Origin of the sequence: Halomonas sp. EF61, assembly GCF_040147045.1 — a bacterium.
Lineage (GTDB): Bacteria > Pseudomonadota > Gammaproteobacteria > Pseudomonadales > Halomonadaceae > Halomonas > Halomonas litopenaei.
The window spans coordinates 1718898-1773606 of the sequence record NZ_JAMSHM010000001.1; the positions used below are offsets into that span (position 1 = coordinate 1718898).

The 54709-nt window shown below is 63.4% G+C and carries 60 protein-coding genes, 3 tRNA genes and 1 pseudogene (2 of these 64 only partly in view); 54 read left to right on the plus strand and 10 right to left on the minus strand.

Annotation, left to right across the window (positions count from 1 at the left end; translation table 11 throughout):
* From hisA to hisB, 3 genes are all read right to left on the minus strand, one after another.
* Positions 1-324, minus strand: the 5' end (the start) of a protein-coding gene (hisA, locus tag NFI08_RS07525; RefSeq protein ID WP_108131090.1) for a 1-(5-phosphoribosyl)-5-[(5-phosphoribosylamino)methylideneamino]imidazole-4-carboxamide isomerase. 417 nt of this gene lie to the left of the window's left edge; the window shows 324 of its 741 coding nt (coding positions 1-324); the start codon lies at positions 322-324; the stop codon falls past the left edge of the window.
* 134 nt (positions 325-458) lie between these two features.
* The gene (gene hisH, locus NFI08_RS07530) at positions 459-1100 is read right to left on the minus strand and encodes an imidazole glycerol phosphate synthase subunit HisH (RefSeq protein ID WP_124805026.1); all 642 of its coding nucleotides are present in this window, start codon (positions 1098-1100) and stop codon (positions 459-461) included.
* Between the two features lie 100 nt (positions 1101-1200).
* Positions 1201-1794, minus strand: coding sequence for an imidazoleglycerol-phosphate dehydratase HisB (gene hisB / locus NFI08_RS07535; protein ID WP_045994669.1), 594 nt, complete (start codon positions 1792-1794; stop codon positions 1201-1203).
* Between the two features lie 173 nt (positions 1795-1967).
* On the opposite strand from hisB, the gene NFI08_RS07540 reads away from it, so the two are divergent.
* The 43 genes from NFI08_RS07540 to NFI08_RS07750 all read left to right on the plus strand — a co-directional run bounded on the left by NFI08_RS07540 (position 1968) and on the right by NFI08_RS07750 (position 37824).
* Positions 1968-2417: an acetyl-CoA sensor PanZ family protein gene (locus tag NFI08_RS07540; protein ID WP_045994670.1), complete on the plus strand. Its 450-nt coding sequence runs from the start codon at positions 1968-1970 to the stop codon at positions 2415-2417.
* Complete coding sequence (locus NFI08_RS07545; protein WP_108448390.1) at positions 2414-4774, plus strand: AsmA family protein; 2361 nt, start codon at positions 2414-2416, stop codon at positions 4772-4774. The genes NFI08_RS07540 and NFI08_RS07545 overlap by 4 nt, the downstream gene beginning before the upstream one ends.
* Before the next feature lie 154 nt (positions 4775-4928).
* Entirely contained in the window at positions 4929-6008 is a 1080-nt protein-coding gene (mutY, locus tag NFI08_RS07550; protein ID WP_260425390.1) for an A/G-specific adenine glycosylase, read from the plus strand.
* A 164-nt stretch (positions 6009-6172) separates the two neighbouring features.
* Positions 6173-6445: an oxidative damage protection protein gene (locus NFI08_RS07555; protein ID WP_045994673.1), complete on the plus strand. Its 273-nt coding sequence runs from the start codon at positions 6173-6175 to the stop codon at positions 6443-6445.
* A gap of 95 nt (positions 6446-6540) precedes the next feature.
* Positions 6541-6616 (plus strand) — tRNA-Phe (locus NFI08_RS07560).
* Positions 6617-6623: 7 nt separating this feature from the next.
* Positions 6624-6698: transfer RNA gene (locus NFI08_RS07565), tRNA-Gln, on the plus strand.
* A gap of 72 nt (positions 6699-6770) precedes the next feature.
* A tRNA-Thr gene (locus tag NFI08_RS07570) sits at positions 6771-6846 on the plus strand.
* 138 nt (positions 6847-6984) lie between these two features.
* Positions 6985-7851 carry a ParA family protein gene (locus NFI08_RS07575; RefSeq protein WP_045994674.1) on the plus strand — a complete coding sequence of 289 codons (867 nt, stop codon included), beginning with the start codon at positions 6985-6987 and terminating at the stop codon, positions 7849-7851.
* Complete coding sequence (gene dnaB / locus NFI08_RS07580; RefSeq protein ID WP_045994675.1) at positions 7838-9241, plus strand: replicative DNA helicase; 1404 nt, start codon at positions 7838-7840, stop codon at positions 9239-9241. Before NFI08_RS07575 ends, dnaB begins: the two co-directional genes overlap by 14 nt.
* Positions 9238-9618, plus strand: coding sequence for a DUF7673 family protein (locus NFI08_RS07585; protein ID WP_253028365.1), 381 nt, complete (start codon positions 9238-9240; stop codon positions 9616-9618). Before dnaB ends, NFI08_RS07585 begins: the two co-directional genes overlap by 4 nt.
* On the plus strand, positions 9611-9847 hold the full coding sequence (locus NFI08_RS07590) for a hypothetical protein (RefSeq protein WP_045994676.1): 237 nt from the start codon (positions 9611-9613) through the stop codon (positions 9845-9847). Before NFI08_RS07585 ends, NFI08_RS07590 begins: the two co-directional genes overlap by 8 nt.
* Positions 9848-9922: 75 nt before the next feature.
* Positions 9923-11827, plus strand: a complete 1905-nt coding sequence (locus NFI08_RS07595; protein ID WP_045994677.1) for a ParB family protein — start codon at positions 9923-9925, stop codon at positions 11825-11827.
* Positions 11824-12426 carry a DUF2857 domain-containing protein gene (locus tag NFI08_RS07600; protein WP_023004696.1) on the plus strand — a complete coding sequence of 201 codons (603 nt, stop codon included), beginning with the start codon at positions 11824-11826 and terminating at the stop codon, positions 12424-12426. Before NFI08_RS07595 ends, NFI08_RS07600 begins: the two co-directional genes overlap by 4 nt.
* Complete coding sequence (locus tag NFI08_RS07605; protein WP_045994678.1) at positions 12426-13784, plus strand: STY4528 family pathogenicity island replication protein; 1359 nt, start codon at positions 12426-12428, stop codon at positions 13782-13784. Before NFI08_RS07600 ends, NFI08_RS07605 begins: the two co-directional genes overlap by 1 nt.
* Before the next feature lie 82 nt (positions 13785-13866).
* Positions 13867-14616 (plus strand): PFL_4669 family integrating conjugative element protein, encoded by a 750-nt coding sequence (locus NFI08_RS07610; RefSeq protein ID WP_045994679.1) that lies wholly within the window; start codon positions 13867-13869, stop codon positions 14614-14616.
* 284 nt (positions 14617-14900) lie between these two features.
* Positions 14901-15356: a DUF3158 family protein gene (locus NFI08_RS07615; RefSeq protein ID WP_083970629.1), complete on the plus strand. Its 456-nt coding sequence runs from the start codon at positions 14901-14903 to the stop codon at positions 15354-15356.
* An 18-nt stretch (positions 15357-15374) separates the two neighbouring features.
* Complete coding sequence (locus NFI08_RS07620; RefSeq protein ID WP_045994681.1) at positions 15375-15806, plus strand: single-stranded DNA-binding protein; 432 nt, start codon at positions 15375-15377, stop codon at positions 15804-15806.
* Between the two features lie 47 nt (positions 15807-15853).
* On the plus strand, positions 15854-16078 hold the full coding sequence (locus NFI08_RS07625; protein WP_045994682.1) for a hypothetical protein: 225 nt from the start codon (positions 15854-15856) through the stop codon (positions 16076-16078).
* 102 nt (positions 16079-16180) lie between these two features.
* The gene (locus NFI08_RS07630) at positions 16181-18073 is read left to right on the plus strand and encodes a DNA topoisomerase III (RefSeq protein WP_045994683.1); all 1893 of its coding nucleotides are present in this window, start codon (positions 16181-16183) and stop codon (positions 18071-18073) included.
* 811 nt (positions 18074-18884) lie between these two features.
* A complete protein-coding gene (locus NFI08_RS07635) occupies positions 18885-19160 on the plus strand; it encodes a hypothetical protein (protein WP_045994684.1) in 276 nt (91 codons plus the stop codon).
* A gap of 105 nt (positions 19161-19265) precedes the next feature.
* On the plus strand, positions 19266-19799 hold the full coding sequence (locus NFI08_RS07640) for an STY4534 family ICE replication protein (protein WP_045994685.1): 534 nt from the start codon (positions 19266-19268) through the stop codon (positions 19797-19799).
* Between the two features lie 91 nt (positions 19800-19890).
* Positions 19891-20427 carry a hypothetical protein gene (locus tag NFI08_RS07645; RefSeq protein WP_045994686.1) on the plus strand — a complete coding sequence of 179 codons (537 nt, stop codon included), beginning with the start codon at positions 19891-19893 and terminating at the stop codon, positions 20425-20427.
* 141 nt (positions 20428-20568) lie between these two features.
* Complete coding sequence (pilL2, locus tag NFI08_RS07650; protein ID WP_045994687.1) at positions 20569-21210, plus strand: PFGI-1 class ICE element type IV pilus protein PilL2; 642 nt, start codon at positions 20569-20571, stop codon at positions 21208-21210.
* Positions 21203-21955 carry a hypothetical protein gene (locus tag NFI08_RS07655; RefSeq protein ID WP_045994688.1) on the plus strand — a complete coding sequence of 251 codons (753 nt, stop codon included), beginning with the start codon at positions 21203-21205 and terminating at the stop codon, positions 21953-21955. Before pilL2 ends, NFI08_RS07655 begins: the two co-directional genes overlap by 8 nt.
* Positions 21956-22025: 70 nt before the next feature.
* A complete protein-coding gene (locus NFI08_RS07660) occupies positions 22026-22724 on the plus strand; it encodes a TIGR03759 family integrating conjugative element protein (RefSeq protein WP_162197847.1) in 699 nt (232 codons plus the stop codon).
* 10 nt (positions 22725-22734) lie between these two features.
* The gene (locus NFI08_RS07665; protein ID WP_052704514.1) at positions 22735-23319 is read left to right on the plus strand and encodes a transglycosylase SLT domain-containing protein; all 585 of its coding nucleotides are present in this window, start codon (positions 22735-22737) and stop codon (positions 23317-23319) included.
* Between the two features lie 273 nt (positions 23320-23592).
* On the plus strand, positions 23593-24069 hold the full coding sequence (locus tag NFI08_RS07670) for an integrating conjugative element protein (protein ID WP_045994689.1): 477 nt from the start codon (positions 23593-23595) through the stop codon (positions 24067-24069).
* Positions 24070-24078: 9 nt separating this feature from the next.
* Positions 24079-26313 (plus strand): type IV conjugative transfer system coupling protein TraD, encoded by a 2235-nt coding sequence (gene traD / locus NFI08_RS07675; RefSeq protein WP_045994690.1) that lies wholly within the window; start codon positions 24079-24081, stop codon positions 26311-26313.
* On the plus strand, positions 26282-26572 hold the full coding sequence (locus NFI08_RS07680) for a hypothetical protein (RefSeq protein ID WP_045994691.1): 291 nt from the start codon (positions 26282-26284) through the stop codon (positions 26570-26572). Before traD ends, NFI08_RS07680 begins: the two co-directional genes overlap by 32 nt.
* Before the next feature lies 1 nt (position 26573).
* The gene (locus tag NFI08_RS07685; protein WP_045994692.1) at positions 26574-27266 is read left to right on the plus strand and encodes a TIGR03747 family integrating conjugative element membrane protein; all 693 of its coding nucleotides are present in this window, start codon (positions 26574-26576) and stop codon (positions 27264-27266) included.
* A gap of 180 nt (positions 27267-27446) precedes the next feature.
* Positions 27447-27800 (plus strand): integrative conjugative element protein, RAQPRD family, encoded by a 354-nt coding sequence (locus NFI08_RS07690; protein WP_052704515.1) that lies wholly within the window; start codon positions 27447-27449, stop codon positions 27798-27800.
* Complete coding sequence (locus tag NFI08_RS07695; protein WP_045994693.1) at positions 27800-28015, plus strand: TIGR03758 family integrating conjugative element protein; 216 nt, start codon at positions 27800-27802, stop codon at positions 28013-28015. The genes NFI08_RS07690 and NFI08_RS07695 overlap by 1 nt, the downstream gene beginning before the upstream one ends.
* Before the next feature lie 59 nt (positions 28016-28074).
* On the plus strand, positions 28075-28434 hold the full coding sequence (locus tag NFI08_RS07700) for a TIGR03745 family integrating conjugative element membrane protein (protein ID WP_071211154.1): 360 nt from the start codon (positions 28075-28077) through the stop codon (positions 28432-28434).
* On the plus strand, positions 28434-28817 hold the full coding sequence (locus NFI08_RS07705) for a TIGR03750 family conjugal transfer protein (RefSeq protein WP_253028366.1): 384 nt from the start codon (positions 28434-28436) through the stop codon (positions 28815-28817). The genes NFI08_RS07700 and NFI08_RS07705 overlap by 1 nt, the downstream gene beginning before the upstream one ends.
* Positions 28814-29461: a PFL_4703 family integrating conjugative element protein gene (locus NFI08_RS07710; RefSeq protein WP_253028367.1), complete on the plus strand. Its 648-nt coding sequence runs from the start codon at positions 28814-28816 to the stop codon at positions 29459-29461. Before NFI08_RS07705 ends, NFI08_RS07710 begins: the two co-directional genes overlap by 4 nt.
* Positions 29458-30330 (plus strand): TIGR03749 family integrating conjugative element protein, encoded by an 873-nt coding sequence (locus NFI08_RS07715; protein WP_045994696.1) that lies wholly within the window; start codon positions 29458-29460, stop codon positions 30328-30330. Before NFI08_RS07710 ends, NFI08_RS07715 begins: the two co-directional genes overlap by 4 nt.
* On the plus strand, positions 30327-31769 hold the full coding sequence (locus tag NFI08_RS07720) for a TIGR03752 family integrating conjugative element protein (RefSeq protein ID WP_045994697.1): 1443 nt from the start codon (positions 30327-30329) through the stop codon (positions 31767-31769). Before NFI08_RS07715 ends, NFI08_RS07720 begins: the two co-directional genes overlap by 4 nt.
* Positions 31732-32199, plus strand: a complete 468-nt coding sequence (locus tag NFI08_RS07725) for a TIGR03751 family conjugal transfer lipoprotein (RefSeq protein ID WP_371931880.1) — start codon at positions 31732-31734, stop codon at positions 32197-32199. Before NFI08_RS07720 ends, NFI08_RS07725 begins: the two co-directional genes overlap by 38 nt.
* A complete protein-coding gene (locus tag NFI08_RS07730; protein WP_052704516.1) occupies positions 32199-35126 on the plus strand; it encodes a conjugative transfer ATPase in 2928 nt (975 codons plus the stop codon). The genes NFI08_RS07725 and NFI08_RS07730 overlap by 1 nt, the downstream gene beginning before the upstream one ends.
* Positions 35127-35235: 109 nt before the next feature.
* Entirely contained in the window at positions 35236-36021 is a 786-nt protein-coding gene (locus tag NFI08_RS07735; protein ID WP_045994698.1) for a type IV toxin-antitoxin system AbiEi family antitoxin domain-containing protein, read from the plus strand.
* Positions 36022-36040: 19 nt separating this feature from the next.
* A complete protein-coding gene (locus NFI08_RS07740; RefSeq protein WP_253028368.1) occupies positions 36041-36934 on the plus strand; it encodes a nucleotidyl transferase AbiEii/AbiGii toxin family protein in 894 nt (297 codons plus the stop codon).
* Positions 36935-37078: 144 nt separating this feature from the next.
* Positions 37079-37342 carry a hypothetical protein gene (locus NFI08_RS07745; protein ID WP_253028369.1) on the plus strand — a complete coding sequence of 88 codons (264 nt, stop codon included), beginning with the start codon at positions 37079-37081 and terminating at the stop codon, positions 37340-37342.
* Positions 37339-37824, plus strand: a complete 486-nt coding sequence (locus NFI08_RS07750) for a hypothetical protein (protein ID WP_253028370.1) — start codon at positions 37339-37341, stop codon at positions 37822-37824. Before NFI08_RS07745 ends, NFI08_RS07750 begins: the two co-directional genes overlap by 4 nt.
* A gap of 102 nt (positions 37825-37926) precedes the next feature.
* On the opposite strand, the gene NFI08_RS07755 is transcribed toward NFI08_RS07750, so the two are convergent.
* Entirely contained in the window at positions 37927-38298 is a 372-nt protein-coding gene (locus NFI08_RS07755; RefSeq protein WP_045995027.1) for a histone-like nucleoid-structuring protein, MvaT/MvaU family, read from the minus strand.
* A gap of 235 nt (positions 38299-38533) precedes the next feature.
* Here NFI08_RS07755 and NFI08_RS07760 point away from each other — a divergent pair, with 235 nt between their 5' ends.
* From NFI08_RS07760 to NFI08_RS07780, 5 genes are read left to right on the plus strand one after another with little or no spacing between them, the layout of a single operon-like run.
* A complete protein-coding gene (locus tag NFI08_RS07760) occupies positions 38534-38968 on the plus strand; it encodes a TIGR03757 family integrating conjugative element protein (RefSeq protein ID WP_045995026.1) in 435 nt (144 codons plus the stop codon).
* Positions 38965-39915: a TIGR03756 family integrating conjugative element protein gene (locus NFI08_RS07765; protein WP_045995025.1), complete on the plus strand. Its 951-nt coding sequence runs from the start codon at positions 38965-38967 to the stop codon at positions 39913-39915. The genes NFI08_RS07760 and NFI08_RS07765 overlap by 4 nt, the downstream gene beginning before the upstream one ends.
* A 13-nt stretch (positions 39916-39928) precedes the next feature.
* A complete protein-coding gene (locus NFI08_RS07770) occupies positions 39929-41401 on the plus strand; it encodes an integrating conjugative element protein (RefSeq protein WP_052704548.1) in 1473 nt (490 codons plus the stop codon).
* Positions 41398-41778: a hypothetical protein gene (locus NFI08_RS07775; RefSeq protein WP_052704547.1), complete on the plus strand. Its 381-nt coding sequence runs from the start codon at positions 41398-41400 to the stop codon at positions 41776-41778. Before NFI08_RS07770 ends, NFI08_RS07775 begins: the two co-directional genes overlap by 4 nt.
* The gene (locus NFI08_RS07780; RefSeq protein ID WP_052704546.1) at positions 41778-43322 is read left to right on the plus strand and encodes a conjugal transfer protein TraG N-terminal domain-containing protein; all 1545 of its coding nucleotides are present in this window, start codon (positions 41778-41780) and stop codon (positions 43320-43322) included. The genes NFI08_RS07775 and NFI08_RS07780 overlap by 1 nt, the downstream gene beginning before the upstream one ends.
* A 46-nt stretch (positions 43323-43368) precedes the next feature.
* Here NFI08_RS07780 and NFI08_RS07785 read toward each other — a convergent pair whose 3' ends face one another.
* From NFI08_RS07785 to NFI08_RS07800, 4 genes are all read right to left on the minus strand, one after another.
* The gene (locus NFI08_RS07785; protein ID WP_045995024.1) at positions 43369-43776 is read right to left on the minus strand and encodes a hypothetical protein; all 408 of its coding nucleotides are present in this window, start codon (positions 43774-43776) and stop codon (positions 43369-43371) included.
* Positions 43777-43842: 66 nt separating this feature from the next.
* Complete coding sequence (locus NFI08_RS07790; RefSeq protein WP_071211161.1) at positions 43843-44157, minus strand: helix-turn-helix domain-containing protein; 315 nt, start codon at positions 44155-44157, stop codon at positions 43843-43845.
* 2 nt (positions 44158-44159) lie between these two features.
* A complete protein-coding gene (locus NFI08_RS07795; protein ID WP_045995032.1) occupies positions 44160-44498 on the minus strand; it encodes a hypothetical protein in 339 nt (112 codons plus the stop codon).
* 534 nt (positions 44499-45032) lie between these two features.
* Positions 45033-45287: a hypothetical protein gene (locus NFI08_RS07800; RefSeq protein WP_349588436.1), complete on the minus strand. Its 255-nt coding sequence runs from the start codon at positions 45285-45287 to the stop codon at positions 45033-45035.
* Here NFI08_RS07800 and NFI08_RS07805 point away from each other — a divergent pair.
* The 6 genes and pseudogenes from NFI08_RS07805 to NFI08_RS07830 all read left to right on the plus strand — a co-directional run.
* Positions 45252-47162 (plus strand): annotated as a pseudogene (locus tag NFI08_RS07805) (efflux RND transporter permease subunit); the annotation flags it as partial. The gene NFI08_RS07800 and the pseudogene NFI08_RS07805 sit on opposite strands and share 36 nt — an antisense overlap.
* A 282-nt stretch (positions 47163-47444) precedes the next feature.
* Complete coding sequence (gene lgt, locus NFI08_RS07810) at positions 47445-48254, plus strand: prolipoprotein diacylglyceryl transferase (RefSeq protein WP_045995021.1); 810 nt, start codon at positions 47445-47447, stop codon at positions 48252-48254.
* 77 nt (positions 48255-48331) lie between these two features.
* Positions 48332-48670 carry a hypothetical protein gene (locus NFI08_RS07815; RefSeq protein WP_045995020.1) on the plus strand — a complete coding sequence of 113 codons (339 nt, stop codon included), beginning with the start codon at positions 48332-48334 and terminating at the stop codon, positions 48668-48670.
* A 46-nt stretch (positions 48671-48716) separates the two neighbouring features.
* Entirely contained in the window at positions 48717-49190 is a 474-nt protein-coding gene (locus NFI08_RS07820) for a hypothetical protein (protein ID WP_045995019.1), read from the plus strand.
* 133 nt (positions 49191-49323) lie between these two features.
* Positions 49324-50664, plus strand: coding sequence for an APC family permease (locus tag NFI08_RS07825; protein ID WP_045995018.1), 1341 nt, complete (start codon positions 49324-49326; stop codon positions 50662-50664).
* Between the two features lie 674 nt (positions 50665-51338).
* Positions 51339-52640, plus strand: coding sequence for a L,D-transpeptidase family protein (locus NFI08_RS07830; protein WP_502881041.1), 1302 nt, complete (start codon positions 51339-51341; stop codon positions 52638-52640).
* Between the two features lie 535 nt (positions 52641-53175).
* Here the strand turns inward: NFI08_RS07830 and NFI08_RS07835 are convergent.
* A complete protein-coding gene (locus NFI08_RS07835; RefSeq protein WP_157033146.1) occupies positions 53176-53436 on the minus strand; it encodes a DUF2933 domain-containing protein in 261 nt (86 codons plus the stop codon).
* Positions 53433-54709, minus strand: partial view of a heavy metal translocating P-type ATPase gene (locus NFI08_RS07840; RefSeq protein WP_349588441.1) — the 3' portion only. 1276 nt of this gene lie beyond the right edge of the window; the window shows 1277 of its 2553 coding nt (coding positions 1277-2553); its start codon lies off the right edge, out of view; its stop codon occupies positions 53433-53435. The genes NFI08_RS07835 and NFI08_RS07840 overlap by 4 nt, the downstream gene beginning before the upstream one ends.

The window sequence follows — 54709 nt, forward strand, 5'->3', positions numbered from 1 at the left end:
GACCGCCTTGGTGCCGATGATCACCTGGGAGACGCCGGCCTTGAGGTAGTGCTCGATGGTCTCGGCGCTGCGAATGCCGCCACCGATCTGGATCGGCAGGTCGGGGTACTGGCGGGCAATGGCGGTCACCGCCTCGCCGTTGACCGGACGCCCCTCGAAGGCGCCGTTGAGGTCGACCAGATGCAGGCGCCGTGCGCCGGCCTCGACCCAGCGAGCGGCCATGGCGACGGGGTCGTCGCCATAGGTGGTGGCCTCGTCCATGCGGCCTTGCTTGAGACGAACGCACTGTCCGTCCTTGAGATCGATGGCGGGAATTACCAGCATGTTGTGTCCTCGGGGTGCCTTTTCAGGGGCGTGCCAGTGTGATCGATGCAGGCAGGGCGTGGGCCGTGCCGGTGCAGATGTCGGGCGGCGGCCAGGGCAAGCGAGCGCCTGCCCGTCCGGCGCTCAGGTCTGGGTCAGGGGTTCCACTGGACAAAGTTCTCGAGCAGCCTGAGGCCGGCACGAGCGCTCTTTTCCGGGTGGAACTGCACCGCAAAGGTGGCGTCACGACCCACCGCCACATGGGCGCTGACGCTGCCGTAGTCGGTGGTGCCGAAGACCTCGGCGTCATGCTCGGCGGCCACATAGTAGCTATGCACAAAGTAGAAGTGCGAGCCGGGCTCGATACCCTCCCACAGCGGGTGGGCGTTGGGCTGCGCCACCAGATTCCAGCCCATGTGCGGGACCTTCAGGCGAGCGCCGTCACTGTCCTTCATGTCCAGCGGAAACCGCTTCACCTGACCGGCGAGGTGGCCCAGGCAGTCGATGCCGCCGTTCTCGTCGCTGTGGTCCATCAGCATCTGCTGACCCACACAGATGCCCAGCAGCGGCTTGGACTGGCTGGCCAGAAGCTCGCGAACCAGGCCGCTGAGCTCGGTACGCTCCAGTTCGCCCATGCAGTCGCGGATGGCGCCCTGTCCCGGTAGCACGACACGGGTCGCGCCCTGGATCGAACGAGCGTCGCGGGTCACCAGCACGTTCTCGTGGGTGACGTGTTCCAGTGCCTTGGCGACGGAATGGAGGTTGCCCATTCCGTAGTCGATGACGGCAATGGTCATGAAGCGCTCCTTGGTGGTTGGCCCGGAGGGGCGCCGCTGCCGGCGACCGCCTCGCTTGGTGTCTTGTCGTCTTGTTGCTGTTGGACCGCAGCCGGCGGCGTTAGAGGCTACCCTTGGTGGAGGGCAGCTTGCCGGCCATGCGGGGGTCCTCGGCGGCGGCCATGCGCAGGGCGCGGCCGAAGGCCTTGAAGATGGTTTCCGCCTGATGGTGGGCATTGAAGCCCTTCAGGTTGTCGATATGCAGCGTGACCTGGGCGTGATTGACGAAGCCCTGAAAGAACTCCCAGAAAAGCTGGGTGTCGAAACGCCCGATGGTGGCGCGGGTGAACTCGACGTTCATGGACAGGCCGGCACGGCCGGAGAAGTCTATGACCACCCGGGACAGTGCCTCGTCCAGCGGCACATAGGCGTGGCCGTAGCGATAGATGCCGCGCTTGTCGCCGATGGCCTGGTTAAACGCCTGTCCCAGGGTGATGCCGAGGTCCTCGACGGTGTGGTGGTCGTCGATGTGCAAATCGCCGTTGACGCTGATGTCCAGGTCGACCATGCCGTGGCGGGCCACCTGGTCGAGCATATGGTCGAGGAAGGGAACCCCGCTTTCACCCTTGAGGTTGCCCTCGCCGTCGAGGTTGAGGGTGACGCTGATCTGGGTTTCCTTGGTGTCACGGCTGACCGTGGCAATACGCTCGGACATGTCGTCTCCTGCGCTCACGCGCATGTCGGAATTGGGGGCCTTGTTTCTAAGGTGGGCCGGTCGCGGTGCGAGGCGCACAAGACAGCCATTATAGTGAATCGGCACCCCCATCCGCTACAATGCAGCCATTCCAGTGGCGGCCGTCGCCGCCCTCCGGCCAAGGGAGACAGCGTATGCCGGTGACCCTCTTTCGCGTCGACCAGGATGTCTGGGACGCCGATGAACAGGTGCGGATCGATCTGACCCGCATTTATGCCGATGCGCCGGAGGAGCGCATCAAGCTCCCGCCGGGAGCCTACGTGACCCGCCAGCTCGAACATGGTTTCTTCTGGGCGGCGCGCTTCAATGATCGCCTGCTCGGTGCCGTCGCCGTCAGTCCTGGTGACGGGCGCTGGCGCATGTTCGACCTCTGTGTTCGCAAGACCACTCGTCGGCGTGGCGTGGGCTCGCGCCTGCTGGCGCTGATCAGCGCTGCCGCCAACCGTGACGGCGTGGCGCTGAGCGTGGCCGGTTCGCAGCTGACCCTGGCCGACCAGATGCTGCTAAAGCGTCTGGGCTATCAACTGACGCGAAGCGGCGATGATTTCCAACTCGATCTGCCCACCGGAGAAAGCGGCAAATGAAACGACTCGTAAGAACCCTGCTGGCGGTCGTCGGCGTCCTCGCCCTGGTCACGGTGGGCGCGGTGGTCTACGTCACCACCTTCTTCAACCCCGAGGACATGAAGCCGAGGCTGGTGTCCGTGGTGAAGGAGCACACCGGGCTCGAACTGTCGCTGGAAGGCCCATTGGAGTGGTCCTTCTATCCGCGCATTGGTGTCAGCGTGGCCGAGGCCGAAGCGCGCCTGCCGGATCAGGCGGATGACGCTCAGGCCTTTGCTGCCTTCTCCGAGGCCTCGGTCAGCCTGGCGTTCACACCGCTGTTGCGCGGCGAAATCGCCATCGACGGCCTGACCTTGGATGGGCTGTCGCTGAATCTCGAGCGCGACAGTGATGGCACCGGCAATTGGGAGGCGCTGCTCGAACGCCTCGAAAACAGGGCCGATGACGCCGAAAAGGCGCTGGCGCCGGCTAGCGCAGGCCCCAACCCGGATGATGAAGGCGGTCTGTCGGTGGCCCTGAACATCGCCAGCGTCGAGGTGACCAAGGGCCATCTGAGCCTGGTCGATCATCAGGCCGGCCGCGAGTGGCAGGCCGAGAAGCTCACCATCAACGGCAGCAACGTCAATCCGGATACCGCCTTTCCGCTTAGCTCCACCTTCCAGCTGAAGGTGTTCGACCAGCTCGATGGCGGCGGTGAGGGCGAAACAACGGAAGAGCGCACCCCTGGCCTGCAAAGCGATGTCACCCTGGAGAGCGACGTCAATCTGGGGCTCGCCGACAGCCGCCACGTGCTCAGCGACGTGATGCTGGAGACCAGTACTCTCCTGGCCGGTGCCTCGGAACCCCAGGAGGCGACCCTGACCAGCGACGAGGTGGTGCTGAACCTTGGCGAGCAGCGTCTGCACATGGCGCCGAGTCAACTGGACGCCAGCCTGCTGGCACCCCAGTTAGGCGAGAAGCGTGTGGCCATGACGCTTTCGTTCCAGCTGGAGTCGGACTTCGACGCCGGTACCGCCCAGCTGCGCGATATCGCCTTGAGCGGCCCCGATGGTCTGTCGATCAAGGGCAATCTCAACCTGAAGGAGCTGAATTCGGCGCCACGCTATGACGGCCAGGTGCGTCTGGCACCCTTGTCGCTGCGTGCCTGGCTTGCGCGCATGGACGCCATGCCCAGCATGTCCAGCGACGAGGCGCTGTCGGAAGTGGCGCTGACCAGTCCGGTGGAAGGCACCCTCGAGCAGCTCTCGCTCAATGGTCTGACGCTGGTGCTCGATGACAACACCTTCTCCGGTTCCCTCGGTGCACGCTTCGATGGCACCCGGGTCGATCTCGATCTGGAAGGCGACCGCCTCGACGCCGACAGCTATCTGCCGCCGCCCGAGCAGGACACCGCCGCCAACGGCATTCCCGGCATCGCGTCGGCGCTGGCCCAGGACCAGGACGGCGCACCGGCGATCCTGCCGAAAAGCTTTCTGGCCGGGCTGGACGAGAGCGTATCGCTGGCGCTGGGTCAGCTGATCCTGGGCGGCCAGCGCTACCAGGATGTGTCCTTGAGCATGCAGGGCGAGGGTGGAAGGCATCGTCTGACCGGCTTCGAAGCGGGCTTCCATGAAGGTCGGCTTAAGGCCACCGGGGTGATAGACGCCAGCGGCGATGACCTCGCCTGGCAGCTGGCGCCGGAGGTCGAGGGCGTGCGTCTGGAGTCGTTGCTGACATCGCTTGGGCAGGAGCCCGCCCCGCTCAGCGGCTCGCTGCATGCTAGTGGTGAACTGACCACCCGCGGCAATGCTCGCCATGAGCTGACCCGTAACCTCAACGGCACCCTGGACACGCGGATCAACGAGGGCAGCATTCCCCGCGCCAATATTTCGCGTCAGTTGTGTACCGCCGTGGCGCGCCTCGAAGGCGAGCAGACCACCCGCGAGTGGAGCGAGAACACCCGCTTCGAGAACATCAGCGCGCGCTTCACCATCCGTGACGGCGTCGCCCATAACGACGACCTGTTGATCACCCTGCCGGGTATCGAGGTCAGTGGTGGTGGCCAGCTCGATCTGGGCAGCCAGCGTTTTGATGCCAACGGGGCGGCCCGCTTTGTCGACACCGCCGATGCCGCCTGCAGCGTCAATCGGCGTCTCGAAAAGGTGCCCTTCCCGGTGCGCTGCGAAGGCAGCCTGGAGGGTGACAGCAGCCAGTGGTGCGGCTTTGACGCCGACGCCTTCAAGGCCAATCTGGGCGAGCTGGTCGCCGAAGAGGCCCGCTCCCGCGTCAACGAGGAAGTCGAGGAGCGGCTGGGCAAGGAGCTCGAGCGTCTCGACGAACGCATCGGAGAAGAGGCTGGCAAGGAACTTCGTGACGCCGTCCGTGGTCTATTTAATTGAGCATCAAGCAAGCCAGTCACTGCGCCGACCTCCGTGTCGGCGCTTTTTTTCGTGTCTGACTTTTGAGTGATGATAACTAATTGGTTTTATGAAATATTTATCAGAAGTCTCTGGCCCTGACAGTCGGACGAAAGGCGACAAGGATAGCGGTCGAGTGTCGCCGCTGCTCAGTACAGAGGAGTTTTCCCGGCGCCTGCTCGACTGGTTCGATGTGCACGGTCGCCACGATCTTCCCTGGCAGCATGATCGTACTGCCTATCGGGTGTGGGTCTCGGAAATCATGCTGCAGCAGACCCAGGTTACTACTGTAATTCCCTATTTTGAGCGGTTCATGCAGCGCTTTCATGATGTAAAGGCCCTCGCCGAGGCCAGCCAGGATGAGGTCCTTCATCTGTGGACCGGGTTGGGCTACTACGCCAGAGGCCGGAATCTGCACAAGGCGGCCCGAGTCGTGGTGGAACAGCATGCAGGCGAGTTTCCCACGGACAGCCTCGATGCCATGGCCGCGCTGCCCGGCATTGGCCGCTCGACCGCCGGGGCGATCATCGCCCAGAGCACCGGCAGGCGAGCCGTCATTCTGGATGGCAACGTCAAGCGCGTACTGACGCGCCTGCACGCGCTGAAAGGCTGGCCCGGTCGGCCAGCGGTGGAACGCGAGCTCTGGCACCTGGCCGAGCACTACACGCCGGAACAGCGAGTGGTGGATTTCACCCAGGGCATGATGGACCTTGGGGCGACACTGTGCCGCCGTGGCCAGCCGGACTGCGAGCGCTGCCCGTTCGCCGATGTTTGTGTGGCCCGCGCCCGAGGGGAGCAAAAGCGCTTCCCGGAGTCCAAGCCGAAGAAAGCGATCCCCTTGCGCCATACCCGCATGCTGGTGCTGAGCGACGAGGCCGGGCGCATCCTGCTGGAGCAGCGGCCTTCCCAGGGGCTGTGGGGCGGGCTGTGGGGGCTTCCCCAGTTCGACAGCGACGCCGAGATCGATGCCTGGCTCGATACCCACGCGCCAGGAGCCGAGCGAGACGAGCCTTGGTCGAGCTTCGTTCATGTGTTCAGTCACTTTCGCCTGGAAATCACGCCGGTGCCGGCACGTGGCGGGCGAGTCGATGGCGTTGCCGAGGGACGGCTGTGGTACGACCCCCAGGCGCCGGAGTCGGTGGGGCTTGCCGCACCGGTAAAGAAGCTGCTCGCCTCACTTGCTCCCTTTGCCTTGAGCCAGCCACCGTCGCGTTGACGTCGGTGCTGCCCCCCGCGCTGATCTTGGCGCACAGGGAGCCTGGGACGAGCGCCACGGCTCTGCAGCAACAGAACGCTTAAGTCTGGGCGGGGCACACTGCTATCCTCGTGCCAGCAGGCCACACCGTAGCCAGCAGGCCGTACCATAGAAAGGAGACCGCCATGAGTCAGACCGTGTTTTGCCGCAAGTACCAGAAGGAGCTCGACGCCTTGCCCTTCCCCCCGCTGCCGGGCAAGAAGGGGCAGGAAATCCAGGCGAGCGTGTCACGCCAGGCCTGGGAAGAATGGCAGGCGCTGCAGACCCGTCTGATCAACGAGAAGCATCTGAACATGATGGACCCGGCTAACCGCGAGTACCTGATGGAGCAGATGGAACGCTTCTTCGACAATGAAGAGACCGACCGCGCCGAGGGCTATGTTCCGCGTGACGCCTAGCCTTGCGACGCCTTGAAAAGCGCTCGCCATCATTTTGAAAGAAAAGGGGTTGACGGAAAACGGAGGAATTGGTTTAATACGTCGCGTTGGCAAGGGGCCAGATAGCTCAGTTGGTAGAGCAGGGGATTGAAAATCCCCGTGTCGGCGGTTCGATTCCGTCTCTGGCCACCAACTCTGCTGGGGTATCGCCAAGTGGTAAGGCACCGGTTTTTGGTATCGGCATGCGCAGGTTCGAATCCTGCTACCCCAGCCACGCCAACCCCGTTTCGGGTGAGACGCCCAAGGCGTAACACCAGAGTAGCAAGCGACCTTCCGGTCGGCCCGAGCCGGCATAGCTCAGTTGGTAGAGCAACTGACTTGTAATCAGTAGGTCCCGGGTTCGACTCCTGGTGCCGGCACCATCTAAAGCAGTGCAAAATCAGCTACTTACGAGCAAGAGTGGAATCCCCACCTGGCGTGTCAGTAGACCTGACAGCTTCGTGAAATAGAGACAGATCATCAGCCTCACACTTGTTTCCATCTGGAACCGAGGTGAGGTTATGCGCGTTGTATCTGTTATTTCGACCAAGGGCGGGGTCGGCAAGACCACCGTCACTGCCAATCTGGGCGGCCTCCTGGCCGATGCGGGCCTCAAGGTCCTGTTCATCGACCTGGACAGCCAGCCGACGCTCTCCAGCTACTACCCCCTTCGTACCGAAGCCCCCGGCGGCACCTACGAGCTGATCGCGCTCAGCGACACGGCGCCCGATCGCGTCATATCGCAGACGGCCCATCCCAACCTGGATGTGGTGATCTCCAACGATCACGCCGGCCAGCTCCCTCAGCTGCTGCTCAACGCCCCGGATGGCCGCTTCCGGCTAGCTCAGCTGCTCTCCAACCTGTCGGGTTATGACCTCATCCTGATCGACACCCAGGGCGCACGCTCCATCACCCTGGAGATGGCGGTTCTCGCCTCCGATCACGCTCTCTCTCCCATCACCCCCGAGTTGCTCTCCGCCCGCGAGTTCGTGCGCGGCACCGTTGGCCTGCTGCGCGATCTTGAAGCGCTCAGCCAGTTCACCCACCTCTCCGTTCCCCCCGTTTCCGTACTCGTGAATCGCCTGGATGAAACCGCCGATGCGCGGGGTATCCACCAGACCCTGGCAGAAATGTTCGCCGCCGGTGAGCAAGGCGTCACCGTCATGCAGAGCACCATCCGCGCTGGTGTCGCCTTCCGACAGGCGGCCAGCGCCGGCCTGCCGGCTCACCAGTTCGAGCCGCGCAAGCCCGCCGGCCGCAAGTCACTTTCTGCTGCCGACCAGGTCAAGGCGATGGCCCGTGAGCTCAACCCCGACTGGCAGCCGCTGATCGACGCCATGGTTAGCACCACCGCTATGCAGGGAGGCTGCCACGATGAGTGCCATTGAGAATCTGGTCGAACTCCGGGTGGCAGAAGAGCGCCCGGAAGCCGGCTATCTGCCTCCGCACAGCCTGGAGGCGGAGCAGTCGGTGCTGGGCGGTCTTTTGCTGGATAACGCCATGTGGGACGAGGTCGCCGACCGCCTGGCCCCTGCCATGTTCTATCAGCAGGCTCATCGTCTGGTGTTCCAGGCGATCCAGGGGCTGGCCGAGCGCGACCAGCCGATGGACGTGGTGACGGTCTCCGAAGCACTGGAGGAAGCCCACCAGCTGGATCAGGTGGGGGGGCTCGCCTTTCTGGCAGAGCTGGCCCGTAATACGCCCAGCGCGGCCAATGTGGCGGCCTATGCCGAGATCGTGAAGGACCGCCATGCGCTGCGTCAGCTGATCCACACCTGCTTCACGCTGAACCAGCAGGCACTGAATGCTCAGGGCCGCACAGCCGCCGAGCTGATCGAGGAGGCCGAGCAGAAGCTCTTCGCCCTGACGGAGGAACGCCATGAGCGGCTGAGCTCCATGAAGGAGATGCTGGGGGAGGCCATCAACGTCATCGATCAGGCCTTCAATGCGCAGGGTGGGGTGACGGGGATCCCGAGCGGCCTGAGCGAGCTGGACGCCATGACCGCGGGCTGGCAGCCGGGGGATCTCATCATCCTGGCCGGCCGCCCCTCCATGGGCAAGACCGCCATGGGGCTCGGCTTTGCGGAGCATGCCCTGATGGCAGAGGAGGCTGCCGGTCCGGTGTTCATCTTCTCCCTGGAGATGCCCGAGTCGCAGCTGATGCTGCGGCTGATCGCCAGCCTGGGCAATGTCTCCCTGCAGAAGCTGCGCACCGGAAAGATGGAAGATGAGGACTGGCCCAAGGTAACCGCCGCGGTTAATCGGCTCACCCAGCTGGACGGGAAGCTCTTGATCGATGATGCCTCGGGCATCACCGCTTCCAGCCTGAAGGCCCGCGCTCGTCGCATGACGCGGCGCTTCGGGCGCCCCTCCATGATCCTGGTGGACTATCTGCAGCTGCTTCAGGAGCCGGGCAGCGAGAATCGTACCCTCGAGGTGGGCAAGGTCAGCCGCATCCTCAAGGAAACCGCCAAGGAGCTGCGCACTCCGGTGATTGCGCTGTCGCAGCTCAACCGCTCCCTGGAGACCCGCCCCAACAAGCGCCCCTGCATGGCCGATCTGCGCGACAGCGGCGCGCTGGAACAGGATGCCGACGTCATTGCCTTCATCTACCGCGACGAGGTCTATCACCCCGACAACGAAGAGAGCCACGGCCTGGCCGAGCTGATCCTGGGCAAGCAGCGCAACGGGCCCACCGGCACCGTGCACCTGGCGTTTCAGGGGGAGTCGGCGCGCTTCAAGCCGTTGGCCTGGCAGCATCAGGAGGTGACCCCATGAGCCAGTATCGCGTGCACACACCCGAACCCCGTTCCCGACTTTCACAGGCTCTGGCTCAGGTCATGAACGAAACCCGCCAGCGTCAGCTTGAGGCTGAGAAGGAAGGGCTCCCAGCCCTTGAGCATCTGATCCGCGTGGCCGAGGGCCACAGCGGCCAGTCCCACCACCTGCGCCGCCTCCTGCTCGGGCTCTACAACGGTTACCGCTGGCCCTTTGAGATGCAGCGGCTTCGCGGGCTCGACCCTGACTTGCAGGAGGGCGCCCTCGCGGTGATCCAGATGGCCACCTATAGCGGCCACGAGATCCACACCTTCATCGAGGGCGGTGATGCCTTGCTGAAACGCTTCTGGGAGATCGAGGAGGGCAACGATGAGTAAGTCGCTGTCGGCAGCACGAGGGTGCAAGGGGATGCAGCGCCTGCTGCGCTATGCCGCCACCCGGGGGTGGGAGGTGCAGCGTACGAGCGGTGGGCACCTGAGGTTCAGCAAGCCCGGCTGTGCGCCGGTTTTCACCTCCTTCACCACCAAGGACCGCCGTGCCGAGCTCAATGCACGCTCGCAGCTGCGCCGGGCGGAGGGGCAGCAGAGGGGCCGCCATGACGAGTGATGCCACTGTCATCAGCACCCAGGCGCCGTTAGCCGGCGCCCTCTCTGCCCGCTTCGTCACCGAGGAATACCGCCGATGAAACGCCCGACCGACCAGCAGCTTCGCGAGCGCCTGATGCAGCCCGGCCCCAAGCGTCAGGGGCAGCCCGTGGATGCCGTGACCCCGCCCGATCAGGAGATGGCCGTCTGGGTCACCCTGGACATGCTCAAGCCCTACGAGCACAACCCCCGGCAGGTTCAGAACCCCAAGTACGAGGAGATCAAGGCGTCGATCCGTGCCGCGGGCCTCAAGCACAAGCCCCCTGTCACCCAGCGGCCGGGGGAGCAGCACTACACCATCTGCGACGGTGGCAATACCCGCCTGCAAATCCTGCGCGAGCTCTATGAAGAGACCGGCGAGTCGCGCTTCCACGCCTTCTATGCCCTGTACCGACCCTGGCAGTCGGAAGTGAAGATGCTGACCGGGCACCTCAGCGAGAACGACAACCGCGGCCAGCTGCTCTGGATCGAGCGTGCCAAGGGCGTGGTGGACGCCAAGGCGATGTATGAAGAGGAGAGCGGCAACACGCTCTCGCAGCGCGAGCTGGTCAAGCGTCTGGCCGAGGACGGCTACCAGGTCGCCCAGAGCCATATCAGCAAGATGCTCTATACCGTCGAGCATCTGCTGCCCACCCTGCCCAACAGCCTTTACAGCGGCCTGGGGCGGCCACAGGTCGAGAAGCTGATCAGCTACCGGGAAGCCTGCCGACTGCTCTGGGAGCGCTGTACCGAGGAGGTCACGCTCGAGGGCTTTGGCGAGGCGTGGCACCAGACCATGGCCTGGTTCGATGACGAGGGCCAGACCGAGATGAACTGGAGCATGGTGGTGGACCGGCTGTGCGGCATGCTGGCGGACCACACAGGGGTGCACTTCAACGTCTGCGAGCTGACCCTCGATAACATCGTCACCTACCGCAAGCGCCGCTGGGACCTGGAAGAGCATCAGGCTTTTGAAGCCCTGGATGTAGAGCTGCAGCAGATGCGCGACCCCAACGCCCAGCCGCCCTCGCTCTATCCGCCGCTGCCCGAGCCCGCCACGGGCGGCGCGCCGGTGGCGAAGGGGCCCGTTTCTGATCCTGGCCGTGAGCCTCAATCTCAGCCTCAATCCGACTCCCAGGCCGAGCAGCTGCCATCGCCTCGCACCCTCAGCAGAGATGCGCCTACCGACGATGAGAGAGCAGAGAGCGCCGAGCTGATCCGGCTGCGTGAGCAGGTTGCCGCGCTGGAGCGCGAAAAGCAGCAGCAGAGCGAGTCACCGTCTCCCATGGCGCCGGTACTCAGCGAGCCGGCATCGGAGGCTGACTCAGGGCCCATGGTGGCACCCGCAGAGGAGGCGTGTGACTGGCCAGAGGGTGCTGCGCGGACGGAGGCCGAGCGGGCTGCCCGCCTCGAGGGGCTGACCCAGTCCCGCTGGGAAGAGACTCCGGGGAAGCGCGGCTACCGTCACCATCTGGCCAGCGAGCTCGGCGTGCCCAGCTTCGACTTCGAGCAGCTGGCCCCCCTGGCGGTACCGGTGCTCTCCGGCGAGACCACCCCGCCCATTGCCGACGTCTGGTTTATCGAAGGCGTCGAGGATGAGCCTCGCTCACTGCATATTCGTATCCGGGAACTGGTGCAGGTCATCGCCCGCTGGGGCGGCTTCGGCGGCAGCGATGTGGTGATCGCCGATGACGACGGCATCGGTTTCGACCTAAACCCGCTGCCCGAGTCGGCCGACCGCCGTGCACGCTTCGCCTGGCAGGCGCTGGCCAGCCTGCGCGGCGAGCTCAATCCCGAGTACCCCGCCGATGCCACCCTGTGGGGAGCGCTGCTGGGCACCCATCGGGAAGAGGGCGCTGAGAGCGCCTGGGACGATGCGGTACTGCTTCGTTTCTTCCGTCTGGTGCGGCTGATTCGCCGCCTTCGTGAACACCTGCAGGGACAACAGGAGGCCCAGTCATGAGCTCTTCATCCGCCAACCTGAATCAGGCGCTGCTCAGCCAGGTCATGGGGTTTCTTCGTGAGGGCAATATGCGCCGTGCGCTGGCCCTCGGCTTCAGTGAGGATGAGCTGCGGACCCTGCGGCGGCTGAGAGCGAGCGATATCGACTCGCTGGCCTGCGCAGGGCCGGTGGTAGCGCGCTTCTCGGTGGATCACGCCGCACTGCGCGGCGTCCTGGCGCGCATCGATCGTGACCAGGACCGTGAGACTCTGATCGACCGCTGCCTGAGGCTGGGGGCCAGCGTCAGCATGATGGGAGCGTTCTTCGGCCTGACCGGCAACGACTGCTCGACGCGCCGTCAGCTGTTGGGCATCGCGCCGCGCCAGGGGCGGCTGGCGATGCCGTCGGAGCAGGCTGAGCACGATGCCTGGGAGCGCTGGCAGCATATCGCCCTGGACCCCAAGGCGACCGATGACCTGCAGGGTATGGTGACCCTCGCCGAGGAGACCGATATCCCGCTGGCGGTGGTGTGGCACCTGGTCAAGCAGTGGGTCGACCCCGGCCAGCCGCGCACGGCGCCGCCGGCCGAAGAGTGGGCGTCACCTGAAGGAGAGCGGTGATGGTGCAGCTTCGCGATGCCACTCGGAAGAGGCTGGATCGCCTGATTGGCCAGGCGGCTTCCGAGATGACCCAGCGCCGGGGCGAGTCCCCGGCGTCCTCCGTTGTGAACGGTGAGGTTGCGCAGTCTGGAGAAGCCGCATCCTCGGGCCTCGATGGACTGCTGTTCTTCGGGAACCCCCATGAGACCGTGCCGCGGTCTCTGCTGCTGGATCCTCGCCTCGGGCACGTCGACAAGCTTGGCTGGCAGATGATGCGGATGCTGGTCAATCCGGACCGAACCACGGCGGTGCCGACCTATGACGAGCTGCAGCCCTTGCTGCGGGGGGCGCCGGGCCAGAAGGCATCGAGGGCCACGGTCGCCCGCGTTATCGCTGTGCTTCGCCTGACCCGCTGGGTCAGCCTCGGGCACCGGGCGCGCAACGAGCAGAACGGCCGCATTATCGGCAACGTCTATATCCTGCACGACGAGCCGCTCTCGCCCGCGGAAGCTTCGGTGCTGGATGCCGACTACGTGGAGTATGTGTGTCGCTGCCTGGATCACCAGAACAAGGTGGTCAAGGCCGTTGCTGCCATGGTGCTCGAGGAGCTCCAGGAGGCGGGAGCCCTGCATGAGCTGCCGACGCGTCTCGATACCATGGCCTCTCGGCCCAGGCAGGCCCAGCGCCGGTCGCCTGACAGGCATGACGCTGCCCAGTTCTCTACCGTGACTGACCAGAAGAACCAGGGCAGGCAGCCGAGTTCTCAGCGAGAACCCGGCCGAGTGTGCCGAGAGAACTCCCCTGGTTTTCAGAGAGAACCAAGTCTGGAGTCAAAGGCTTACCGGGCTGTCGAGGCAGTTTTCGATGAAAACTCGGGCAGTTCTTCCCGTACAGTACGTACTTCACACTGTGTAAAACCTACAGGTACTTCAGCCGTGAACCTGCACTGGCCGGCATGTCTCTCGATGGATGAGAGCGAACGCCAGGCGACTCAGCTGCTGATGGCTGAGCTGGCCGGCGACACCCAGCAGGCGATTCTCGACGAGGCGGCAGGGCGCGTGAGCGGTGGCTCGGTGCGAAACCCCAAGGGCTTCCTGCGAGGGCTGATCAAGCGAGCCATCGGCGGCGAGTTCGTGGCGACCGGCTATGCCCAGGCTCAGGCGAAGCGCCGGGTGGGGAGGGCGCCACAGGGGTCTTCCGCTGCCGCCGAGCAGCCGGCAGCTCGAAGCGTGCCGCCGTCCCCCACCCGTACAGCGGAGCCGTCGATTGCCGAGCCGAGCACCACCTCGCCCGAGGAAGCCCAAGCCGCCCGAGAGCAGTGTCTGCGCTCGCTGGGGTTGTGGCCATCGGCCGGGAAAAACCCACTCAGCGGCCATTAACGATTCCCCTGTCTTCCCCGCATCAACTGATTGACAGTGCCTGCCGTACCGCGGACACACATCAGCATGAGGGCAACGCGATATGGCCGTTGATCGCCTGGGAGCACTGCGCAGCAAGATCGAGCTGACGCTACACACCCATCACGCAGCACGGGTCTGGAAGGGGCGAGGCGTCGAGACAGGGCGTCCGCAGATTATCGGCATGCGGCAGTTTCTGCTGATCTGCGGCGCGATCAAACAGAACGCCGCCAAGGATGACCCCTACGCGGATCACTGGCTGCTTCAGCTGGATGCCAAGCTCGCCGAAACGCGAACTCAGCTGGACCAGCGTCTCCATGAGCTGGATAACCTGCTGGCTCAGCTGCCGCCAGAGCTGGACGTGGAAGAGAATCTCAACCAGCAGCCCCTCAAGATTCCCGTCTATACGGGCGGCCAACACGGCTGGCTCGCTCTGCGCCTGCTGATCGACTTCGACCGCTTCGTCAGGCGCGTCATGCTTGCTCACCATATCGCCCTGATTGGCCGGCGTCAGATGGAGGAATACGTCCGGGTGGGTGGTCACCTCCTGCGCAGCCTGTGCGCGAGCACCCAGAAGTACCCCGGCTTCAGCGGTGCCACCCGGGACGACTTTGCCGCCAACAATGCCAAGGCTCGAGACGCCATCGAGAAGTTCGGCGCACTCCCTGACGATGTGCTCTCCGGCAAGCGGCGCAGCGAGTTTGCTCCGCCAATTGCCAAGCCGGCCGAGGCCGGAAGGGCCGGCAGCGACGGCGAGTCGAAAGGAGACTCACCGCCTTCCGCTGGGGAGCCAGGAGACGCTCCCTCGACGTGATTCCACTGGAATCACTTGATCGGCGGTGCCGGAGAGAGCTCCGAGGGTGATTCCAGTGGAATCACCTGGGCTGTGGTGCCGAGGAGGCCTCTGGTGTGATGCCAGTGGCATCACTTGGACGGCGGTGCCGGAGGGGGCTCCGGGGGTGATTCCAGTGGAATCACCTGGGCGGCGGTGCTGAAGAGGTCTTCGAGGTGATTCCAGTGGAATCACTTGATCGGCGGTGCCGAGGAGGTCTTCGAGGTGATTCCAGTGGAATCACGGCAAGTGCATGAGGGGGCAGCTTGGATACCGCATCGAATAGCTATGGCAACGACGCATTCAACAGCTACGCAAAGGGTTTTTTAAAACCCTTTAAGGGTAAGGGGGAGCTGATTCGGCTCCGCGATGAGTTGGAGGAGTCGGCAAGGGCGGCGCGGCAAGAGGCGATCGATATAGCCTCGCAGGCGAATGGGGGGTTGCTGAAGTCGACCGACCTCTGGCTGACCCCATGGGGTAAATCAGGCGTTCCTGCCAGAACGCTGCAGTGGCGCGATAACAGGCAGAGGAGCATGGGGCTGTGGCTGCTGGAAACGTTCCTGTCTCGCGACGACATATCCGAGGCGATGCGGCAGCCCGTCATCGATCTCGAGGTGCAGCGCTGCGTGTTCAATGCCAAGGCGGCCACGATCAACTGGTCGATCAAGCGAATCGGCAAGGCGCTGGCCGATATCGAGCATGCCGTCTCATTTCAGCGATAACGACCAAGGAGGAGACCCATGGGCACACGCTTCTACGGTGAGGGAAATATCGGCAGCGATCCGGAGGTGCGGACCTTCCCCGTGCGTGACAACCAGCCGCCCCGCACGCTGCTCAGGCTCAATGTGCGGTTCGATAACCTGGTCCCCAAGGATGGAGAGGTCGTGGACCGGGGAGGCTTCTGGGCCGATGTGGAGTGGTGGCACCGGGACGCCGAGCGCTGGTCGCGACTGTACCAGCGGGGCATGCGGGTAGTGGTGGTAGGAAAGATGGTCCAGGACAGCTGGGAGCAGAACGGCGAGACGCGAACGGCGTTCAAGGTGCAGGCGGACCGGGTCGCTATCTTACCTCACCGGGTGGGTCAGGTAATCATGGATACACCCCATAGCCATCAGCAGCCGGCTGAGCAGTATGCCAGCGGCCCGGGAGCCAGCCAGGAAGGCTACGCCTAGTAGCGTTTCCGCATGGCGCTCCGTTAGCGCAGACAGGAGGGCTCTCGGTGACATCGCCAGCGCTGAGAAAAGAGCGGATCGGCATTGGCCACGCGGCGCAGCTGCTGGGCGTTCGTGTGACCGAGCTCAAGGATGCCCTTCGGTATGGCCGCGATCTTCGCGGCCATGCGCCACCCCAGCCCATTGCCAGAGGCGCCGGCTCGTCCGGCACCCAGATGCTGTTTCTCCTGGGCGACGTGATGGACGTTGCCGAGCTGATGGCCAACCCATAAAGACGACGGTGCAAAGCCGTTTCGCTGTCGTTCCCATTCTTGCTTCGCTCCCTCCCACTGCCTTGCCATGCTGCCCTCCACGCTTATGAGGGAGGTGTGTCAATGCGTCTATTCCTGTGCGAGAAGCCTTCGCAGGCCCGAGATATTGCCCGCGTGATCGGTGCCGGCCAGCGCAGTGAGGGCTTCCTGAAGGGCGAGGGGTGTGTGGTGACCTGGGGGTTCGGCCACCTGCTCGAACAGGCCCCGCCGGAGCAGTACGACCCGGCGCTCAAGCGCTGGTCGCTGGAGATGCTGCCGATTCTGCCTTCGACCTGGAAGATGGAGATCAAGAAGAGCGGCCGCAAGCAGTTCGGGGTGGTGAAGAAACTGCTGGGTCAGGCGACCGAGGTGGTGGTGGCTACCGACGCCGACCGGGAAGGGGAAGCCATCGCCCGTGAGCTGCTGGATTACTGCGGCTATCGGGGGAGGGTCACCCGCCTGTGGCTCTCGGCCCTGGACGACGCCTCGATCCGCAAGGCGCTGGCCGGCATCAGGCCCGGCGAGGCGACCTACCCGCTATACCTGGCTGGGCTTGGGCGTAGCCGGGCCGATTGGCTGGTCGGGATGAATCTGACCCGGGCCTACACGGTGCTGGCCCAGCGACAGGGGCATCAGGGGGTGCTCTCAGTGGGACGTGTGCAGACCCCCGCGCTGCGGCTGGTCGTGGATCGCGACAGGGAGATTGCCAACTTCGTCCCCCAGCCCTTCTGGGAAGTCGTGGCGCATCTGCAGGCGTCGAGTGGTACCTTCCAGGCGAAGTGGCGGCCGGGTGATGCCTCGATCCAGGATGCCGCTGGGCGCTGTATCAGCGAGGAAGCCGCTCGGTCGCTGGCTCAGCGAATCACCGGGCAGCAGGGGCGTGTCAGCCACCTCGAGACGAGCCGTAAGAAAGAGGCGGCGCCACTGGTGATGGATCTCTCATCGCTGCAGCAGGAGGCATCGCGCCGCTTTGGTTATGGTGCCCAGCAGGTACTGGACATCGCCCAGGCGCTCTACGAAGTCCACAAGGCGACCAGCTACCCCCGCACTGACTGCCGGTATCTGCCGGAGTCGCAGTGCGATGATGCCGAGCGCATCGTGACGATGCTGCTGCACTCGGATGAGGCGCTGTCACCGCTTCGCCAGCGCCTGGACACGAGCCGCAAGAGCCGTGTCTGGAACGACAGCAAGATTACCGCACACCACGGCATCATCCCGACCGCGACCTGCGACCTGGCCAAGTTGAGCGATGACGAGCGCAACGTCTACGACCTGATTCGTCGCCACTACCTGGCCCAGTTTCTGCCAGCCCACGAGTATGACCAGACCGAAGTGCGGGTAGACCTGGAGGGCGAAGCGTTCGTGGCCTCAGGGCGGCAGGTGCGTGAGGAAGGGTGGCGCGCACTCTTTCCCCGGGCGGCGGCTGGAGAGGGCGACGAGGAGGAGTGGGAAGCGACTCCGCTACCGCCGCTAAGCGAGGGCGAATCCTGCCAGGCTAAGCAGCTTGAAGTGCTGGCCAAACAAACGACACCCCCCAAGCCCTTCACCGAGGGCACCCTGATCGCCGCCATGAAGCATGCCGCCCGGTTCGTGACAGACGAGCGCCTGAAGGCTCGCCTCAAGGAGACGGCCAGGATCGGTACCGAAGCAACCCGGGCCGGCATCATCGAGACGCTGCTGAAGCGGGGCTTCATCAAGCGGCAGAAGCGCGCCCTGGTCTCGACGCCGACCGGCCAGCAGCTAATCGATGTGCTTCCTTCTGTCATCACCAATCCCGGCATGACAGCGCTCTGGGAGCAGGCGTTGGATGATGTTGCGGCAGGGCGGCTGGAACTGCATGACTTTATGGCACGTCAGGCCGGCATGGTGGAGAAGCTGGTGCAGCATGCGCGGGAGTCCACGGTGACGATGCCTCAGTCGAAGAGCAAGACGCCAGGAAAAGATGCCGGCAGCCGGCGCAAGGCGCCATCATCTTGACCCTAGGAGGGGTAGGCTCAATAATGAGAGCCGTACCCCGTTGGTTGCTGACGGTCATCACGCAACGCCCTTTGAGCGCCAACGCTCAATCCCCCAAAGTATTCGCACCTCGCGAGACGAATACGCCCCATCCCGCCTATACGGCTCACACTGCATCATCAACAGTCGGGGTTCGAGGTTCATTAGTCCCAGGCCAGCTTGGTTGGTTGGCCACCTGTCTCATACGACGACCGGCCTGCCGGCTACCTTGACCCAGGGTAGCCGGCAGGCCGGTTGACGTTTCCGGACTGGAAACGCCTGCCCTTCTGCGGAGCCCGCCGCATCACCAACGGGAGCCCTTTGTACAGGGATCTGTGCTTGATCGACCGAATGCGTCCGCGAAGAGATTCGGGTGCCACCGTGAGCGAAGCATGGCAACGGGGACATGCCTTGGCTCCAATTGCATGGCGGACATCCTGGTACTTGTCGATACGGCGACGACCCTGTTGATGCCCTCTATGGTCTTCAATCCCAAGACGTGGCGTGCCGCGTCTTGCGAGTGGGGATATCGAGGAGACGCTGCCGAAGGAGTGAGCAGCCTCCCAGTGGGCAAGTGCCGCCGCTGGCGGCCCGGTGGTCTCGACCGGCTCCAACCGAGACACCCCAGGCACCCAGGCGTTTCAAGGGTGCGCCGCTTGGCGGTATGCCGCCTCCCAAGGCCTCGCGCATCCCGAGACGAGGCCGCCCATCAGGGCTGGATGCCACTGTTACCACCCATTCGGGGAGATGCCTCCCCAGGGGGCGGACCCCCTGGAACCTGGAGGAATGCCCCATGGCCACGATTGTCGACGACCATGTCATGGTCTGTGAGGACTGCCTGATGATCATCGCCAATGACGATGCTACCGGGCTGGATCACTTCCTGGATGAGGAGAGCGCTGCCGCCCGCGAAAGGGAGGTGCGTGAGTCCATCTACGCAGTGCAGCGTGACGGGAACACCCTCGTCGTCGGCGATAGCGAGCACGACGAAGCATTCTCGACATCATCCTGCGACTGCTGCCACACCCACCTGGCGGGCGCTCGGCACCACTGCGTGCTGATGGGCTGAGCCAGCGTCTGAATCCACCCTTTGCCCACCCGGGAAACCACTCGACTTCCCGCAGGGGGCGAGTGTCTCCCGGGTGCAAACTGCAACCCACCGAGGAGACACGCTATGACGGTCACCACTCACCCGAGTGCCAATACTGGCTTCTTCGACCTGCATATCACCGGCCTTGGCTACCTCAATCGAATCCGTGAGGTGAAGCCGAAGCGCGGAGACGCGTTCTGGGCCTGCGATATCGCGGCCCTGAATGGCCCCGCAGACGATGTGGGCTACACCCGCTTCGACTGCCGGATCAGCGGCCGCGATGCCGAAGCGCTCGTCAAACGCTGCCGTCAGGCGGTGTACCAGGGCCGCAAGGTGCTGGTGGGCTTCAAGCTGGGCGACCTCTGGACAGACACCTTCGTCTACTCCAAGGGGGACAAGGCCGGCCAGACCGGCGTCAGTCTCAAGGCGCGCCTGCTGTTCATCAGCTGGATCAAGGTAAACGGCGAGATGGTTTACCAGGCGCACCGCCGCGACGAGCAGGGTGCCGGCAACGACAGATCCGCTGCCTCAGCGGAGCCGTCTGAAGCCGGCAATGGCTACGCCGCTGCCCACGCGGGAGAAGCGGCCGGCTCCTTCGATTCGCCGGCCATGCACTGATCCACAGCGTTTCCATTCAACCACCCAGCCGGGGAAACGCCTCCCAGCTGGGAAGGTTCTCCCCGGCGTTGCCATGAACGGGAGAACCATGATGGAACACTTTGTCCCCAACCCCTATGCGGTCGAAGGTGCGCTGATTCGGGAGGCGGTGCTGCGCGAGCAGTTTCGTCTCACGGTACACGGCACGCGCTGGGAGTATGACGACACCGAGCCCTCGGATCCCTGGTTCGAGGTGACGACGGTTATCGACGCTGGCAGCTTTGCGACGGTCACCGAGATCGTTCATGCAGAGCCCGACCTTCTGGCGCATATCGGCCCGGAGGTCATGCTGTCTCATGCCGAGGTGCGAGACCGGTATGGGCGCCTTGTGGCAGCAGCACGCTTTACGGCGGGTGCCTTCGCGTGGCTCATGCCGCCCACCGTTCAGGAAGCGTCTGCGCTACGCGAGCGCGAGCAGGCACTGGAGCAGCGGGCCAGGGAGGAGATTACCTTGGCAGACAACGTCAGCGCAGCGCGCTGGCTTCGCGAGCAGGCAGCAGGCCTGCGGCTGCAGCTGGCTTTGGACCACTACTATCGACCCTATGTGCGCCGAGAGCTCGAGGCGCTCAGCGTCATGCCAAGGCACTGACGATGCCCAACCCGCGAAGAACGCCCCACCCCGGGGCGTTTTTCCTTTCCCCGCCTGATTACGCTTTCCAATCGACCCGCCCCCGCAAACCCGAGAACCTCCTGCCTCAACACCATTGAATGGACTCCCTTGAGGCAACTCATGCTCAACCTTCCCACCCTCTCGACCGCTGCGCTGATCGCCACCACGCTGCTGGCGGGTTGTGCTCATCAGTCTCAACAGACTCCCGAGCCCTCGAATGCCGACCCTCTGGTGCTCTCGCTGCCGTACTTCGACGTAGACGGCGAGCGGCATCGGGCCGTGGTCACCGGCCCCAATCCGCCGACGACCGAGGCCGTGACCCCGGACATCTACAGCGACGAGTTGCCCTCCGTCGAGGTGATTCGCACTGGGCGTTACCAGTTGGTGGCCACTCAGGCCTCGCTGGGTCAGCGCTACCTCCTGGAGCAGACCATCGATGTGCGCATTCCGGCATCCATGATCACCACAGTGGAGGACGCGCTGCATCACACCCTGCGCCATACCGGCTATTCGCTCTGCCCCGCACCCGGTCCCGCCCAGCGCACCCTATACCGCAAGCCGCTGCCGGCAGCCCACTACCGGCTGGGGCCCATGCCGCTCCGCGAAGCCCTGCAGGTGCTGGGCGGAGATGCCTGGGAGCTGGAGGTCGACCCGGTGGCAAGAGAGGTCTGCTACCAGGTGCGAGATATTCGCTATGTGCCTGACCACGACAACAGCCGTGACGAGAGCGCTGCAGCGGTGGCGGAGGTGAGCGATGCGTGAGCCCACCGAGCTGTCGCCCGACCAGAAGCAGGCAGAGCCGCAGCATCGCCGCAAGCGCGGGGCAGGGAAGGGCGGCAGGAAGGCCCTCTACGGCCTGCTGGCGGTCAGCCTGGCCGGCGCCGTGGTGTCAGGGGCGCTGCTGTTGAGGCCGGTGCCCGAGGAGGTGCCGATGGAGTCCCTGGTGCAGTCCCAGGTGCAGCAGGCCGTGATGCCCCTGGAGGAGACGCTTGCCCGAGTGGAATCACAGCAGGCGGCGCTGGAGCAGCGCCTGACGAAGCTGGATCAGCGTCTCGAACGGGCCGAGCAGCGCGTGCAGGAAAGTGCTTCCGGCATCACGGCCACGCAAGCGCAGCTGGAGCAGCTTGAGCCACGCATGGCCGGGCTGGCGGAGGACCTTAACCGCCTGGATAGCGGGCTCAACCTGCGCGTCACCGCTCAGAACGAGCAGATCCTGGCGCTGGAGGAGCGCCTCGAGCAGAGCCGGCAGACGGCGCCACGTCCGGCTCCTGCCCGCCAGACGCGGCGGCCGGTGGCCCCGCCGTCTCCCCGGTTTCAGGTCACCGGCGCCGAGTCTCGTGGTGGTCGTCCCTACGTGGGTGTTTCTCCCAACGGCCTGTCGAGCCTGCGTGACGTCCATCTGCTGGGTGTCGGGGATCGCCAGGATGGCTGGGAACTGACGGCGATTCGTGGCACCCATGCCGTCTTCAGTCGCAACGGCCGTTCGGTCGACGTCCAGATTCCCTGATGCCACCGGAGATCTCGCGATGATCACCTCGAAACCTGCTGTCCTGCCGGTTGTGACAATGGCCCTTGCCATGACGCTGCTGGGAACCCTGGCCAATGCCCAGCCCACCCCGGAGAGCCGCTCTGACGCCTCTGACGTAATGCATGAGGCCCTGCAGCGGCTCGAGAGCGAGCGCACCCGCACGCGCACCGAGCAGGCCGAGGCCTGGCAACTGACCGAGCGCGACTGGGAGCGCTATGAGTCCCTGATGGAGGGGCCACGAGGGATCTGGTCGCCCAACCTCGACCCGATCACCGCCCTTGGCGTCGAGGCGCGCACCGCCGAGGAGCGTCGCCGCTATGCTGAATTGCTGGTGGAGGTGGAGCGCGCCCGCACCGAGCGTGAGCTGGCGTTCCAGCGGGCCTATGACGCGGCCTGGCAGCGCCTCTACCCCAACGAGATGCCGGTGGATGAGTTCACGCTTAGGCCACGCAATGCCTTCAATTTCACCGACGAGGGCGCGCTGCAGGCGCGCTTGACGGTGCACGTGGCAGTGAACGGCTGCGAGCGTTGTGACAGCACCGTCCGCGAGCTGTTGGCCCAGGGCACCCAGATGGACATCTTCGTGCTCGACAGTGACGGAGACGATTCGGTGATACGTGACTGGGCGCGACGTGTGGGGGTGCCGGCCGACCGCGTGCGCGCACGAGACATTACCCTGAATCACGGCCAGTCGGACCCCGAGCGTGGCATCGCCGTGGGGTCGCTGCCTCAGGTCTACCCGAGATGAGGGCGACGATATGGGGCTGAAAGCGTATCGGCGCCTGGTGATGGGCTGTGCCGTCGGCTGCAGCCTGGCGGCGTTGTCATCGCTGGCGAATGCCACCGCGGTACCGCCGGCCTACTTCGACGCCGCAAGCCTGCACCAGGTCCCACCAGAAGTGCTCTATGCGGTAGCCACGGCCGAGTCGGCGGTCAGCCTGAAGGTGGGGCACCGGCCTTGGCCCTGGACCCTGAACGTGGCAGGGGAGGGCTTCCACTTCGCGACCCGCCAGGCGGCCTGCGACGCCTTGCTGCTGGCTCTTGAGGAGACCCGCCTCGTGGACGTGGGCATCGCCCAGCTCAATGTTCGCTGGCAGCCGCAGCTGTTCGGTGCTGGTAAACGCTTCGCGCAACCCTGCGATGCCTTGAATCCCTACGCCAACCTGGAGGAGGCGGCACGCCTGCTGCGTGGCCACTTTGATGCCGCCGGCGACTGGGTGCAGGCGGCCGGACGCTATCACCGTCCCGCCGGGGGTGAGCCGGCGGCCCGCTATCGCCGCCTCGTGGCCGCCGAGCTCGAGCGGTTGAAGGCGTCTCGCCAGCGGCAGCTGGCGGCCAACTAAGGGAGGTTCCACCGATGATTCACTCTGCCCCCTATCGCTGCCCTTACTGCGGGGCACCGGCATGGAGAGAGCCCCGCGAGATCGAGCCCCCGATGGACTACTGCCATGGTGATGCCCATGGCTCCCGGGAGGAGTACCTAGAGGAGTGCTATGAGGATGCGTTTGGAGGGGACGCTGATGGTGACGTGTGATCACTGCCGCAGGGCGTTAGCCGCCCTGGTTGGGCTCGTCGGGGGGCTTGCCGGGAGTGTCCAGGCCGAGACGCTGCCCCGAATGCCACTCACCGATCGGCCTGCTCTGGAAGTGCTCGCCGATCATGGTGGAGAGCCGGCACGCCCCTACTTCGTCGCCATCGGGATGGCCGGCGTGGCGGAGGAGCAGGGCTATGCGCCTGATTCGCGCGCACCGGTGGCATTCAGCGAGGCGGATATGCTGCCGGTGACCAGTGAGCGGCTGTCGCCCGGCGAGGTGCACTTTCGCCCGCTCGAGCTCCCGGGCCGCATGACGCCCTTCTTCCTGGTCGGGGACGACCCGCTATCGCTGCGCTGGCTGGAGGCCCGCGGAGAGATCCTGCGCGAGCTTAACGCCGTGGGGCTGGTCGTCGAGGTGGCCACACCCGAGGGGCTTGAGCGCCTGCGCGAGGCGGTGCCGGGGCTCGAGCTGCGCCCCACACCGGGGGACGACCTGGCCGGTCGGCTGGGCCTTGCCCACTACCCGGTGCTGGTGACGGCTCAGGGGCTGGAGCAGTAGGAGCGAGCGATGAGCCAGTCACACCCTCTGGAAGCGCTGCTGCGCCCTGCGGTAGAGCTCAACACTGCCTTGGTCTGTGTAGCCTGTGCGGTGCTCTGCATTATGGCGCCCTGGTCACTGGCCTTGTCACCCAGCGTGGGCTACGGCATGGCGGCGGGTTTTGCTGCCTTCGGGGTGTGGCGTGCCCGACAGGCCTGGGTGGTGCTGCGCTACCGCCGCAACATGAAGCGCCTGCCGCGCTTTGCGTTGCGCAGCCGGCAGATTCCGGTCAGTCAGCGGCTGCTGTGGATGGGCAAGGGCTTCAAGTGGGAGGCGCGCCACACCCAGCGGTTGCATGAGAGCCAGCAGCCTCATGTGCAGCGCTATCTGCGCCCGGGGCCTGCCTACCGCGTGGCCCGAGGGCTGGAGAACCTGCTGGAGCGCCATGCTGTCGGCCGGCCGCTGGTGAAGCTGCTCGCCGCGGACGTGCCCTGGAACCCGCTGCGCCCGCTGCCGCCGGTAGGCGGCATGGCGGCACTGCATGCCGTGGAGTGGAGGGAGCGCGATGTCTACCTGCCCTTGGGGGAGCGGGTGGGTCACACCCTGGTGGAGGGCACCACCCGGGTCGGCAAGACCCGGCTCGCCGAGATCCTGATCACCCAGGACATCCATCGCGGCGACGTGGTGATCGCCTTCGACCCCAAGGGCGACGCCGACCTGATGATCCGCATGTATGCCGAGGCACAGCGCGCAGGTCGCGGCGACGAGTTCTACGTCTTCCACCTGGGCTGGCCGGATATCTCGGCGCGCTATAACGCCGTGGGGCGCTTCGGGCGCATCTCCGAGGTGGCGACCCGGCTCGCCGGCCAGCTCTCAGGAGAGGGCAACAGTGCCGCCTTCCGCGAGTTCGCCTGGCGCTTCGTCAACATCGTGGCCCGGGCCCGTCATGCCCTGGGGCAGCGCCCCACTTACGAGCAGATCCTCTCGGACGTGGTGAACATCGACGGCCTGATGATCGAGTACGCCCAGCAGACCCTGACCCGCCACGACCAGCACGCCTGGGAGCGCATTACCACCATCGAGGGCAAGCTCAACGACAAGAACATCCCTCGCCAGTTTCAGGGCCGCGACAAGCGGGTGGTGGCCATCGAGCAGTACCTGCAGCAGGTCAAGGTGGTGGACGCCGTGCTCGAGGGGCTACGCAGCGCCGTGCGCTACGACAAGACCTACTTTGACAAGATCGTGGCGAGCCTGCTGCCGCTGCTGGAGAAGCTGACCACCGGGCGCATCGCCGAGCTGCTCTCGCCGGACTACGACGACATCGAAGACCCCCGGCCGATCATCGACTGGCAGCAGATCATCCGCAAACGCGGCATCGTCTACGTGGGCCTGGATGCCATGTCTGATTTCGAGGTGGCCCAGGCAGTGGGCAACTCCATGTTCGCTGACCTGGTCTCGGTGGCCGGCCATATCTACAAGCACGGCATCGATGACGGTCTGCCGGCGGTAAACGGCAAGCGCATGGGCAAGGTGCCGATCAACCTGCACTGCGACGAGTTCAACGAGCTGATGGGTGACGAGTTCATCCCGCTCATCAACAAGGGGGGCGGCGCCGGCATCCAGGTCACCGCCTACACCCAGACCCTCTCCGACATCGAGGCGCGCATCGGCAATGCGGCTAAGGCTGGTCAGGTGGTGGGCAACTTCAACAACTTGGTGATGCTGCGAGTTCGCGAGGAGAGGACCGCCGAGCTGCTGACTCGGCAGCTGCGCCAGGTCAACGTGGCCACCCGCATGCTGGTCAGCATGGCCTCCGACTCCAGCGATATCGCCAACGACATCGACTTCACCAGCAGTGGTGGCGACCGCATCAGTACCGTGCAGGTGCCGATGATCGAGCCGGCCGACGTGGTCTCGCTGCCGAAGGGGCAGGCCTTCGCCCTGCTCGAAGGGGGCCAGCTCTGGAAGGTCCGCATGCCGCTACCGCTACCCGATAAGGATGAGGACATTCCCGGCAGCATCGCCGAGCTCGCCGAACGTATGAAGCGCGATTACACCACCGGCGAGCAGTGGTGGACGGCGGTCATGCCGCCGCCGGTGAACCTGGAGCTGAGCGATCTGGGGGCCGAGTTCGCCGTCATGGGTAATGACGTCTCGGCGCGGCAGCCAGGTGCCATGGCGGCATCACCGCTGGAGGCAGCAGGGTCGCCGGATCAAGCAATGGAGAATCGTGATGAACCTCGAGACAGCGCCCGTGACGGGTGACGCGGCGGCAACTGCCATCGTTTCCAGCGTCGCCCTGGAGAGTGGTTCCCTGAGTGAGCTGCCTCAGGCCCTGTTCGGATTGCTCGACTACGTGGTCATCGGTATCGATCGCGTCGAGTTGACCCAGCGCGCCTATCGCAAGGGGCTCTCGCCAGTGTGGGAGCAGGGCGAACACCCCCATGAGGGGCGGCTGATCCTGCATTACCACGATCGCCGCTGGTCGCTGCTTTGCTCGCTGACCCCGGTAAGGGTGCACTGAGATGGCCACGGCGGAACGCGCCCAGGAGACTCGGCGAGGTTGGCTCACTACGCTGTTTGGCCTGCCGTTTCAGATCATGGCGGTGCTGGTGGTGTCCCTGCTGATGTCGGTGTTGGTCGAGTGGGCGGGGATCCACTGGCAGTGGTGGAGCCAGCCCGGGGCCCAGCATGCCCTGGAGACCCTGGAAGCCGAGGTCTCCCGGCTGGATACCACCTTCACACGCTCGTTGCTGGTCTCGGATCCGGTCGCCCTGGCGACCCGAGCCGTCACCAGCGCCCACGAATGGCTGTTCGTGAAGAGCGGGGTGTCGGCTTGGCTCGCGACCAGCGCCCATCAGGGTGGCTGGCTCGGCACCCTGCATGTCTACGTACAGGCGGCGCTCTACGTCACGCTGATGACCCTGACCCGGGTGGTCATCCTGCTGCTGACGTCGCCGCTCTTCGCCCTGGCGGCCCTGGTCGGCTTCGTCGACGGTCTGGTGCGTCGTGACCTGCGCCGCTTCGGCGCCGGACGCGAGTCCGCCTTCATCTACCACCATGCCAAGCGGGCCATCACTCCGGTCTTCGTGGTGGGCTGGTTGCTCTACCTGAGCGTGCCCTTCGCCATTCACCCCAACGCCTTCCTGCTGCCCTGCGCGGCCCTCTTTGGTCTGCTGGTCAGCATCGCCACGGGTAGCTTCAAGAAGTATCTCTGAAGCCTCGAAGCGGAGGTGTCGCCGCTGGCCGGAGCCTGTACGGCTCCGGCACTTGTGTCCCTATCCGGTTGAGCCGGCACAGATAAACGTGGTGTGCGGCGCTTATGGTTTCCTGCTGCGCTGCAGCTTGGTGGGCGACAGGATGACGGCAATCCCAGCCAATGGAGGGACTGTCTCGCCATGTCGTTTTGCCGCTTCCCCCGGGCCCTGTCGCCCCTGCTCCTGACGCTGCTGACGACTCAGGTCGGTGCTGCCCATGCCGCCGAGCGCGACGGCGTTCGCGATGAGATCGCCCGCCAGGACCTGGCCCTGATCCAGGATCAGCTGGCTCAGATACAGCGCATCGTGGATCGGCTCGAGAGCCGCGTGGGGGAGTTCGACCCTGAGACCACCCGTGTCTTCGTGGATGTGCCGCGCCTGCGCCGCGATATCCAGGCCGTGGACAAGGGCATCGATGACGTGCTCGCGCCTCCTCGTTTGCCACCCCGCCAGCCGGTGCCCCTCGCCGGGGACTACCTGCAGGAGCTGCGCTGATGGAGGCCTTCGCCGCCGGTGCCGGCTTCGAGGCGCCACCCCTGGGTGTCCTGGTCGCCGGGGTGGGCTGCACCGTGGTGCTGCTGTGGGCGTGCTGGAGCGCCATATCCGCATATCGAGGCTACGCCAAGGGGCGCGTCAGCGGCGATGACTTCGGCTTTGCCGCGTTGCGCGCCGTCTTCCTGGTCGTGGTGATGTTCTGGATTTTCCTCTGAGGTCACCGGCCTCGCACTCTGCGTCATTCAGCAATTCGTCACTCAAGAAGGAGCTTGTTATGACTACCGTGCGTTCACTCTTCTCTCGTGCCCGTATCCGGGGACTCGCCGCCTCGGCGACGGCGGGGCTCGTGCCGCAGGTCATGGCGCAGGGTCTGCCCACCATGGAGGCACCCTCACGTGGTGAAGGGAGTGGCCTGATCGAGACGCTGCAGAACTACCTCTACGACTTCGGCGCCCTTGGCGGTCTCATCCTGGCCACGGTGGCGTTCATCATCGTCGCCATTGCATCCATCGCCACCTTCAACGAGGCACGGGTTCGCGGCGAGTGGTCGAAGTTCGGCGTGGTGGTCGTCGTGGGGGTGGTGCTGATCGTGGCCATCATCTGGCTGGCGACCAAGGCCGCGGAGATCCTCTGATGGCAAGCCGTCTCGACTTTCTGCCGACCCGCCTGAACGCCGCGCCGGTGGTGTTTCGGGGCATGACCGGGCACGAGGTTGGGATGATGGTCCTGGGCGGTCTGGTCGTCGGCCTGCTGCCGGGTGTGATCGGCGCCTGGCTGCTGGGGGCCATCGCCATGGTGCCGACCGTGGCCTTCGCCAGCGCCGGGATGGCGCTCTACGTCGGTGGTGCCGTGATGCGGCGGCTGCGACGTGGCCGTCCCGCCGCCTGGCTCTATCGCAGCCTGCAGTTCCGTCTGGCCCGGCAGGGCATACGGCTATGGGGCGGCGAGACCCTGATCACCCACTCCGGTCCCTACTCGCGGCGCCGGATGCGGCATCAGCCAGGAGGTCGGCCATGAGTCGCTTTCGTCACGCCCTGAGCGCCCGAGATGCCCATATCACCACTCTGCGCCTGGTCATCGCGGTGCTGGCCCTGCTCTGCGCCGGCCTATGGTGGGGCTGGAAGTCCGCCCCGGAGAATCTGACCATCCACAACCCGCCTGATCTGCGCTCGGGCAGTACTCGCGCCTGGTGGGAGGTCGACCCGTCGAGCGTCTACGCCTTCGGGTTCTATGTCTGGCAGCAGATCAATCGTTGGCCCGCCGATGGCCAGGCCGATTACCGCCGCAACCTGCGGGCCTACTCCGCCTTTCTCACCCCCTCCTGTCAACGCTATCTGGCCAAGGATTACGAGGATCGCGACCGTCGTCAGGAGCTTTCCGGCAGGGTGCGCGGCATCTATGAGATTCCCGGCAGGGGCTACCGTCCCGAAGCCGTGGAGATCCTCAGTCGCGACGCCTGGGTAGTCACCCTGGATATGGCCATCGACGAGCAGTACGCCGGCACGCCGGTTCGCGATCTGTTCATTCGCTACCCACTGCGGGTGGTGAGGGCCGACGTGGATCCACAGCGCAACCCCTGGGGACTTCAGGTGGACTGCTTCGATGGCATTCCCCAGCGCCTATCGGTCCCAGAAACCGTGACGCAAGGAGGCTCCTCATGAAGCGGGTGATACTGGCGGGCTTGGCGAGTGTGTTACTCATCAGTCAGGCCATGGCAGTGGAGGTCATGCACTGGGAGCGACGCCCCCTGGAGATACCGCTGCCGGTTAATGAAGAGCGCATCGTCACCCTGGACCGCAACGTGCGCGTGGGGCTGCCGCCAGCGCTGGCCAACCCCGACGTGCTGCGCGTCCAGAGCGCCGGTGGCGTGCTCTACCTGAAGGCCTTTGACGCCTTCGAGACGCAGCGTGTGCGGGTGCAGGACGTGGAGAGCGGGGATGTGCTGCTGCTGGACCTGTCGGCCGGGGAGGGAGTGAGTAGCGAGGAGATCCTGGTGGTGGATAGCCGAAAGGCATCCCCGACCAGCGCTTCCTCGGGCAGCGGCGGGGCGAAGACGGTGTCGACCCCGCCATCGTCGGCGCAATCGCCTGGAGGTGACGCCCAACAGGCCTCCTCCACGCCGGTGCCGGTGCTGCTGACCCGGCATGCGGCCCAGTCCCTCTACGCACCGCAGCGGACCATCGAGCCCCTGCGCGGAGCGACTCGCGTGCCCATGCGGCTGCCCGAGTCGCTGAGCACCCTGCTGCCGTCACTGCCGGTGACTGCTACGCCCCTGGGCGCCTGGCGGCTCGATGGTTGGACGGTCACCGCGGTCAAGCTGGAGAACAACGATCGGCGCCGAGCCTTCGAGCTGGATCCGCGCTGGCTACAGGGAGACTTCTACTCGGCAACCTTCATGCACCCCTATCTGGCACCGCGGGGCTCCACGGAGGACACCACTACGGTCTTCCTGGTCACTCGGCGTGGCGGTCTGGACAGGGCGCTGATCCCGCTGGAGGCGCCGGAGGAGACCGAGGAGGGCACCTCATGACGCTGCGCAGCAATACCCTACTGAAGGTGCTGGTCCCGGCGCTGCTGGTGATCGTGCTGCTGATCCTGGTACGCGGCCTTAGCGGCGACAATGCCGGCACGGATGCCGAGATGGCCGAGGCAGACCCGACGCTGACCTTGAATGACGACGAGCTGAAGGCGCTCGGCATCGAGGGCGATACTCCGAGGGATACCGTGGCCACCCTGGTGGGGCACGTCCAGGCCATGCGCCGTGACCTGGAGCAGGCTCAAGCGGAAACTCAGGCGCTGCGTGATCAGAACGAGCAGCTGATGAGCCGCCACAAGGACGTGGACGGTGCCATCGACGAGGCACTGCGCCGTGAACGCGAACGGCTGCGTCAGGAGATCGCCCGGTCCAAGCCGGACAGTTCCATGCTGGGCACCTTGCAGCGTCAGTTGGACCAACTGCGCCGCCAGGTGGATGGGCAGCGTGATGATGACCTGCCCATCGGCCTGGGTCTTGAGGGAGGTAGTGGCCCTGATGGGACATCCTACTCGGGCCCTGGCTCGGAGCATGCGCTGACCTGGGTCGAGCCCCTGGATGCTCAAGAGGACGAACGTGGGCGGGGCGAGATGACCTTTCCAACCCGCTTCGGCGAAGCTGCTGGCGAGCTGAGCGAGTCGGCACAGCGTGCCACCAGCGCGGTGGAGAGCCGGGTGACGGGGCGTCCCGATGAATCCACCGTGGAGCCCGTCTACACCCTGCCGGAGAACTCCACCTTGATGGGCTCGGTGGCCATGACGGCGCTGCTGGGCCGGGTGCCGATCGATGGCACGGTCAACGACCCCTATCCGTTCAAGGTGGTGATCGGCCGCGAGAATCTCACCGCCAACGGTGTCACCTTGCCGGAGGTGGAGAGCGCCATTGTCAGCGGCACGGCCACCGGTGACTGGACCCTCTCCTGCGTGCGCGGCCAGGTCAACTCGATGACCTTCGTCTTCGAGGACGGCACCGTGCGTACCCTGCCGGCCCCTGAAGACGTCAACTCGGATGAGGGCTCAAACCGCACCACCCTCGGCTGGCTCTCCGACCCTCGGGGACTGCCTTGCATTCCTGGGGATCGCAAGACCAATGCCCAGCAGTTCCTGCTGACCAGCTTCATCCTGGGCGCTGCCGAGGCCGGGGCCGATGCCATGGCAATGAACGAGGTCACCACCAGTGTGGACAGTGGCGGAGTGGTGAGTGGCCTGACCGGCGACTCGGGCCGCTATGCCGCCAGCCAGGCCCTGGCCGGCGGTGTGTCGGACGTGCGCCAGTGGGTTCAGGAGCGTTTCGGCCAGACCTTCGACGCCGTTTACGTCCCGCCGGGGCAGCCGGTCGCCATTCATATCGAGCGTGAGCTGCCCATCGACTATGAAACCCAAGGAAGGAGGGTGCGATATGACCGCTCGAGTGCGGCCAATCTCGATCTGCCGTAGCGCCACCATGTCGATGGCGGCCTTGTTCACCAGCCTGACGATGACCGGGTGTGCGACCTCCCAGGAGGAGCTGATGCCGGTGGGCGACACCACCATGATGGAGATCTGGCAGCACCAGGCCGGCCACAGCACCGGTGAGCGCCGCCTGCTGGATGTGCGCAGCGAGCTGCGCCGTCCGCTGAAGAGTGACGATATGGTCACGGAGCAGCTGCGCTACAGCCGCGATGTGGGCAACGAGATCTACAGCCAGTTCCGCCGTCTGCCCAACCCGGACCTGGTGATGTACGTCTTTCCCCACCTGGCAGGCACGGAGCAAGTGCCGGTACCCGGCTACTCGACGGTGTTTCCCCTCTACCAACGCATCCAGTACGCCATGCCCGGTGAGAGTGCACGAGCCACCGCGGACTGGGTCGACGGGAGGACCCTCTGATGTCCCAGTTCGATGCGCTGATGAATCGCCTATTCGGCAGCGCCAAGGCCGATGACAGCAACCAGGCGAGGGGGCTGGATGAACTGCTATCGGCGCCGCCCCAGGCACGAGACCATGAGGCCCCGTCGATCGAGCCCGATGCCCTCGCTGCCCTGAGCCATGATATCCAGGGGCGGCCGTTGGCTCTGCCCCGGGGCAAGGCGCCCTCCGTTGCCGAGCTTCGCTCCCACTTCCGTCGGGCACCGTCGTTCAGCAACTACCTGCCCTGGGTGGAGTACCTGCCCGAGTCGGGCTGCTTCCTGCTCGAGGATGGGGTCTCGGTGGGGGTGGTAGCCGAGGTCTTTCCCATCGCCACCGAGGGGCGCGCACCGGAGTCCCTGGAAGCGATTCGCGACCAGGTCGAGGCCGCCTTTCAGGACAGCCTGCCCGAGTATGAGCAGCACCCCTGGGTGGTGCAGCTCTTCGTCAAGGATGAGGTCGACCCTCGCCCCGACCTGGAGCGCATGCGCGACTACGTGCGGCCGCGAGCCCGGGAAACCGAGTTCACCCAGGACTGGCTTGCGAGCATGGCCGCCCACCTCAAGGCCATCTCCAAGCCCGGCGGGCTATTCCAGGATGACGGCGTGACCCAGACCCGCTGGCGGGGCCAGACCCGCCGCACGCGCCTGGTGCTCTACCGTTGGCTCGGCAAGAAACGCAAGGCCGGGGAACGCCAGCGAGGGCTCTCCCCCGAGCAGGCCGCGAACCAGGTCTATGAACGGCTGGCCGCGGCCCTGAGCGGTGCGGGCCTGCGCCTGGAACGTTATGACGGACGCGCCTTTCACCGCTGGCTGCTACCTCGCTTCAACCCCCGCCCACGGCTGGCCCCCGATGACCCGGCGCGCTTCTACGCCCTGTGCGACTACCCCGAGAATGCAGAGGAAGTGGCCTGGAACTATGACCTGGCCGAGGGAATGCTCTTCAACTCGCCCCGGGGGGATGTCGAGACCGGGTATTGGTGGTTCGATGGTCTGCCCCAGTGCTGTGTGGTGGTGGAGGAGATGCGCCGGGCGCCGGTGGTGGGCCACCTCACCGGTGAGGTGCGACGTTCGGACGGCCAGGCCAGCAACGCCCTGATGGACAAGCTGCCCGAGGGTACCGAGGCGGTGCTGACCATCGTGGCCACGCCCCAGGAGCCCCTGGAGGACCACATCAACAGCTTGCACAGCAAGGCAGTAGGCGACAGCGTGCTGGCTCGGCAGGTTCGCGAAGACTGCGAGACCGCCCGCCGCTATCTGGGACAGAACCACAAGCTCTACCAGAGCACCCTGGCCTTCACCCTGATGGGCAAGGACGAGCAGGATCTCCAGCAGCGCAGTATGGCGCTGGCCACTCAGCTGCTACAGGTCAACCTCTCGCCGGTGGACCCCGAAGACGAGGTGGCGGGCCTGAACACCTATCTGCGCTGGTTGCCGATGAACTTCGATCCGGAGCAGGACCGCAAGAACCGCTGGTACACCCAGTTCAACTACGTCCACCACCTGGCCAACCTGGCGCCGGTGTTCGGGCGCGGCCGCGGGACCGGGCGCCCCGGGATGACCTTCTTCAACCGCGGTGGCGAGTCCTTCAGCTTCGATCCGCTGAGCCTCGAGGACCGCTCGGCCAACGCCCACATGCTGGTGTTCGGCCCCACCGGTGCCGGCAAGTCGGCCACCCTGAATGGTGTGCTGAGCCAGGTCATGGCCATGCATCGCCCTCGGCTCTTCATCATCGAGGTGGGCAACAGCTTCGGACTGCTGGGCCAGTATTTCGAGCGCAAGGGGATGAGCGTCAACCAGGTCAAGCTGTCGCCGGGCTGCGGGGCCAGGCTGCCGCCGTTCGCAGCGGCCACGCGGCTGCTGGAGAACGAGGTGGAGGAGCGACGCCTGGCCCGAGACGTCGAGGACGCCAACCCCTTCGAGGAGGCCCCCCTGGAGGAGGAAGAGGAGCAGCCCGACGAGGAGCGTGATCTGCTGGGTGAGATGGAGATCACCGCCCGGCTGATGATCACCGGCGGCGACCCCAAGGAGGAGCGGGAGTTTCGCCGCGCCGACCGGCGCATGGTGCGCGACGCCATCTACCGGGCGGCGGAGCGCTGCAGGGATGAAGGCCGCGACTGCATGACCCAGGACGTGCGCGAAGCGCTCTATGGGATCTCACACGACACGGAGATCCCCGAGGAACGGCAGCGCCGCGCCTACGACATGGGCGAGGCGATGGGGCTGTTCTGCGACGGCTTCGACGGTGAGGTGTTCAACCGCCCCGGCACCGCATGGCCCGAGTGCGACGTGACCATCATCGACCTGGCCCACTTCGCCCGGGAGGGCTACGAGGCCCAGCTCGCCCTGGCGGTGATCAGCGTGACCAACATGATCACCAACTTGGCCGAGCGCGACCAGTACAGCGGGCGGCCCATCGTCCAGGTCATTGACGAGTGCCACCTGCTCACCGTCAACCCGCTGCTCAGTCCCTACCTGGTCAAGGTGGGCAAGATGGGACGCAAGCTCTCCCACTGGATCTGGATGGCCACCCAGAACCTCGAGGACTTCCCGGACGCAGCCCGCAAGCTGCTCAACATGATCGAGTTCTGGCTGTGCCTCTACATGCCGCCGGACGAGATCGAGCAGGTCAGCCGCTTCAAGGAGCTCACTGCCACCCAGCGCAAGCTGATGGCCTCCGCCACCAAGGTCTCGAAGAAGTACACCGAAGGGGTAGTGCTGTCAGGCCGGCTGGAAGCGCTGTTCCGGGTGGTGCCTCCCAGCCTCTATCTGGCCCTGGCCGGCACGGAGGGCGAGGAGAAGGCAGAGCGCATGCGGGTAATGCGCGAGCAGGGCTGTTCGGAGCTCGAGGCCACGTTGGAAATCGCCCAGCGGCTAGACGAGGCTCGGGGGATCGGGCACGAGACGTAGATATCGGTTTAGAAAAGTTGCTAAAATTGGCCTAATCTTCCATTTCAGACGTTAAAATTAAACCGATTTGGTTTAAGATGAGTGTCATAGTTGGCAGATTGGGCAATCTATGGCGACGAAAGTAAACCAGCTGTGGCAGCAGATCCCCCACGGCGCCGTGGTCACCACGGCGTGGCTGGAGTCCCACGGCATCAGCGCCAACCATGCTGCCAAGCTCGCAGAGGCCCGCTGGTTGAAGCGTCTCGGGCGAGGTGCCTACTGCCGGGCGGGCGACCCGCTGACCTGGGAGAGCGGACTCTTCGCGCTGCAGGCGCTCAGCGACCCCGCGGTACCGCCGTTCTGGCCGGGTGGCCAGACCGCCCTGGCCCTGCAGGGCTTTGCCCACTACCTGCCGATGGGGCACGACACCATCCACCTGCATGGGGCGGAGCGCCGCTCCCAGCTGCCACTATGGCTGGAGAAAGCCGAGTGGGCCGGGGCTATCGATCTGCACCAAGATAAAGGGCTGCCGATGGATCTGCCTGGCAGCTTCACGGACTACAACCCGCCTAGGGTGGGTTTTTCCCTTCGGGTCTCGACGCCGGAGCGCGCCATCCTTGAGTGGATCGCCATTACGCCCAACGAGCTTCTGTTCAGCAGCGAGCTGGTGGATACCTTCACCGGGCTCAATACGCTGCGCCCGCGCCGGCTACAGGCATTGCTGGCAGGATGCCACTCGGTGAAGACCAAGCGCGCTTTCCTGGTGTTGGCCCGCCATGCCGGCCACGCCTGGTACCATCGACTGGAGACCCATGCCCTCGACCTGGGGAAGGGCAAGCGGCAGCTCTGCAAGGGAGGGCGGTTGGACAAGGAATATCAGGTCACGGTCCCGGAGGCGTTCACGGATGAGCATTGATGCCCGCTATCACGAACAGGTGCGCCTGCTGGTCGCGCTGTTGCCCTTTCTGAACGACGAGCCCTGCTTTGCCCTCAAGGGCGGCACGGCCATCAACCTCTTCGTCCAGCCCTTCCCGCGGCTGTCTGTCGATATCGACCTCGCCTACCTGCCGCTGGAGCCACGTGACGAGGCCCTGCACCACTGTCGCCAGGCGCTGCAGCGGCTATCACAGGCCATCGGCACCCAATTGCCTGGGGTTAAGGCCGAGCTCCAGGATAACCGCCGCGATGAGCTGAGGATCCTGGTGTGTCGCGGCCGCACCCAAGTGAAGGTGGAGGTATCACCGGTACTGCGCGGCACTGTGCATCCGCCTCAGCAGCTCGACGTGGTCGAGGCGGTGGAGGATGAGTATGGCTTCGCCTCGGTGCAGGTTGTGTCGCTGCCGGACCTCTATGGCGGCAAGCTCTGTGCTGCGCTGGATCGTCAGCATCCCCGGGATCTTTTCGATGTGAAACTGTTGCTGGATCAAGGCGGCCTGGATCGCAGCGTCTTCGAGGGCTTTCTGGTCTACCTGCTCGGGCACCCAAGGCCCATGAACGAAGTCATCAACCCGAGGATGAAGTTGCTCGAGGCCATTTACCGCAAGGAGTTTGTCGGCATGGCCATAACCGACATTCCGCTATCGCAGCTGGAGGATGTGCGCCATAAGCTGCTGGAACAGCTGGGTCAATTGATCACCGATGATGATGTTCGCTTTCTACTTTCGTTTAAACAGGGAAAGCCTGACTGGTCGCTATTTCCCATCGCGGATGTAGACCAGCTGCCCGCTGTAATGTGGAAGCTTGCCAATATCAGGAAGATGGAGGAAGAGAAAAATAAAATATCGTTAGAGGCTCTGGGACAGTCGCTGTTTGATTTAAGAGATGAGTAGGTTTTTTCACTGGACAGCATGCTAATCAATAGTTAGTGTATATTGAGTTTTTTATGCTGGCCTCTGTCGGGCAAAAGCGGGCACGGCGGAAAAGCAGCGTGTTCGTTCAGCTGTTATTATGCAATCGAAACGGGGGTATGAATTATGATCGATGAAACTAATCCGGCCGGGCGACTATATCGTATTCTGGGTGAAGCAAAATCTCAACCACAAAATCAAAAAGTCCGGCAGGTGTGGGCGAAAGCTCTTGATTGTGATGAGAATGATGACGCTGAGATATCTCGCCGTGTAGTGGAGGTTTACAGTTTGTCTAAGGAGGTGAAGGGTCTCATCGAGTTGTTGCCAGACCTGAATCATGAACTTTATCTAAAATCTTACGAGAGAGTTGATAAAGCTAGTTTCCGTTGAACTTGAACTCAAGTTGGCAGGGGCAGCAGCAAGCTCTTTCCGATGACCTTCTCGCGCGCTTGCAATTTTGTGCTGAAGAGCTTGGTCGGCATTACTCGGAGGAGACGTTAAGTGATGAGGATTTAGCGGAGGTAGATAGTCTAATCTCTGAGCTTTTCACCACCATATCACAAGGTGATATTGAGATCCCCTTGAGGATGGCGCTTCTAGAAGAGCTCGAAAAGATACGAAGATCTTTGGCGATTTATCGAATAAAAGGAGGTCGGGGTGTAAAGGAGGCGTTACAGTCTCTACTTGGTGCAGTTGTCGTTAACAAAGATGCCCTTTCCGAAGCAGGGGAAAAGAACCCAGCTATGCTAAGGAAGCTGGGTTCTCTCGTAGAGAAGCTGGATGCGTTTACCGCGAGAGCTTTGCGACTTCACAAAGTGCTTTCTGGCCCAATAGGTAAAGCATTGGGATTTCTTACAACCGGGTCACTGTAGGTCCTTGCGCATGCATAAAAATAGTGCATAAGAAAAATTCCAAGTTTCGATTCTGGCCGACATCTGCCCTGCCTGTTGGGGAAACAAGTAGGGTGGGGCTGATTAATCCTCAGTCCTCACCAGCCAACCCTCAACCGTCTCGGCACCGTACTCGTCTTTCCACGACTTCAGCGTCTTTTGGTTGCCGCCGCGGGTTTCGACGACTTCGCCGGTGTTGGGGTTCTTGTAGGTCTTTAGCTTGCGCTTGGCGCGGCCGGTGCTCGTGGTGCCGGAGGCCTTGGCAGCAGCCGGCTGTGGGTTCAGCAGCTTGATGACATCGGCGGCTGACTTGTCGAACTCGCGCATCAGGGCCTCGAGCTTGTCCTTGAACTCCAGCTCGGCCTTGAGGCGATCATCGTTCTTCAGCTTGTCGAGCTCTTCCTGGAGTTGCTTAAGCTGCTGTTCTTTCTGCATGTAGGTGTTGAGAATGGACATGGACTTCCTCGCGGTGGGTGAGTGTTGGGGAATATTATGGTGGTGGTTCGGGAATGATTCAATGTTCCTCGTCATTTAAACATGATGAGTTTGGCTGCGATAGCGATAACCCGATCCGTTGGCCTTTGATGACGGCTCCAGAAAATATCTCTAAACGGAATTAACATTTCTTGCTGTCTCTCTTGATGTACTCGGCAATGCTGTGCTCATTCCTTGTACTACTGGAGTGGCACGCATGGAGAGACACCACCCACGGCGCTGGCTGATTGCCTTTGGGCTGTCTGCCTGCCTGGCAGGCCCCGCACTCGCAGAGCAGACCACCGAAGTCTTTACCATCTCCGGACAGCCGGTCATCAATGTGCCATCTGGTGTAGCGGTCATCGAACTCGATGCGCCCGGCCGATTGGATGCAGAGTTGTCGCAAGACCTTCCTGCTGATCCTGAACTCGCGGAGGCCTTGATGCGCGAGGGCATGGCGGCGCCTGAGTGGCAGGAGACTGCCGACCGCTATGCCGATAGCTATCTCGGGCTAGCCAGGGCCTGGCAGCTGGGTGTGGAGAAAGTCCCCGCCGTGGTGATCGATGGCCGCCATGTGATTTACGGCCAGCCGGATGTGGCCGCGGCGCTGAGAGAAGCCGAGCGTCTACTGCGGCAGGAGGGGCGCCAATGATGCGCTTCAAGATCCTCGGGCCCTTGTTGGGCGGTGCGTTGCTGAGTCTTGGTGTGGCGGACAGGCCCGCCCATGCCCTGACGACGCCAGAGATCGTCGCGTCGTCGATTTCTACTCAGTGCCTGGACTATCAGGTCATCGGCATCTGCGTCTGGCTCAACTGCTCCTGGTCGGGCTGCTCGATACGCACCTCGGTCCAGGTGCGCCACTACGTCCCCGAGCTAGTGGTCTCCAGCTACGAGAACACCGGCGACAACCCCTGGCGGGAGGTGGCCACCCTCTCGCCACCCTTGGGCGATGCCTTGGCAGGCGGGCAAAGCACCTCGGATGGCAACCAAGAGCGACATGAGCACCTGCGCTTCAAGAACGTGAACGCCATCGGCCACCCCGCCGGCGGTGCCTTCAGCAGCTTCGCCAGCGCCTTCGGCATGTCGTGCGCTGGGGCAGCGACGCCTTTCCAGCCCTACCACCTTTCGACCCTGGATGCGTTGGCGTGGCGCAGCGGGATCCCCGAGTCGCTCTACCCCGAAGCCCTGACGCCCGGCATGCGTGAGCTGGGCCAGCCCGGCGACCTGTGGGGCAACGTCTATCCGCGCAGCGGCTTTCTGACCCAGGTGCATGACTACAAAACCGCGGCGACCATCGCCCAGCGCTCCGCCGACATCGTCACCCGCACCGGGCAGCCCCACGTCTACACACCACTGGTGGCTACTGCCCGTGACGGCTACTGGCCGCCCGGGCCGGTCAAGGAGGGCGATGCCACCACCCATCGCTGGCAGCGCCTGACGCCCAGCATGAGCAAATCCTGCCGGGTGTGGCCGGACCGCAGCGTGGCCGACACCTATAGCGACCGCCTGGACACGGGCGGTGACTACGCCTGGTCACTGTGGCGCCCTTATCGCTGCTGCAAGCGTCGTGGGCAGACCCTGCTCTACGCAGTCCCCTGAAGGAGAGAGGACGATGAAAGGATCTCGTATGCGGTGCGTCATCCTCATGCCGTTGGCAGGCGCCTTGGTGGTGGGGCTGCTGTCGACCCAAGCCCAGGCGCAGTCTGCCGATGCGCTCTATTACCAGGTTGGTGGTGCCTCTCCCTTCAGCGTTTCCGCTGGCCGGGGCTACAACCCCAACAGCCGCGGCATCGGCATCAGCTGGAACATGAACGCCTCCTGCGGCAACTTCGATATCGGCGCCACGGTCTCCAACCAGCTCAACGGCATCACCAATGGCTTCCAGAACCTGATGGGGACGGTGGTCCAGAACGCTCAGGGCGCCGTGGCCTCGCTGCCCGCCATGATCATTCAGCGAGCCAACCCCGGGCTCTACGACCTGCTGAGTAACGGGGTGCTGCAGGGGCGGGTGGACTTCGACCGGGCGTCGATGTCCTGCCGCAAGATGTCCGAGCGCATGGCCGATATGGTCACTGGCCAGGGATGGCAGCAGGTGGCCATGGCTGAGAGCTGGCAGAGCGCGGCCCAGTCCAACGCCGATGTCGTCGCGGCGCAGGAGCAGGTCGACCAGTCGGGCGGCAACCAGGGCGTGACCTGGGTGGGTGGCCAGCACCGCGGTGGCCAGGGTCAGGCGCCAATTCGTGTGGTAGAGGACACCGCACGCGCCGGCTACAACCTGCTGCATGGCCGTACCGATACCACCAGCACGGCCCCCATCGCCGGTGGCGGAGGCGGCTGGGGATCGGTGGCCACCAACGAGGGTACCTGGATCGGCGGCGGTGGGCTGTCGGCCTCTTCCGGTGCGGGCGGCTCAGGTACCGGCGGTGGTTCGGGGTCTTGCCTGGGTGGCATGTGCACGGTGTGGCAGAGCCCGGAAGAGGCCGCCGAGTGGACCCAGACCGTGATCGGCGAACAGTCGATTCGTACCTGCGACGGCTGCGAGCGCAGCGAGACCCAGGCCGGTAGTGGCCTGGTGCGTGAACTGGAACGTGAGCAGCAGGAGGTCTACGGTAAGCTGCTGAGGCTGATCGACGGTAGCGATCCCTTGACGCCGGACAACCTGCGCCAGGTCTCCGCCGGCGATGGCCTGACCGTCTCCCGCGGGGTGATCGAGTCGCTGCGCAGCGACCCCGAGGCCTCGCTGCTGATCCACCGCCTGAGCGGTGAGATGGCCCTGGCCAGAACCCTGACCAAGGCGCTGTGGGCGCGCCGGCTGCTGCTGGCCGGCAGCAGTGATCCGGGCATCGCCGACAACGAGCAGGGCATGTCGGCGCTGGATCGCAAGCTGGTGGCCCTGGATCGGGATATCGAGTCGCTGCGCTCCGAGATGGAGATCCGCCAGGCGCTGGGCAACAGCGCTGCCGGCATCGCCCTGGAGCGGGCTGCCCGGCGCAGCCATGGGGCCTCGCAGGGCGAAACCTTCAGGCCGGATGCGGCCCTGGACGGCCGCGGCCGCCCTGCCGGCGAGGAGGGCAGCGACGAATGACGCGACGCGCTTTCTCCTGGATGAACCCGGCCCGCTGGCCGTCGCTGCTGCTCGCCATGGCCGTGCTGGTCGTCATGTTCCTGCTGAGCGGCGCCATTCTCGCCGTCAGCGTGAGGCTGCTGGGAGGGCTCGAGGCCCACCATAGTGCCTGGCAGACCGCCTGGCCGTGGCTGCTGGCCTGGCGGCTGAGCCTCTACGCCGCGCTGGCTCTGGTCTGGTGGCGCAAGGTGCGCCCCCGGGCGGTGGTGCGACTGCGCCGAGATCGCGACGACGGGCGACAGGCGCTTGCCAAGCTCCGCCGGCTCGAGCTGATGGCACTGGGCATCCTGGTCCTGCTGGAAGTCACCAACCTGATCAACCAGCTGGGAGGTGCCTGATGGGGGGCTTGCTGACCGCGCCGCTGGTGGTGTTCGACTACTTCGCCAACGCCATGACGCTGCTGGGCTGGATCATCAACAACGCCATCTGGCACGTCATGGTCGGCACCGGCATCGCCGCGGTGCCGTTCATCACCCTGGTGCTCTCCGAGTGGTTTAAGGCCCGCCAGGAGGGCGACGAGGCGGGGACCAAGGGCATCCTCACGGTCAACCGCATCGAGACCCGGCTCTATGCCATGATCCTGGCCTACGCCTTCACCTGCCTGCCGCTGCTGCAGGTCCAGCTGGCCACCGCCGATATCGATGAGAGCCGCTCGCTGGAGTGCGGCACACGCCAGTTCGCCGCTGGCGGCTGGTCCGAGGGGGCGTTCGGCGCGACCGAGAGCTCGATCGGTGGCCAGCAGGCGAGGATTCCGCTGTGGTGGGCGGGCGTGCATGCGGTGTCCCACGGGCTCACCGCCGCGGCGATTCACGCCATTCCCTGCTCGACGGACTTCGAGTCCATCCGCATGGAGCTGGACCTGCACAGCGTCGAAGATCCGGGGCTGCAACAGGAGGTTGGCGAGTTCCAGCGCCAGTGCTTTGGCCCGGCGCGCAACCGGCTGCTGCAGGAGGGCGGGACCATCGAGTCTACCCGCGCCATGGACGTGGACTGGATCGGCTCGAACTACTTCCAGGCCACGCCCGGCTACTACGACAGCTTCTACGCCGGGCGGCCCATCGCTGGCTTCCCCTACGATGCCGACCGGGATGTCTCCCGTCCCAACACCGGCCCCGGCCTGCCCGGCTATCCCTCCTGCCAGGAGTGGTGGTCAGCCGAGAGCGTAGGCCTGAGGGCCCGGCTGCATGATGAGGTGGGCGCGGGGTTCTGGGATGGCTTCCGCAGCGTCTTCACCGGCAGCGACGCCGAGGACTATGTGATTCGGCGCTTGGTGAGCCCTCGCTCCGGCGCGGCTAGCGGCAACCTGGATCAGGCGGTGGTGGGCTTTCGGGGGCTGGATGGTGGTAGCAGCTTCTGGGATGCCACCGTCACCGCCGGTTCGGCCATAGGCGGCGCCCTGTCGATCCTCCCGTTCCAGGCCGGCATGGACATGCTCAAGCAGGCGCTGCCGATGGTGCAGGGCATCCTGGTGATGGCCATCATCATCTGCCTACCCTTCGTGATGGTCATCTCCAGCTACAGCTTCAAGGTCGCTGGCATGGCCACCTTCGGGCTCTTCGCCATGTGGTTTCTGACCTTCTGGTGGGAGCTCGCCCGCTGGATCAATTCGAACCTGGTGGACCTGCTCTACCGCAGCGACGCCGCCAAGCTGAGCTGGCTCTCCGCCGCCAACAACCTCTACGACCGCATGGTGCTGCAGTTCGTGGAGGGGATGATGTTTCTGGCGCTACCGACGCTATGGGTAGGAGTACTGAGTTGGGCTGGAATGCGGGTTGGGAGTGCCGTTGGCAGTGGCTTACGCCAAGGTAGTGGTGATGCACAGAGTGCTGGCAAGTCCGGCGGTCAGAAGGCTCAGGCCACTTCATCGGGCGGGAAGCTGTGACAGGCTTGCCTAACTCCAGCCTAAGGTATGTCGGCATGGATTGGGGTTATGACCTGCCTCCATGATAATCGTCTTCGTCCTCATCCATCCGCCACTCGCCGATATAATAGCCATAGCCTGCATGGCCGCTTCTCCAGCCGTCTTTCACTTCTTCTGCCTCTTCAGAATCCACAGACGCCGACTGGAGCATTCCCTGAGCCACGCCACCGGCCACCACGGCCGCACCACCGACCACCTTCCCCGCTCCACGAGCAAGTCGTCGCCACCCCTCCTGGGTGGTGGCAGTTTGGGCAGTAGACTTGGCCGCATCGGCGGTGGAGTCGCGCAGTACGCGCAGCACCTCCGTGGTACTTGCTCGAGTGTGCCAGCCATCGGACCAGCCGTCCTGCTGATCTTGGCGATGTGCCTGCTTGCCAGCTGCGACGGCTCGGGTCAGGAGTGATTTCAGCACCATGGGCCTCCCTCCCTGGGAATATCAGATCTTAAGCATAGACCCTATGATGGAACCCCTCTACCTGGGTCAATTGAGCGATGCCAAGTGTTCGATGGTCTCGGGGTACCTCTGTACGAGCCGAATCAAGGTCTTGGCCTGAGCATTGGGCTTGGCGCGCCCTTGCTCCCAGTTCTCCAGTGTCCTGGGGTTGGTACGCAGGTACATGGCGAACACCGGGCGAGACATATGCAGCTTCTCGCGTAGCGCGATGAGCTCACCGGCCGTGATATCGGGGACTTCCTCCAGTGCTACGGAGTGAGAGCGCAGCGTGCGCTTGCCTTGGCGCTCATCCGCCAGAGCATCAAAGCCCTCGACGAGCTCGTCAAAGATATTACGGCCCATGGTCATGTCCTCGCGTTGAGCTCCGCATCCAGCAGCTGTTTCAGGGTCTTACGCTGGGCTGGCGTCAGGTCATCCTGTGAATCCTTGTCGTACAGGGTGAACAGCCAGAACTGGGATCCACCCAGCCACCAGTAGTAGATGATGCGAACACCGCCCCGTTTGCCCTTCTGCCGCTTGGGGTCGCTGAACCGTACCTTGCGCAGCCCTCCTGTGCCCTGGATGACGTCTCCCGCAGCTGGGTTCCTGAGCAAGAAGCTCTGGAAGGCACGAAACGCAGCGTCGTCAAAGTGGCTGGAGCGATGCCGCTCGAAGGCTGGCAGCTCGACAAAGGTGGCTTTCATAGAGGTGTACGTAGTCTGCGTATATTTTTGCCGCTGCACCTAACTCTGTCAAGCGCCTCGATGCTCGGCCTAGTGGTATTACATCAGCAAATGGTGAAAATTCCAAAAGGGCGGAAAGGGGAGTAAGGGAAGTAAGGGAAGTAAGGGAAGGGGGCTCAAGGGGAAGGGGCTTGCCCCGAAAAGTTAGCATATTGCGAACCCCCCAAAGGGGAAAGGGCAAAGGGTTGCTGCCGGGAACCGGTGCTGCTCGACAGGACCACTGCCGCTTTGAGCACACGGCTGCCGTGCAGAAAGAAAACTCCACCGCTGCAGAAAGAGCTGCTGCTAACCTGCTGAATCTGCAGTTTCTTACGCCGCTTTCGGTGCCCCGCCTTCAGCAACGGCTCGCAGCAGTGCAGAATGAAAGACTGTCTGCATCTACCGACAAGGAGGTCGCCGTGGGCCTTCACCCTGCGCCGCGACATGACCAAGACCGGCATCTTCCGCGATATCGAGCCGTTCAAGCTGGTATAGGCCAACCTGAACGGCTCCTTCTCACAGGTACCTCTCGATGACGTCCCGCGTCTGCGCTGGCTCGAACACGGTGTCGAAGGCCCACTGGCCGAAGCCGCCCTGGTCGTTGACGGCCTTGACCCAGGTCTCCATGGCGGCACGCTTCTGGGCGTTCTGCTGGCTGTCCTGGCCCTTCACCTCGAGCACCAGGGTCCTGCCATTGGTGAGTCGGATCAAATAGTCGGGCACGAAGTTGCGCGAGGAGCCGCGCCACAGATCGAGAATTTGCACAAGCACATGGAGCGTACACCGCTGACGACTGAAAACCGCAGGAAGGTGGTGGCCGACTCGGCGGTGGAAGTGGGACCGGCCCTCTTCTTCAGCTTGCTGATCATCACGGTCAGCTTCGTGCCTGTGTTTACCCTCGAGGCCCAAGAAGGGCGGATGTTCTCACCGCTCGCCTTCACCAAGACCTATGCCATGGCCGCCAGTGCCGGGCTGGCGGTCACCCTGGTTCCGGTGCTGATGGGCTACTTCATCCGCGGCCGTGTACTGCCTGAGCACAAGAATCCGGTCAATCGGCTGCTGGTTGGGGCCTATATGCCAGTGCTCAAGGCAGTATTGAGATTCCCGAAGACGACAATCGCCTTGGTGCTGGCGATAACCCTGGTGGGCTTCTGGCCGGTCAGCAAGATCGGCAGCGAGTTTATACCACCCCTGGATGAAGGCGACTTGATGTACATGCCCACCACCTATCCAGGGCTGTCCATCGGCAAGGCAAGGGAGCTCCTTCAGCAGACCGATAAACTGATTGCCAGTGTGCCCGAGGTGGATACCGTGTTCGGCAAGATCGGACGGGCCGATACCGCGACCGACCCGGCGCCGCTGACCATGATCGAGACCTTCATTCAGCTCAAGCCACGGGAAGAGTGGCGAGAGGGAATGACCACCGACAGGCTCAAGAAAGAACTCGACAGCCTGGTGCGAATACCGGGGGTATCCAATGCCTGGGTGATGCCCATCTCGACGCGCATCGATATGCTGGCGACCGGGATCAAGACGCCGGTGGGCATCAAGGTGGGGGGAGAAGATCTCAAGCAGATTCAGTCCATCGGGCAGCAGCTGGAGACGATCCTTGCTGATGTTCCTGGTACCGCTTCGATCTACTCCGAGCGGGTGGCCGGAGGGCGCTATATCAAGGTCGATATCAACCGCGCTCAGGCGGCGCGCTATGGCCTGAACATTGCCGATGTGCAACAAGTGGTGGCGACCGCCATCGGTGGTCGGAACATCACGCAGACCATCGAGGGACTGGAGCGCTACCCGGTCAACCTGCGCTATCCACAGGATTACCGAGACTCTCCCGAGCGACTGGCCGAGCTACCGATCGTCACCGCCAATGGGCAGCGCATCGCTCTAGCCGATGTGGCGGACATCTACGTGGAAGACGGCCCACCGGCGATCAAGAGCGAGAATGCGCGTCCCAATGGCTGGACCTTCGTGGATATCGAAGGCGTGGATGTCGGCACCTATGTGCAGCGCGCCATGGACGTTGTGGCCGAGGAGCTCGAGCTGCCCGCCGGCTATTCTGTGACGTGGTCCGGGCAGTATGAATACATGTTGCGCGCCAAAGAGAAGTTGAGCTATGTGGTGCCTTTCACGTTGGCCATCATCGTGATCCTGCTCTACATGAGCTTCAAGCGCTTCAGTGAGGTAGCCATCATCATGGGCACGCTGCCGCTGGCCATGGTAGGAGCGATCTGGCTGATGTACCTGCTGGGGTATAACTTCTCCGTGGCCGTGGGCGTGGGGTTTATCGCTCTGGCAGGAGTGGCAGTCGAGATCGGGGTGATCATGCTCGTGTATCTCAACCAGGCGTATCAGCAGATGATCGAGCGCTGCCAATACAAGGGAGTACAACCCCGCCGGGAGACACTACGTCACGCCGTGCTGCACGGTGCTGCGCTGAGGGTGAGACCGGTAATGATGACGTCGGTCTCGACGATTGCCGGTCTTCTGCCGCTGATGTACAGCTCCGGCACAGGTTCCGAGGTCGTCAGTCGCATTGCGGCTCCGATGGTAGGGGGTATGTTGAGTGCTGTGATATTGACGCTTCTGGTATTGCCTTGTGTCTACTATCTGTGGAAATGCCGTCGAGTGAGCCATTCCTAGCTAACAGGCTCGGCGAGGCTGGGTGGCACATTATAGACGTTGCGAATGCAGTATCTTGAAGGTACCCAGCCTAACGCGAACGATTATTTGTATTATTGATGTGAGGATTGCCAGCGATGGTGCCTCTCGCCAGATTGATTGGCGCGTTGTGAGCCCAGATTCAGCTTGTATTCAGGCCTCGGGGCTATGCTGAGTCATAAGGGATCACGCTTGACGATGCGCGACCCCGCTGGCGTAACGTCGAACGGTTCGTAGAAGCTTGAACGTCGTGAGGAAATCGCCATGATTGCGTACCCACAAATCGATCCAGTGGCATTATCGCTCGGACCGGTACAGCTTCACTGGTATGGGCTGATGTACGTGGTGGGGCTGACGGCCGCATGGTGGCTGGGGCGGCGGCGAGCACACCGCCTCGGCCTGACCCACGATGATATCGGTGACCTGATCTTCTATGGCGCTCTGGGCGTCATCATCGGAGGCCGCCTGGGTTTTGTGCTGTTCTATGGTCTCGATCAGGTGCTGACCAACCCCTTGTGGTTGTTCAAGGTGTGGGAAGGGGGCATGAGTTTCCATGGGGGCCTTGCCGGCGTCCTGATAGCTGCATGGCTGTTCGCTAGACGTCGCCGTCTGGCCTACCTTAAGCTGACCGATTTCATCGCACCGCTGGTGCCGATCGGTCTGGGTGCCGGGCGCCTGGGCAACTTCATCAATCACGAGTTGCCGGGGAGGGTCAGCGACGTGCCCTGGGCAATGGTCTTCCCGCCCATGTTGGGATTGGGTTCCGAGCCGCGCCACCCATCAGCACTCTACGAGTTTGCCCTGGAGGGTGTGGTGCTGTTTGCCGTGCTGTGGTGGCTGTCACGGAAACCGCAATCGCAAGGTCTTATCTCGGGGCTATTCCTGCTCCTATACGGTACCTTCCGCTTCATCGTGGAGTTTGCACGCCTGCCCGATCCTCAGTTGGGCTTCATCGCCTTTGATTGGCTCACCATGGGGCAGCTGTTGACGGTACCAATGTTGGCAGCCGGTGCGCTCCTGGTCATCACTGCGCGTCGTAGCCAGCAAACCTTGGTTGCTGAAACGGGTCTGTGAGCTAGGTAAGTGCCATGGGAGACATGGCGATAGCAATTGAAGGATGTTAACGATATTACAGTACGAGGAGAAGTCTCATGACGCACAAAAAGCATCGGTTGGGAGTCTCTGAAACGACCTTGGTGAAACGGCACTTAAAACTTGACTCTCGCGATCTGGATGCGGTGAAAGCGGCTGTTTCGGATATAGATGAGCTCTACGGGCTAGACAGTGTTTCGTTCGATGAAAAGAAACGAAAGCTTCACCTGGCCTATGATGCTTCACGTCTCTGCCTCGACTGTGTTGAAGATATCCTCGAAAAACATGCGGTCGAAATCAGTCATGACTGGTGGAACCGCTTCAAGGAAGAGCATTATCGGTTTGTCGATCAGAATGTGAAGGACAATGCCAAGCAAGAGCCTTGGAGCTGCCATTGAGTGCTAGGCATAACCACGCACGGGCTAGCCTTGGGGTGAACGCTGCATGAAGCTACGCGTATTCCGCTCGGCCCCGGAGCTTCATGTCGCGCTTTTTGCCTTTCTGCTGAATCTGCCTTGGGAGTTTCTACAGGTTCCATTGTATGCGGGCATGCCTGCGATGCCACATTGGGAAGCTGTGCAGGCTTGTACCCAGGCGGCCCTTGGCGATGTGGTAATCGCGTTGATGGCGTATTGGTCGGTGGCTGTATGGCGTCGACGTCGTGACTGGCTTCGGGTCTATGGGACCAAGGAGTGCTTGGGCTTCGTGCTGGTGGGTGTCAGTATCACGGTGGCGATGGAGTGGTACGCGACGCTAGTCAGTCAACGCTGGGAGTATGCACCGCTAATGCCCCGCGTTCCGTGGTTGGGCACGGGCCTCTCGCCGTTACTCCAATGGTTGATCTTGCCGCCGCTGATGCTGTGGATGTCGTACCGTCAGCTGCTAGGATCTGAGGTTGTAACCAAAGAAAATATTTGACTATTGGGTAGCACATAGGTTCTACGCTTTGACCCAATTTTGTCAATGCATGCTCTACTCTTCGTTATCGGGCGAATGTCGGAATGTCAAGAGGCCTTTCAGTAGGATCCTGTTTCATGACCCAAGGAGAGAGATGATGGAGTCAATGGATAGAACCCCACAGTATGAGCAGAATAGCCTTTCTCTAATTGGTGCGATTGCCTTAGGTACCGGGGTCATGATTGGCGCTGGTATTTTTGCCTTGACGGGACAGATGGCCGAGATGACGGGAGAGCTTTTCCCATTAGCCTTCTTGTCGGCGGCACTAATCGTCTCCTTCAGTGCTTATTCCTATGTGAAAATGTCCAATGCCTACCCGTCAGCTGGTGGTATTGGCATGTACCTCCAAAAAGCGTATGGACCGACCCTGACCACCGCTTTTCATGCGCTTTTAATGTATTTTTCCATGGTGATAGCGCAAAGCTTCTTAGCGAGAACCTTTGGGTCCTACACGCTAGAGCTTTTCGATGTGGGGGATAGGTCACTGCTTGTCCCCTTGCTGGGTGTTGCGCTGCTGATATCTGCATTTTTACTTAACCTCTCCGCCAACAAGATGATCCAGGGTGTTGCCTCGGTACTCGGGTTCATAAAAATTGGTGGGATCATCTTGTTTGGGGTCATCGGTGTCATCATCGCCGACTCGGTCGGCATGGAAACCTCGGCGTCGGCGCCCGAGGGGTCTCTTGCAGGCTTCCTGGGAGCAACCGCGTTGGGGATCCTGGCCTTCAAAGGGTTCACGACGATCACCAACAGTGGTTCAGAGATAGAAGATCCCCATCGCAACGTTGGCAGGGCGATCATGATCTCGATCGCCCTATGTGTGGTGATCTACGCGCTGGTGGGCTTCGCTGTCGCCAGTAATCTGTCGCTGAGCGAGATCATCGAAACAAAGGATTACTCTTTGGCAGCTGCTGCGCGGCCGGCTCTTGGAGAGGCCGCTGTCTGGTTCACCGTCATTCTCGCCATGTTGGCCACCGCGGGGGGTATCATTGCCAGTATATTTGCGGTCTCACGCATGTTGGCGATGCTGACGGAAATGAAGCTGGTGCCGCATCGTCACTTTCATATGCCAGGAAGTATCCAGAAGCATACCCTGGTCTATACGGTCGTGCTTGGCTTAGTTCTGACGGCATTCTTTGACCTTAGTCGTATCGCTGCGCTTGGCATCATTTTCTATTTGATTATGGATATAGGTATCCATTGGGGAGTGTTGCGTCATCTGCGCAAGGAGGTTGATGCAAGCCCAACTGTGCTAGTGATTGCAATATTCCTGGATATGGTCGTATTGGCAGGCTTCCTTTGGGTAAAGGCTACGACAGATTATTTGGTATTAATTGTTGCTCTCGTGGTGATGGGGGCTATCTTGCTTTCCGAGCGGCTCTTTCTGTCTCGTAAAGGAGATTCTGCTTCAAACGAGAAGACTCATTCTCATTGAAGTTTCAAGTTTTCCTGCATCGGCTTTGCCGGGAATGCGCTCGATTGGCAAAACGTGAATAAGTCACCATCTGCCGGCAGGCTTGTGCGTAGGTGGCGTCAGACTAGAACCTGCCCGCCGAAGGGGGCACGGCAAAGGATGTCATGGCGAGCTGGGGAGATGAGTTGAATGAGGTGGGGCTGTTGGGACAAGCTATTCACGCGGTTGCTTATCCCGTAATACTGACCATCGGGAGAAAGAGAGATGAAACGACATCCTGTAAGGCTCATCCAGAGGCTGCGAGGGCAGGTTGGCGACTTAGTCATCTTGAGCGTGCGCCGAGCGATCAGCCGGCTACAGGAGGCCGGTAGTCCCGTTCCGCTGGTGCGGAGTGCGAGAGTATCGCACGAATTCTCTGTCACGGAACTGGATCTTTCCAAATCCGTCATTCTGCGAAATCCTGAATGCCTTACGTCCAACTGAATGTCGCAGCAGGCCACGGGCCAGGGGCAAAAGTGCGACAGACATCCTGTCCTAGGAGGTGGTAACGCCTTGGAATCTCTCTCGTCTGTCGGTTTGCTTGGCGCTTTCGCCGGTGGTCTGATCTTTTTGCCTTGCACACTGTCGTTGCTGCCTGCCTACCTGTCGGTAGTCACGGGCGGGGTGCCGGAAAGGCTGACAGGTGGCTCGAGGCATTGATCCTAAGCGCCTTCTTCGTTTTCGGTTTCAGCATCGTGTCCAGCCTGCTGGGCCTGTTCACGACCGGGGTGTTCCGCTTGCCGATGTTCGAGCCCCCTTCAGTTCACACCGAACGTCCAGGTTACATTATAGCTGACCGGGCTGCTGAGGCTGCTTGGCTGGTCATTCAACAAACGTCGGTCTGGATGACAATCCAGCTGGCGAAAGGAGAGGGGATGATGCCTTTGTCGAAAGTTCACTCCGGGTCAGCGAGACAGGCCTCACTGTGGCAGCTCCGAATGCGCACACTGGTGGGGATGCTGGCCGGCTGGCTGGCATTTTCCGGCCTCGTTCTGGCCCAGGAGGAGGACAAGAGGACCCTCGGCCATTTTCCGCTGCCCGAGACGGGAAACGTGATAGGTGACACCTACCGCGTATCGGTGGCAGATCAGGAACAGACCCTGATCGACATCGCCAGGCAACACAACCTGGGGTATAGGGAGATCGTGCGCGCCAATCCAGACGTGAGTCTCTGGATTCCCGGCGAGGGTACCGAGGTGACCATTCCCGGACGCTTCATCCTGCCCGAAGCCGAGCGCACCGGTATCGTCATCAACATCGCCGAGCTGCGCCTCTACTACTACCCGGAGGTGGGCGATGGTGAGACGTCACGCGTCGAGACTTACCCCATCGGTATCGGTCGCGAGGGGTTCGATACGCCACTCGGCGTCACCGAGACCACCATGAACATCAAGAATCCCGCCTGGTATCCACCCGAGTCGGTACAGCGAGAAGCCAGAGAGCGCGGAGAGGAGGCGCCAAGCGTGGTCCCTCCTGGCCCGGATAATCCGCTGGGGGACCATGCCATTATCCTGGGGTTCGATGGCTACTTGATCCACGGCACCAATCAGCCGGATGGCATCGGCATGCGGGCAAGCCGAGGTTGCATTCGCATGTTTCCCGAAGATATCGAGTCGATCTTCGACCGCGTACCCGCCGGCACCCAGGTTCAGATTGTCGATCAGCCCATCAAGATCGGCTTGGGTAGCGGCCGGCCCCTCGTGCAGGTGTTTCCTCCTCTGGGAGAGGAAAAGCATGATATGTCGACACTGGTCGACACTCTCGCACGCCTCGATCAACTCGGCAGCGAAGGCATAGCCTTGGACTATGGGCAGCTCGCGAGGCTGCTCGATGCTTCGAGCGGTCGCATCATGGCGCTGTCCCCAGCGCCGCCGGACGAGCCGGAGAGCCAAGAGGAGGATCTGCGCTACGGAATCTATGCCGAGTTGGCACACAGTGGGAAAGACCGGCAGCCATAGGATCGCCCAGGGTCTCGCAGGGTAACGCCATAGCGTTGGCGGCACCCGCTTGCGGCAGGACAAAGCTCGCCTCGAGGATCACCATTTCCACGCTGGGGATGGAGGAGAACTCTTGATCTCTACACGCTCTGGGCTAACTGCTGTTGTGGGAGGTCTTGCTGAACTGGGCGGCGGCCTGCCGATTGGCCATTGTCGTCTCGCCTACCTTCGTCGGGTAGAGCCATCCGTCTAAGTAGAGGACGTTACCTCAGCGGGGTATGCACTCGATGTTGATATGATCTCCGACCTGATCAGAACAGAAAGAAGGTGGGTGGAAGGAAGAGCATGGCCACTGCCAGAGACGATTGACCGGATGAGAAAGGGCCAGTAGGGCATCGGTGTCGTATGTCTGGCACCGATGCCAATGGGCTCTTTTTCAGCTTGCCTCCTGTCGGTTGGTGTGGGTCGTTTTCCTGGCGTTAACAGCTTCTGGAGCACATGACACGGGCCGTTCTGTCACGATATTGATCGGCACCGCAGGGCAGCTGGCGTTACGTTACTCATCCCGGTCACCGTGATGATGCCCGAGATGACGGTGCATCAGGAAATGCATGCCGAGACAGAGTGCCAGCGGCAGTACCAGCCAGGCTCCGCTGGCAAGCGATTGGCCGTGCCACATGAAGAGCAGCACAGCGCCTCCCATCAGCACCAGGCAGGCGGTCATCATCCATTTATGAAGCGCCCCGCCATGTGGTGATGGTGCCTTCTGCGGCTCGGCCTCTCTTGTGGGGCGTTTGGTGGGATGTGGCTGTGTCATGAGAGGTCTCCCTTGGCAGGGGACTGGTCCGATTGGGCTGCAGTTGATGGCTCACGGCGGGGTTGCTCCCGGGCATAGCGCCGTTTGAGCAGCAGCGAGTTGCCGATCACCGAGAGCGAGCTGGTGGTCATGGCGATGACGCCGATCATGGGGTGCAGCAGCCCGATGGCGGCGATGGGAATGGCGGCCACGTTATAGGCGCTGGCCCAGATCAGGTTTTGGACGATCTTGCCGAAGGTGGCACGGGAGAGGTGCATGGCGTCCACCACGGCAGTGAGCTCGCCGCGTACCAGCGTCACGTCCGCCGCCTCGATGGCCACGTCGGCGCCGGCGCCGATGGCGATACCCACGTTGGCCTGCTTCAGCGCCGCGGCGTCGTTGATGCCATCGCCGACCATGGCCACGTGGTTGCCGTGTTTTTCTTGAAGGGCGCGGATGGCATCGACCTTGCCTTCCGGCAGCACGCTGGCCTGGACTTCGTCGATGCCCACCTCTTCAGCCACGGCGCGGGCTGCGCGTTCATTGTCGCCGGTGATCATCACCACATGCAGGCCGAGGTCGTGCATGCCGCGGATGGCTTCCACCGACTCCTGCTTGAGGGTATCGGCCACGGCCACCAGGCCGAGTGCCTGGCCGTCGGCGGCGACTATCACCACGGTGCGGCCCTTGCCCTCGAGCTCGCCCATGGCGTCATCCAGGGCCTCGAGGCCGGTCACGCCTTCCTCTTCGAGCAGGCGTCGGTTGCCGATCAGCACGCTCTCCTCGCCGACCTTGCCCGAGACACCGCGCGCACCAGTGGAACGGAACTCGCTGACCTCGCCGGGTTTCACGTCGCGCTCCCGGGCACCGTCGACGATGGCCCGGGCGATGGGGTGCTCCGAGGCGTTCTCCACGCTTGCCGCCAGGGTGAGCAGGCGGTTTTCGTCGACGCCCTCGGCGGCGACGGCCTCGGTGAGTTTCGGCTCGCCGCGGGTAATGGTCCCGGTCTTGTCGAGTACCATCACCTTCACGTCCTTGAAGGTCTGGATCGCCTCGCCGGAACGGATCAGAATGCCACGCTCGGCACCGATGCCCGAGCCGACCATTAGCGCCGTGGGGGTGGCCAGCCCCAGGGCGCAGGGGCAGGCAATGACCAGTACAGCGATGGCAGCGAGAATCGCCAATACCGGCGTAGCGGCCTCGGGGTTCACCCAGGGCAGGAAGGTCGCGCCCCAGTCGAGGATCGGCCGCAACGCATCCGGGAACAGTGCCCAGGCCGCGAGGCTCACCAGGG

Excerpts from the sequence above, each read along its gene's own strand:
- hisH (WP_124805026.1), bottom strand. The coding sequence starts at position 1,100 with ATGACCATTGCCGTCATCGACTACGGAATGGGCAACCTCCATTCCGTC.
- hisB (WP_045994669.1), bottom strand. The coding sequence starts at position 1,794 with ATGTCCGAGCGTATTGCCACGGTCAGCCGTGACACCAAGGAAACCCAG.
- NFI08_RS07540 (WP_045994670.1), top strand. The coding sequence starts at position 1,968 with ATGCCGGTGACCCTCTTTCGCGTCGACCAGGATGTCTGGGACGCCGAT.
- NFI08_RS07545 (WP_108448390.1), top strand. The coding sequence starts at position 2,414 with ATGAAACGACTCGTAAGAACCCTGCTGGCGGTCGTCGGCGTCCTCGCC.
- NFI08_RS07555 (WP_045994673.1), top strand. The coding sequence starts at position 6,173 with ATGAGTCAGACCGTGTTTTGCCGCAAGTACCAGAAGGAGCTCGACGCC.
- NFI08_RS07575 (WP_045994674.1), top strand. The coding sequence starts at position 6,985 with ATGCGCGTTGTATCTGTTATTTCGACCAAGGGCGGGGTCGGCAAGACC.
- dnaB (WP_045994675.1), top strand. The coding sequence starts at position 7,838 with ATGAGTGCCATTGAGAATCTGGTCGAACTCCGGGTGGCAGAAGAGCGC.
- NFI08_RS07585 (WP_253028365.1), top strand. The coding sequence starts at position 9,238 with ATGAGCCAGTATCGCGTGCACACACCCGAACCCCGTTCCCGACTTTCA.
- NFI08_RS07590 (WP_045994676.1), top strand. The coding sequence starts at position 9,611 with ATGAGTAAGTCGCTGTCGGCAGCACGAGGGTGCAAGGGGATGCAGCGC.
- NFI08_RS07595 (WP_045994677.1), top strand. The coding sequence starts at position 9,923 with ATGAAACGCCCGACCGACCAGCAGCTTCGCGAGCGCCTGATGCAGCCC.
- NFI08_RS07600 (WP_023004696.1), top strand. The coding sequence starts at position 11,824 with ATGAGCTCTTCATCCGCCAACCTGAATCAGGCGCTGCTCAGCCAGGTC.
- NFI08_RS07605 (WP_045994678.1), top strand. The coding sequence starts at position 12,426 with ATGGTGCAGCTTCGCGATGCCACTCGGAAGAGGCTGGATCGCCTGATT.
- NFI08_RS07610 (WP_045994679.1), top strand. The coding sequence starts at position 13,867 with ATGGCCGTTGATCGCCTGGGAGCACTGCGCAGCAAGATCGAGCTGACG.
- NFI08_RS07620 (WP_045994681.1), top strand. The coding sequence starts at position 15,375 with ATGGGCACACGCTTCTACGGTGAGGGAAATATCGGCAGCGATCCGGAG.
- NFI08_RS07630 (WP_045994683.1), top strand. The coding sequence starts at position 16,181 with ATGCGTCTATTCCTGTGCGAGAAGCCTTCGCAGGCCCGAGATATTGCC.
- NFI08_RS07635 (WP_045994684.1), top strand. The coding sequence starts at position 18,885 with ATGGCCACGATTGTCGACGACCATGTCATGGTCTGTGAGGACTGCCTG.
- NFI08_RS07640 (WP_045994685.1), top strand. The coding sequence starts at position 19,266 with ATGACGGTCACCACTCACCCGAGTGCCAATACTGGCTTCTTCGACCTG.
- NFI08_RS07645 (WP_045994686.1), top strand. The coding sequence starts at position 19,891 with ATGGAACACTTTGTCCCCAACCCCTATGCGGTCGAAGGTGCGCTGATT.
- pilL2 (WP_045994687.1), top strand. The coding sequence starts at position 20,569 with ATGCTCAACCTTCCCACCCTCTCGACCGCTGCGCTGATCGCCACCACG.
- NFI08_RS07655 (WP_045994688.1), top strand. The coding sequence starts at position 21,203 with ATGCGTGAGCCCACCGAGCTGTCGCCCGACCAGAAGCAGGCAGAGCCG.
- NFI08_RS07660 (WP_162197847.1), top strand. The coding sequence starts at position 22,026 with ATGACGCTGCTGGGAACCCTGGCCAATGCCCAGCCCACCCCGGAGAGC.
- NFI08_RS07665 (WP_052704514.1), top strand. The coding sequence starts at position 22,735 with ATGGGGCTGAAAGCGTATCGGCGCCTGGTGATGGGCTGTGCCGTCGGC.
- NFI08_RS07670 (WP_045994689.1), top strand. The coding sequence starts at position 23,593 with ATGCCACTCACCGATCGGCCTGCTCTGGAAGTGCTCGCCGATCATGGT.
- traD (WP_045994690.1), top strand. The coding sequence starts at position 24,079 with ATGAGCCAGTCACACCCTCTGGAAGCGCTGCTGCGCCCTGCGGTAGAG.
- NFI08_RS07680 (WP_045994691.1), top strand. The coding sequence starts at position 26,282 with ATGAACCTCGAGACAGCGCCCGTGACGGGTGACGCGGCGGCAACTGCC.
- NFI08_RS07685 (WP_045994692.1), top strand. The coding sequence starts at position 26,574 with ATGGCCACGGCGGAACGCGCCCAGGAGACTCGGCGAGGTTGGCTCACT.
- NFI08_RS07690 (WP_052704515.1), top strand. The coding sequence starts at position 27,447 with ATGTCGTTTTGCCGCTTCCCCCGGGCCCTGTCGCCCCTGCTCCTGACG.
- NFI08_RS07695 (WP_045994693.1), top strand. The coding sequence starts at position 27,800 with ATGGAGGCCTTCGCCGCCGGTGCCGGCTTCGAGGCGCCACCCCTGGGT.
- NFI08_RS07700 (WP_071211154.1), top strand. The coding sequence starts at position 28,075 with ATGACTACCGTGCGTTCACTCTTCTCTCGTGCCCGTATCCGGGGACTC.
- NFI08_RS07705 (WP_253028366.1), top strand. The coding sequence starts at position 28,434 with ATGGCAAGCCGTCTCGACTTTCTGCCGACCCGCCTGAACGCCGCGCCG.
- NFI08_RS07710 (WP_253028367.1), top strand. The coding sequence starts at position 28,814 with ATGAGTCGCTTTCGTCACGCCCTGAGCGCCCGAGATGCCCATATCACC.
- NFI08_RS07715 (WP_045994696.1), top strand. The coding sequence starts at position 29,458 with ATGAAGCGGGTGATACTGGCGGGCTTGGCGAGTGTGTTACTCATCAGT.
- NFI08_RS07720 (WP_045994697.1), top strand. The coding sequence starts at position 30,327 with ATGACGCTGCGCAGCAATACCCTACTGAAGGTGCTGGTCCCGGCGCTG.
- NFI08_RS07725 (WP_371931880.1), top strand. The coding sequence starts at position 31,732 with ATGACCGCTCGAGTGCGGCCAATCTCGATCTGCCGTAGCGCCACCATG.
- NFI08_RS07730 (WP_052704516.1), top strand. The coding sequence starts at position 32,199 with ATGTCCCAGTTCGATGCGCTGATGAATCGCCTATTCGGCAGCGCCAAG.
- NFI08_RS07735 (WP_045994698.1), top strand. The coding sequence starts at position 35,236 with ATGGCGACGAAAGTAAACCAGCTGTGGCAGCAGATCCCCCACGGCGCC.
- NFI08_RS07745 (WP_253028369.1), top strand. The coding sequence starts at position 37,079 with ATGATCGATGAAACTAATCCGGCCGGGCGACTATATCGTATTCTGGGT.
- NFI08_RS07755 (WP_045995027.1), bottom strand. The coding sequence starts at position 38,298 with ATGTCCATTCTCAACACCTACATGCAGAAAGAACAGCAGCTTAAGCAA.
- NFI08_RS07760 (WP_045995026.1), top strand. The coding sequence starts at position 38,534 with ATGGAGAGACACCACCCACGGCGCTGGCTGATTGCCTTTGGGCTGTCT.
- NFI08_RS07765 (WP_045995025.1), top strand. The coding sequence starts at position 38,965 with ATGATGCGCTTCAAGATCCTCGGGCCCTTGTTGGGCGGTGCGTTGCTG.
- NFI08_RS07770 (WP_052704548.1), top strand. The coding sequence starts at position 39,929 with ATGAAAGGATCTCGTATGCGGTGCGTCATCCTCATGCCGTTGGCAGGC.
- NFI08_RS07775 (WP_052704547.1), top strand. The coding sequence starts at position 41,398 with ATGACGCGACGCGCTTTCTCCTGGATGAACCCGGCCCGCTGGCCGTCG.
- NFI08_RS07780 (WP_052704546.1), top strand. The coding sequence starts at position 41,778 with ATGGGGGGCTTGCTGACCGCGCCGCTGGTGGTGTTCGACTACTTCGCC.
- NFI08_RS07785 (WP_045995024.1), bottom strand. The coding sequence starts at position 43,776 with ATGGTGCTGAAATCACTCCTGACCCGAGCCGTCGCAGCTGGCAAGCAG.
- NFI08_RS07790 (WP_071211161.1), bottom strand. The coding sequence starts at position 44,157 with ATGGGCCGTAATATCTTTGACGAGCTCGTCGAGGGCTTTGATGCTCTG.
- NFI08_RS07795 (WP_045995032.1), bottom strand. The coding sequence starts at position 44,498 with ATGAAAGCCACCTTTGTCGAGCTGCCAGCCTTCGAGCGGCATCGCTCC.
- lgt (WP_045995021.1), top strand. The coding sequence starts at position 47,445 with ATGATTGCGTACCCACAAATCGATCCAGTGGCATTATCGCTCGGACCG.
- NFI08_RS07815 (WP_045995020.1), top strand. The coding sequence starts at position 48,332 with ATGACGCACAAAAAGCATCGGTTGGGAGTCTCTGAAACGACCTTGGTG.
- NFI08_RS07820 (WP_045995019.1), top strand. The coding sequence starts at position 48,717 with ATGAAGCTACGCGTATTCCGCTCGGCCCCGGAGCTTCATGTCGCGCTT.
- NFI08_RS07825 (WP_045995018.1), top strand. The coding sequence starts at position 49,324 with ATGATGGAGTCAATGGATAGAACCCCACAGTATGAGCAGAATAGCCTT.
- NFI08_RS07835 (WP_157033146.1), bottom strand. The coding sequence starts at position 53,436 with ATGACACAGCCACATCCCACCAAACGCCCCACAAGAGAGGCCGAGCCG.